Source organism: Nostoc sp., assembly GCF_036917755.1.
Taxonomy (GTDB): domain Bacteria; phylum Cyanobacteriota; class Cyanobacteriia; order Cyanobacteriales; family Nostocaceae; genus Nostoc.
The window spans coordinates 1-57,671 of the sequence record NZ_JBALFC010000090.1; the positions used below are offsets into that span (position 1 = coordinate 1).

Sequence of the window (57,671 nt, forward strand, 5' to 3'; positions counted from 1 at the left end):
TTTTGAAGGTGCGGTGAATATGGCGCGGGATATGTATAATGCCATTTACTCGCCTTTGATGAAATTGGCTAAAGATGACATCCGTGGTCAGCAAAAGCTGCCAAGCACCAATGGTAATGGCAACGGTAAAGCAACCAAAGAGGTATCTGAGGAAGTCGTTTCTTTAATTCAACAGCAAGTTAAGGAAGCCACTTCACAGGTTAAACAGCCAGCTAAGGAAGTTGCGCCACAGGTTCAACCACAAGCTAAGGAAGTTGCACCACAGGTTCAACCACAAGCTAAGGAAGTTGCACCACAGGTTCAACTGCAAGCTAAGGAAATCGCGTCACAGGTTCAACCACAAGCTAAGGAAGTTGCACCACAGGTTCAACTGCAAGCTAAGGAAATCGCGTCATACATTCAAGAGCGAGCTGCGGAAGTCACAAAATTAATTCAAGAACGGTGTTTGTGGCAGTTTCACTCGCGTGCATGGGATCGGGAAGAAAACATCAATGGTGTTCTCAATATGGCCGCCCAAATCTTGACTGGAGAAAAGGTAGTTCTGGAAACCTTGATCCACAGGGGTTTTTATGCAGATGCGAAGATCCTTTCGGCTGACCTGGAAATTAGGTTTTCATGGTTAAATAGCATGGAGAACTCGCAAAAGAAAGCAGTACTGGAATCTGTTAAGGCAATGCTGATCGATATTGTAATAACCAAGTCGAAGAATGGTGAATTACATTATTCGCTTTATTAAAGCAATTAGATCGGTAATTCAACCAAACTAGGACTTACGCAAAGGTCACGGAAAACGAACCACAGAGGACGCAGAGAAGCCAGTGCGTTGGGGAGCCAGTGCGTTGGGCGGCTCCGCCGACTTGAAGCACCTGGCGTCGGGTTCCCCCCGTTGTAGCAACTGGCGCGTCACGGAGGAATGAGAGTTTGAGAGGGTTTTTGCGTAAGTCCTACAAACGAACGGCGTTGTTGAATTGGAGTATGAATTAGAGTCAAGTCATCCTGTTAGTGTTTGTGCAGAAATTTTCTTACAGAGTAGAGACTTACAGAGTAGAGAGCGATCGCCGCAGACATCGCTCCACTTTCTTAAGCTCAAAATGACACTTCATATCTTCGTTCAGCAACGCCAAACAAAATCACGCAATTTTTTACCACATAGGAGTCAAGAGAATGTCTTTAGTCGTAAAACAGAAAGAACGCAAGGGAATCATCAATCCTATATTTACCTGTCAGCCTGCTGGGGCTGAATATGCTTCCATCGGAATCAAAGATTGTATTCCCCTGGTGCATGGAGGACAGGGATGTAGTATGTTTGTTCGTCTCCTGTTTGCCCAGCATTTGAAGGAAAATTTTGACATTGCTTCTTCTTCACTCCATGAAAATAGCGCTGTTCTTGGAGGACAGCCACGCATTGAGGAAGGCGTAAAGACCTTAGTCGCACGATATCCCGATTTACGGATTATCCCAATTATTACGACTTGTTCAACTGAAACAATTGGGGACGATATCGAAGGAACCATTAACAAGCTCAACGCCCAGTTAAAGAAAGACTATCCCGATCGCCAGGTTATCCTTGTTCCTGTACATACTCCCAGTTACAAAGGCTCTCAAGTTACTGGCTATAATGTCGGCGCACACGCAATCATTTCTACCCTAGCAAAAAAAGGCCAACCAACTGGCAAGTTGAACATCATTACTGGGTGGCTTAACCCCGGAGATGTCACGGAAGTTAAGCGCATCTTAAAAGAGATGGACATTCCAGGAAACATCTTACTGGATACAGAAACCTTCGATGCGCCCACTATGCCCGATAAGACAAGTTTTGCCTTTGGGAATACAACTATCGAAGAAATTGCTGATTCTGCCAATGCGTTGGGAACTATTGCCTTATGTAAATATGAAGGCGGTAGTGCAGCCGAATTCTTAGAAGAGAAGTTTAAGGTTCCGGCAATCATTGGCCCAACACCAATTGGGATCAAAAATACCGACATCTGGCTGCAAAATATCAGCAAATTGACTGGCAAACCAATACCAGAATCTTTAGTCAGAGAACGGGGTAAAGCTATTGATGCGATCGCAGACCTCGCCCACATGTTCTTCGCCAACAAGAAGGTAGCTATTTACGGAGATCCCGATCTGGTAATTGGCCTAGCAGAGTTCTGCTTGGAATGTGAGTTAGAACCAGTGCTGATGTTGTTGGGAGACGACAACAAAGCCTGCACCAAAGACCCAAGAATTGCCGAGTTGGAGAAGCAAGCAGCCTGTGATATCGAAGTCATCTGGAATGCAGACCTCTGGGAATTGGAGCGCCGCATTACAGATAAATCCCTCGAAATCGACTTGATTCTAGGTCATTCCAAGGGTCGATATATTTCTATCGACAACAAAATTCCGATGGTTCGGGTTGGCTTCCCCAGCTTTGACCGCGCAGGTCTGTGGAAATATCCTGTGATTGGCTATAAAGGAGCAGAATGGCTAGCAGACAACATTGCCAACGCCATGTTTGCAGATATGGAGAACAAGCACGAGCGCGAGTGGATCTTAAACGTTTGGTAGAAGACTGAATAAGACACTTGACGATCTGCGAGATCCCCGACTTCTTTAAGAAGTCGGGGATCTAATCACCTACGCTACAGAAGCTATTGAAAGGTTGGAGAGCATTCATGACTGCAACAAGTATAGATAAGAATGTCGTATTTTACGGGAATTTGAGCGAACTGTATCGCTTGGCAAAAGAAGGTAAGATTAAGACCACTTTACAAGGTAGTCATACCCGTCCCTGCAAATTTTGGACTGCAACGAAGATTTTAAGTGGGATTAAAAATGCGATCGTCATTTCTCACGGTCCGAGTGGCTGTGCTTATGGTGTAAAGCGGGCATACAAGCTTACCAATAGCCGTAATAGTGGTTCCCCTTATGAGCCTGTAGTGACTACCAACATGAGTGAGAAGGCGGTGATTTTTGGAGGCGAAAAAGAATTAAAAGACGCAATTCGAGAAGTAGATGAAAAATACCATCCTGATGCGATCGTTGTTGCTACTAGTTGCGCGTCTGGTATTATTGGTGACTGTGTTGATGACGTAGTGAATAAAGCCCGCAGCGAAATTGATGCTGAGATCATGACGATACATTGTGAAGGATTCGCCGGGGAGTATCGCAGTGGATTTGATATCGTATTTCGGCAAATCGTAGACTTTATGGAGCCGCCAACTCCAGAAAGGAAAGCACAACTAGCCGATGCTGTCAATATTGTAGGTGCAAAGATGGGTCCTGAAAGGACGGAAGTTGAAACTGATGTCAAAGAACTGGTGCGATTGATAGAAGCAATGGGTGCAAGAGTTCACAGCGTTATCGCTGGTGATTGTACTTTAGAAGAACTCAAGCAAGCACCGAGCGCAGCAGTCAACTGTACTTTATGTTTGGATCTTGGCTATACCATCGGCAAAGCCATGTCAGACAAGTTTGGTACTCCGCTAAACTCTACTATCCTTCCCTATGGAATCACCGCTACAGAAAAATGGCTCGAAGGTGCTGCAAAATATTTAGGCATGGAAGAACAGGCAGCTGCCCTAATGGAAAGGGAATATGCCGCAATCAAGACTGAATTTGAAGCAGCTAAGAGTTATATAGAAGGGAAATTAGCGATTATCGAAGGACATGATGCTATCAAGTGCTTGTCCCTTGCCCATATGTTGGAGCGTGATTTTGGGATGCGTGCGGTAATCTATAATTTCCATCCCTGGAGTACAGAAGCACGAGAAACCAGTGTAGATTATTTGTTGGAAACAGGATTAGACCCGGAAATATTGATTACAAAGGGGACGCTGGCCTTTGGTAAGTACGAGTCCATGAAACAAACGGAAGATGAATTACTGGATTTTATTGGTGGTCTTGATCCAGATTCAGTAGTGTATTTTGGTTCTTCCTTGAGTTTCCCCCATATTCCCGTAGTCGATTTAAATGCCATCTTAAATCGTCCTAGATTCGGCTATCGCGGAGCCTTGAAGGTAGCAAAGTGTATTAAAACAGCACTCCAATATGGCTTTAGACCTCGCAGTTCCTTAACCAAGCAAATGGTGTTCCCTAAAAATTCCGGGTTAGCATCTGCTCAATCACTGACCGGAAAACTAGCCCAAGACCTGCCTGACTGTACCATATATGCAGAAAAGAAGCGGGGAAAATGTTTTAACGAGTAATAGTAACTTTGTTGAATAAAAGTATGGATTTGTCTCACGCAGAAAATTGTAGGTTGGATGGAACGAAGTGAAACCTAACAAACTCTTGGAAATGTTGGGTTTCGTTACTCAACCCAACCTACGTAGACTGCACGCTAATTCGGTGGCATCTGATATGGGCAAGGCTTAAGCCAAAAATGTCAAGGCGGAAGCCGTTACAGGCTGCACGAAACACGGAAATGTCAAGGCAGAAGCCGTTACAAGCTGCGCGAAACACAGAAACGTCAAGGCAGAAGTCGCTACAGGGAAGACAGAAGCCGTTACAGGTTGCCTGAAACGCATTTACCATAGTCAAGCCTTAGAGAAACAGGAGGAAAAATGTCTGCTGAAACGACTTTTGACAATTGTAACCATAGTAAAGACCCAGTAGTTGGCTGTGCCCTTGAAGGTATTGCAACTACAGTTGCTGGTATTAAAGATGTTAGTATTGTGATTCAGTCTCCACAGGGTTGCGCGTCCACTGTCGCAGCTGGGTATGATGCTCATGAGGTTGATTTCACCAAGCGGAAAGTAGGTTGTACTCGTCTTTTTGAGTCAGACATTGTGATGGGAGCGTCTGAGAAACTCAAAGGGATGATTAAAGAGGCGGATCAATCTTTTGATTCTAAGGTGATGTTTGTCGTTGGGACTTGCGCGGCAGACATCATTGGTGAAGATATTGCGGGATTGTGCAACCAGCTCCAGCCAGATATCAAAGCCAAACTCGTTCCTTTAATGGCTGGTGGGTTTCAGGGCAATGCTTACGATGGCTTGGAAATGGGTTTGGAGGCTTTACTTCCTTTTATCAAAAAAAGGCAGACCAAGAGAAGGGGCAGAAAGCCGAGGATTGTAAATATCATTGCGCCACAGGCAAATCTTAATCCTACTTGGTGGGCTGATTTGCAATGGGTAACGCAGATTTTAAAATCTTTAAGGATCAGAGTACAGACTGTCTTCTCTCATAATACCTCCTTTGAAGAACTAGAGCAAGCTGGTGAAGCAACCGCCAATATTGTTCTCAGTCATGATGTTGGGTATAAGTTTGCTCGGAAAATGCAACAGACCCATGACATCCCGCTTATCCTTGATGATATACCTTTACCAATAGGTGTAAACAACACTACTCGGTGGTTGAAGGCATTGGCGGCACATTTCAAGATAGATGAAAAAGTGGAGCCAATCATCAAACAAGGCGAAGAAATGGTCGTAGATACACTTCGCAAACGAGCATTGATGATTATTCCCCGATATCGTAACTGTAGAATTGCCATATCTGCGGATGGGACGCTTGGCATTGGACTGGTGAGAATGCTCTTTGAAGAATTGGAGATGATTCCGGAAGTCTTATTATTTCGCTCGGCGATGCCTGATTCTCGTTCAATTTTGGAGCGAGAACTGCACAGCCTCGGTCTTGCTTCCCGTGTAATATTTTCGGCAGATGGCTATCAGGTAAAACAGACCTTAGAAGAGTTTGATGTTGATGCTGTGATTGGCTCGGCATGGGAAAAATACATGGCAGAGGAATTGGGAATCAAAATTGCTTTTGATGTATTTAGCCCCACTAACAGAGAAACTTATGTTGATAAGCCATATTTTGGCTATGAAGGCATGATTAATATCATGGAAGTGATTGCTAACGATTGGGATAGAGCTTTTCGTTCAAAAGAGATTCATTGGACATAGAGAAGTGTTGTGTCAAGAATGTTTTGATGTCCTAATGCAGGGTTATTGAGAAGTATTGTGCAACACGTCTGGAGCAACGGCAGTCGCTACAACATGGAGTAACTGCCGTAAGCATTGCGTTAGCGCCTAGAGCTACAGTCTTAGCCTCAAAAGTCGCGCTGCAATTTCTGGAAGGGTTCGTATGCGATCGCTTTTCTAAAAGGGTTGTGAAAACTGGCGATCGCAGTCTCCTGAATTTTAGGGTTTTAATTACCAATAAAACTGGAAATCAGCAGAGATAACTACATTTTTAGGAAAAATTACCAACTAAATAGGCTGAATTTACTTAGATATATTACTTGATACAATAAATACTAAAAAATAGTGAACTTTATACCTGTAGCCAGAGGATTTAATGTAAATAGTTGTTATGATTAATGTGTTAAGAAAAACAAAAGGAAAAATCGTAAAATGCAAGTTAGCGCTCGCAATGCTCTCAAAGGTACAGTGAAAAACATCGTAGTTGGATCTGTAAATACAGAAGTGACATTGGAAATTGCACCGGGAGTAGAGGTAACTTCAATTATTACCAAGTCATCAGCAGAAAGTCTGAAACTTACTGAAGGTAAACAAGTGTATGCCATAGTCAAATCATCTGATGTAATAATTGCCATAGACTAAAGTAATTATTGGCATTCTCTTAAGGGAGGGGCAATCAAACTGCCCCTTTTTAATGTTCTACCGCTTATTTTATGTTACGGCATTAAAATCAAGGTTTTATGGGGAAGCTTCAAAAGCTTAAAATCCAACCCATATAACGAATGCAGGCTATAATATCTTTTGCATACAGGATTAGTTTGGCTCAAATCAGCGGCAGAACTAACCCTGAACTCTCACCGACAAATTAGTTAGACTCCTACTTCTAATAATAGAGCTTCCATAGCTGGCCAAGAGAGTCCTTGTTGAATATAACGGGGTACTTCAGGATTGTAAGGACTGGCTACTCGGTCAATGTTGAGGATGTTTGCCCCATCTGGTAGAACTGGTACATCTGCATCAAATGCCGTTGGACGCATCAAAGAACTGGAAAAGCCTTTGAAAATAGCAATTATATCTTGCTCATCGGCAATTTCCACCGTTACAAGTAGGACTTCTTGGGGGCGTTTAGCGGTGTATTCTTCCAGTTGCTTGCCAATGGGATTCATTTTTTTAAGAGTAGGGGTACGCTGAGGCAGCGACGGTTACTGTGGTGTGGCAGAGCGTCCCTGCTTGCCCAGCTTAATCAGAACAAAATAGCTTAAGTAAACCACATAAATTACTAAACTAGTTATGCCAAGAAAACCTAAGAACTCAGCCTTGGTATTAGCATGGAAATATTCTTTGAATAGCAATGGAGCCTCGAACCAGACGCTACAATAGGGAGTCTTAAGCACATTGCCAGAAAAAGCACAACCCAAAAAAGGGATAAAAGCTAGTGTACCCAAAATACAATAAACAGTTGTAGCCCAGCGCCAAGAGGTAAAAATAAATTTCAAAGAGCCACTGGTTTGATACTCAATTTCATCGTTGAGATCCACCCAGAACCACAACGAAATCGGGATCAAAATCCGAGCCATCAACCCAGAGATAAAGCTAACCGGATACTGGGCAATCATTAAGTAAATCGTGATTGCCACCAGGCTTGATATTCGCCAGTATATAGTCAATAAGCGTTGTATACTTTCTGCTTTTTGCACAAATGCCCAAATCAGAAGGATTAGCGGAATAATTACCAGGAATAATACTGCCAGTCGGTAATCAATCCAGACGAAAGGGCGAAACCAAATATTATAGTCCATAGTTTTTCTCAAACAATAGATAAAAAAGAATTCAGAAGTCAGGAGCGGAGCCGGAGACGCTCCGCCGAGGCGTCGGAAGAAATCAAGTGGGGTTTTATACCACTACCTGATTGTAGACCGCTTAAACCCTTTTATTCAGGAGTCAATCGGACTCCAATTCATGCTGAATTCTTCTTGATAACAGTTTAATCAAAGCATAAAGCTCAGTGGTTAGCCTCAAGACTGCGCTCTAACTTCTTTCTCTAAGCCTTCAACTCATCCGATTTCACGAAATTTATACTACAAACAAATTTATAGGGGCGTACATATGTACGCCCCTAAAGCCAATTCACTAAATTTTAACCTTCAGACATTCCTAACTCCAGATATTTCACCAATTTTCTATCCGTTGGGGAAAATTATGAAACAGGGAGAGTACGATTTTAGGCGGGAGTGGCGTAAAAGTGCGAAATCTTAGTAAGTAAATCCTGGTTGCTTGCTGACCAAAGGAACAGAAAATTCACTTGCCTCAATTTCTAGTCGTCGTAAACTCGGCATTCAATTGCATCTGGGTTGTCATCACAATACTGTTCTAGAGAGTTTTTTGGCTTGCTTTGGCGCTTGTGGGAAGCTTCAGCTTGCAATTCCTCTACTGCATCCCAAGCAGCAGCACACTCTGGTGAGTTGCTACCGTTAATATCACAGACAGTACGCGCTTGTTCCACTTCTTCGTGGATTTTTTCTTGGATGTCGCTCTTTGCTGTTTCTTGGATGTTGGTCATTGCTTTAGTCTCGTTGTGCGTTGTTAATACTAGTATAGAAAAACTTCACAAAAGGTAGTTTTTGGCTTTATTACTAACCATTCTAACCATTTAGCTGATCAAAAGTTAGTGTTTTAGCCGATTGATTTATAACTAACACAGCAAACTGCTGCATCTATGATGCATTTACCTTTATTTTTTAAGATTTTGTGGAATCAGTACTACAGACAAATAATCATACAATATATTGAGATGCATATATTAGGGAATGACAACCCCAGCTTATTGGGATGCAGGAGACGAAAGGCTGGTGTCAATTCTTGTAAGATGCAATTCTTCCCAAAATAAAAAATCAAAACCTAGTAGCCTAAAAAGAGAAAGAAGCTCAAAACTCATGGCAGACCAAATGCAGTGGGCAAACGCCCTATCAACCCGTCATTCTTTGGAAGCCGCCGTTACAGATGTGGTGGAACGAGCTGTCTCATCGTTAACAGTACCTGCGGATCTAGGACTGGTATTCATTTCGTCTGCTTTTACGAGTGAGTATTCCCGACTGTTACCTTTGTTAGCTGAGAAGCTTTCTGTGCCAGTGTTAATTGGCTGTAGTGGTGGAGGTGTGATTGGGACGACAGTTAGTGGAGAAACCCAAGAACTAGAAGCTGAACCAGCTATCAGCTTGACTTTAGCACACCTTCCAGGAGTGAAGATTCAAGTCTTTCATATTCTTGCTGAAGAATTACCTGACTTGGACAGTTCACCAGATGCTTGGCTTGATTTGATCGGTGTGCCATCATCACCGACACCCCAGTTTATCTTGCTGTCTAGTTCTTTCGCCTCTGGAATCAACGATTTGTTGCAGGGGCTGGATTTTGCTTATCCAGGATCGGTGATTGTCGGGGGACAGGCTAGTGGTGGGGGTATGGGTGGTCGTGTTGCCCTTTTTTGTAACGATGCCTGCGGTGAGGAACGCCAAAACCTGTATCGTGAGGGCACTGTTGGTATAGCTTTAACTGGCAATATTGTTTTGGAGACGATTGTCGCCCAAGGATGCCGACCGATTGGCAAACCATTGCAAGTCACAAAGGCTGATCGCAATATTATTCTGGAGTTAGATGAGAAAGTACCTCTGATGGTGTTGCGAGATTTGATTGCCAGTCTCAGCGAAGAAGAACGGAATTTAGCACAGCATTCTCTGTTTGTTGGTGTGGCAATGGATGAATTTAAGCTGGCTTTGCAGCAAGGAGACTTTTTAATTCGGGGTATTCTTGGGGTCGATCCAACAGCTGGGGCGATCGCAATTGGCGATCGCGTCCGTCCTGGTCAAAGGCTGCAATTCCACCTCCGCGATGCCCAAGCCTCTGCCCAAGACCTAGAATTACTCCTCCAGAGTTATCAACACCAACGAGAATCTGAACCTTCTGCCGTAGCTGCCTTGATGTTTGCCTGTCTGGGGCGAGGTGAAAGACTGTATGGTAAACCCAATTTCGATTCTGAACTATTTCAGCGCTACCTGAACGATATTCCTGTAGGTGGCTTTTTCTGTGGCGGTGAAATCGGCCCTGTTGGTGGCAGAACCTTTTTACACGCCTACACTTCAGCATTTGGAATTTGTCGCCAAAATCAGTTATGAATTAGGAATTAGACTCCTGACTGAAACATAAAAATTAACAAGCCCCTAAATTTATTTAGGGGCTTGTTAATTTTTAATTTTGAAAAAAGTAATTTTCTTTACGAACCGCAGAGGCGCAGAGGACACAGAGAGAGAAGGAAGAGAAGGAGTACGTTTGTGTAGCCGCAAATTCTATTGCCCTGGCTCTAAGTTGACACGTATGAGCAATGTTCCCTATGAGTGGTCTGTATTCTATGCAATTGAGAACCGCTATAGTTGTTTAGCATTTAGCTGTTGCTCTATATTTGCAGATATATATCGAGATAAACACTCTGAAGATTTGTATATATAGACAAATATATTCCTTGTATAGGCTAGTTTAAATATTAATTTATATCTTGTGTTCTTTAATAAAAAGCTCGATGATTGATTGAGAAAGCACATAGTTATAGGTTAGTTAATAAATAATGGCGACATAGTTTTTTCTGATTTATCGCCAAAAAATATCTGATATTCATCTGAAGTTTATTCATGTCGGAGTTCGACTAATCCAATGCTAGAAGGATGGATTCAAATTATATTAACGCTACTAATTGTAGTAGCGATTACTCCCTTTTTTGGGCGCTATATGGCGCGTGTCTACCTAGAGCAAAGTACTTTTCTCGACCCAATTTTGAATCCGGTTGAGCGATCGCTTTATTCTTTGGTAGGCGTTCAAAGCCAAGAAAATATGACGGGTTGGCAGTATGCGCGAGCAATTCTGTATAGCAACGTAGTCATGGGTTTGCTGATTTTCTTTATCATCGCAAATCAGGGATGGCTACCGCTTAACCCGACCAAGATAGATGCCCCAACCTGGGACACCATACTACACACCACGATTTCCTTCATTACCAATACCAACCAGCAGCACTATTCTGGTGAAACTTACTTGAGCTACGGTAGTCAAATGTTCGGGCTGGGCTACCATATGTTCACCTCTGCTGGAACTGGTTTGGCGGTAGGAATTGCTTTTATTCGGGGATTGACGGGTAGATCGTTGGGTAACTTTTATGTAGACCTAATTCGCTCGATTACCCGAATTTTGCTGCCGATTTGTATTGTGGGCGCGATCGCCTTTATGGCAGCTGGTGTTCCAGAAACACTGGCGGGTGCAGCTGTATTCCCGACCTTGGAAGATCCGAATATCAGTCAGGCGATCGCTCGTGGCCCCGTTGCCCATTTTGAAATTATCAAACAATTAGGAGAAAACGGCGGCGGCTTTTTTGCGATCAACTCGGCACACCCCTTTGAAAATCCCAGTGGATTTACTAACTTAATTCAGATCGTGGCAATGCTTTCGATTCCCACGTCCCTGATCTATACCTATGGCTTGTTTGCAAATAACCCCAAACAAGCTTGGTTACTCTACGGCATGGTCGGTGTAATCTTTGTCGGATTTCTGATTGTCACCGCTATTGGAGAATATAACGGCAATCCGGCTGTAAATACGCTTTTGGGCAGTCAGCAACCGAATCTAGAGGGTAAAGAAGTCCGGTTTGGTTGGGCAGAATCTGTATTATTTGCAGTAAGTACAACCGGAACCATGTGCGGCGCCGTCAACGGTTTCCACGACTCCTTCATGCCCGCCGGTGGTTTTATTTTTCTCTCTAATATGTTCCTGCAAATCATGTGGGGTGGACAGGGTACAGGAACAGCTTACTTGTTTGCCTATAGCATCCTGGCGGTATTCGTCACGGGTCTGATGGTGGGACGCACGCCAGAATTTCTGGGACGGAAGATTGAAAAGCGTGAGGTCGTGCTAGCTAGCTTCCTGATTTTACTGGTTCACCCGATCGCCATTTTGATTCCAGGGGCGATCGCCTTAGCTTTTCCTGACCAACTGGCAGGGATTAGCAATCCCGGCTTTCACGGCTTTTCTCAAGTGATCTACGAATATGCTTCAGCTGCTGCTAACAACGGTTCTGGGTTTGAAGGTTTAGGCGATTCACAACCTTCTCCTTTTGCGATCGCTACAGGCGCCAAAACTACCGCAACCGCCCTCTGGTGGAACCTGAGTACCTGTTTCAGTTTACTGGCAGGACGCTATATACCGATCATCGGTTTGCTGTTATTAGCAGATAGTATGTCTCGTAAGCAAGCTGTTCCCTACACGACTGGTACATTACGAACCGATACCGGACTGTTTACAGGCGTCACCGCAGGCGTGATTTTAATTCTAGGCGCACTTACATTCTTCCCAGTATTAGCATTAGGCCCCATCGGTGAAGCCTTTTTTATCGCCAAAGATATTGGGTAAGAAGTTGGGAGTGGGGAGTGGGGAGTGGGGAGTGGGGACAAGGAAAATTAGAGACTGATTTATCCACCTCAGAACTCCGTTCATCCACCTCGGAACTCCGTTCATCCACTTCGGAACTGGATTCATCCACTTCGGAACTGGATTCATCCACCTCGGAACTGGATTCATCCACCTCGGAACTGGATTCATCCACCTCGGAACTCCGTTCATCCACCTCGGAACTGGATTCATCCACCTCGGAACTCCGTTCATCCACCTCAAAGACTCATGCCCAAAATTTAATATATGCCAACTACTACTGATTCTCGTTCGCCCCGTATTCCATCTGGCACTCGTGATTCGCGCAAGCATACGCCCAAAGCGGATTTGCGGGGACTTTACCAGAGAGCAATTCGTGAGTCATTTCTCAAGCTCGATCCTCGAATTACCGTCAGAAACCCAGTAATGTTTGTTGTTTGGGTGGGGACGATTGTCACCTTGATTGTCACCCTTGACCCGAACTTTTTCGGTACAATCCAGGCAGATGTGAACCAACAACGCCTGTTAAACGGGTTGATTACCTTCATTCTCTTTTTCACACTCGTTTTTGCCAACTTTGCCGAAGCCGTAGCTGAAGGACGCGGTAAAGCACAGGCTGATTCACTAAGATCGACGCGATCGGATACGATCGCTAACAAAATCCTCCCTGATGGTTCTGTAGTACAAGTCAGTTCCACAGAACTGCGGCGGGGCGATTTGGTCAAAGTGATTGCAAATAATATGATTCCCGCCGATGGGGATGTAATTCAAGGCATTGGCTCAGTGGATGAGTCTGCGATTACTGGGGAATCTGCCCCTGTACTCAAGCAACCAGGTACAGATATTGCCAGTTCGGTGACAGGCGGTACACGCCTACTCTCAGACGAGTTGACAATTCGCATTAGTGCTGACCCTGGCCAAGGCTTTATCGATCGCATGATTGCCCTGGTAGAAGGGGCACAACGCACCAAGACTCCCAACGAAATTGCTTTGACGGTATTGTTGGCAGTGTTAACACAGGTATTCCTGATTGTGGTGTCAACGATCCCTCCCTTCGTTGGCTACATTGCCAGCTTTGTCAGTACGGCGTTTGGGGCTGAGTCGGGAAACAGTTTGCGTGCGGGTGCTAGCGTTGCGATTCTGATCTCGCTACTGGTAGCTTTGATTCCCACAACTATTGGTGGTTTACTCAGTGCGATCGGCATCGCTGGGATGGATAGGGTTGCCCAATTTAATGTCATCGCTACCTCTGGTCGAGCAGTAGAAGCCTGTGGTGACATCAACACCCTAGTGCTGGATAAGACAGGCACGATTACCTTGGGGAACCGGATGGCTGATGAGTTTATTCCCCTGAATAATCACTCAATAAAAGACGTGGCGCAAATCTCCCTAGCTGCTAGCTTGTTTGACGAGACGCCAGAAGGCAAGTCAATTGTAGTTTTAGCAGAAAAGTCCCAGGCGGCGGTAGATTTTAACATCGACAAAGCCGAAGGTGTGGAGTTTTCGGCAAAAACCCGCATGAGCGGCACAAATCTACCCAATGGCAAACAAATTCGTAAAGGAGCAGTGGATGCCATTAAAGGGTTTGTCCGTTCCCGTGGCGGTCAGGTTCCTGATGATACAGACGCAGCTTATGAGCGCGTTTCCCGGTTAGGCGGTACGCCCTTAGCTGTTTGCCAAGATCACGAGATTTATGGTGTGATTTACCTCAAAGATATTGTCAAACCTGGACTGCGGGAACGATTTGACCAACTTCGCCGCATGGGTGTTCGCACTGTCATGCTCACAGGTGACAATCGGATTACCGCTTCGGTAATTGCCGAAGAAGCTGGGGTTGATGATTTTATTGCCGAAGCGACTCCAGAAGACAAAATTGAAGTGATTCGCGCCGAACAATCTCAGGGTAAACTGGTGGCAATGACTGGAGATGGTACTAACGATGCTCCTGCCCTAGCTCAAGCAAACGTGGGTGTGGCGATGAATTCTGGGACGCAAGCTGCCAAAGAAGCTGCTAATATGGTGGACTTAGACTCTGACCCCACCAAGCTAATTGACCTAGTAACCATAGGTAAACAGTTGTTGATTACCCGTGGCGCATTGACAACATTTTCGATCGCTAACGATATTGCCAAGTATTTTGCGATTATTCCCACGATCTTTGCAGCTGCTGGCATCGGCGCACTTAATATTATGAGATTAAAGAGTGCCGAATCTGCGATCGTCTCGGCGCTGATTTACAACGCCTTGATTATTCCGGCATTAATTCCGCTAGCACTCAAAGGGGTAAAGTTCTTACCTTTAACAGCAGATCAACTGCTACGTCGCAACATCTTGATTTATGGACTTGGTGGCATCATTGCTCCCTTCATTGCCATCAAACTGATAGATATTATCTTACCTTTGTCTTAATTTACTATGAAACCCGTTCAGATTCGACGCACTATCGCTGCATCCCAAGTATTAGAAGAAATAACTGAAATCTGGTGTCAATGGCGCAGACAAAAGCTGCCACTGTATTTGTTCCTGGCGATGTGTTTCAACCTAGTTGTGGCACCTCTGGTTTATGGCGCTACTGGTGAACAACTTTCCCGCAGTCAATCTTGGGGATTGGGACTATTAGGAATGGTGACGCTAGGGCTTTCCATCTATTTATTTTTTGTAATGTTTGTACCGGAGAAATTCTAAATGAGTTTTGCACGCGAAGCTAGTAGAGCTATTCGTTCTACCTTGGTACTTTGGGTAATCGGCGCAATTATTTATCCTTTTGCGATGATTGCCATTGGACAGATTGTGTTTCCGTTTCAAGCAAACGGTAGTCTACTGAAAAATAGCGCCGGTCAAGTTGTGGGTTCTGCCTTGATTGGTCAACCTTTTACTAGCGATCGCTATTTTAACAGTCGTCCCAGTACCACCAGCTACAGCACAGCTGATCCCAAAAAGGACGATGGCGGAGTTTTGAAAACTGGGGTTTCTGGTGCTAGTAACTTGGCTCCCAGTAATCCCGCATTACTGGAACGCATCAAAGGTAAAGATGACCCCGACCCCAGCAAAAAAATTGAAGGTGACTTAAATCGTCTGAAAAAAGCAGGTGTGCAGCCGACTGGCGATTTAGTCTACACCTCTGGTTCTAGCCTTGATCCTCACATTACCCCCGAAGCTGCGATCGCGCAAATTGCACGAGTGGCTAAGGCGCGAGGATTTCAGCCTAACCAACTGGAAACCTTAATTGCTCAAAACACCGATGGTCGCTTTCTCGGTATCTTTGGTGAGCCTGGAGTTAATGTGTTGAAGCTGAATTTAGCTCTCGATCAGATTAAGAGTTAATAATTCAAAATTCCAAATTAAAATCGAAAGGCTTAGATTCCCGACTTATTTAATAAGTCGGGAATCTTGTTGTTCACCAATGATTAAGTAGGGCTATATAGCAATCCTATTTGATTCGTGAAAAATATAAATAAGAAAACGAACCGCAAAGGACGCAAAGGGAAGAAAGAAGAAAGAGAAATATACTTTTCACAAATGATTTAAGACTGCTATATCACAATACAGTTCAGTTAAGCATTTCTTCCTTCTCTTCCTTTGCGTCCTTTGCGGTTCGTTAAAAAAATTGACTTTGACAAAGATTTAACCCTTAACCCAACCGTATTGGACTATATCAAAGCTATATCTCTAAATATATGCCTCCAAAGCTAATAAATAAACATATATTTTATTTTTTTAATACATTTTATATATCCTAAAAATATACCTCAGAAAAAATATTTTCTATGTAAAATACTGCACAATACTATTAGAGTTAAAAAAAGATTTGTGTTAAAAAACAAAAAAGCTTTAGAACCAAGCCTGTTTGGTGTTTTAATCCAAGCTAATAGCGTTTACTGTGGCATTCATTTAACTGAAATTCAGTTACCCGATCAATGTGTTTTTCTAGGAATATTACGAGAAATTCAAGTCATTCCAGCAACAGATAATCCCGCAATTTTTGCTGGAGATTACATCTTAGCGATCGCAACCCATCCTATGATGGTTCCCGCTCTCAAAGTCACTCTCAAGAAAATTCATTCTGTTTACTACTCCCTCAACTATTGCTTACTGGAAGCTCGACCAACAGCCAGCCAATCTGTTGATTCAGAGGTAAATAACTAGTTTCAATTCCACATATTATTAGACAGATGAACATTTACTTATCTCTGATCATGCTATTTTGTGAAGATGTTTAATTGTAGATGAATTTTACTGAATCTGAGTTCGACTAACTAAAGGTTTTTAATATGCATATTTCGGAGCTTTTCCGACTTGATGTATCCGCCCAAAAAAGTGTTCATCAGTCCACCCTGATTGAAGCTAACCTACCTCAGGCAACACATACACATAATGATCCAAAACCACACGAGGGAGACATTCCCTTTGTAGCAGTATTTTTGGCTCACATTTCCTTCATGATTGTTTGGGGAATTGTCGTTTTTCTTGTTTCATCTGCCTGCAAAGCACTAGAAGATCCTCCAGAAAATGCGGCACAAGATAAAGAGGAAATAGTAAGCATCAAATATTTACAGCAACATCCCTGTAAAAACTGCCAATTTTTTAACAATAACCATTATCTAAAGTGTGCAGTACATCCTGCCATTGCTCTAACTCAACAAGCACTCAATTGCTCTGACTATATGCCTAAATAGGTGAATTTATCGGCGATCGCTTTATGCCAATCTTAGTTATGCAAATCTCACCAAAGCTTCAAAAAACAACGAAATTCCAGGTCGCAATACTGTTACTCTCTGCGAAACAGTATTACCAAATGGAATGATATCAGGTCGCTGCAATCAGCCAAATAATAACTAAAAAAAATCAAGCTTTTCATCAGGAATAAATTAATGGCGCAGTCCAATTATGAAGATAAAAATAGCTTTTTCTATCCTCGCAGTAGCTACTACGGTCAAGTTAAGCCAAAGAACTTAGTATTTAATGCCAATCTCCAAGAATTTACTCAAAGAATTAGCTACATCACTAGTTTAGAAACTGGTGGGAAAATATCTTCCGAAGAAGCTTTCAGCCAAATTGAGGCATTATGGAAACAGTTGGAACGTAGTAAAAATAAGCTGGAAATTGGTAGCGATCTATCAGTTTAATTTAGTTGACTAATCCTGATGAAAGCGCAACAATTCCAATGCATTATGAACATATTTTATGAAACAAAAAGAGACGATATTTGTTATTCCGACTCATCGATTGAGAGATGTAGCACAGACCATCGAAAAATATGATGAGAATTTCTGGGCAAATGGTCATGCTTTAAAAATTATTGTCTTTGATGATTCCAGTATTGCTAACCATGAGAAATATTACCCGATTTTAGAACAGACTAAGACAGTCAATGACGTGTTTTATGTCGGACCCCAACAGAAAGAGGAATTTATTACATTTTTAAACGAAAGACTGCGCGATCGCAAGCTGGAATCATTAGTCAAAAACTTATTTAGACCTAGTTATGGAGGAAATCGCAACTTCACGCTGATGTATACCCTTGGTCATTTAATGGTTAGCGCAGATGACGATATGCGACCAGATGCATTAATTGAAACTAGTCCAGAATCTTTAACAGGCGATGAAATATGTCGAGGTAAATTAATCAAGTCCAATCAACAAGGCGGCTACGTCCATAAATCTTTTGACTTACTCACAGCTTTTGCTGATGTTCTAGGTCAAAAAGCCAGCCATGTACCGGAAAACTTCGAGGCTGGAGAATTGGTTGTTGATACAGCAATGGATTTAGAAACAAATACGACTAAGGGTTACTTTCGGGAAAACAGCCTCTTATTACAACATGGGAGAGTATTGAATAATGCGATCGTCAAGATTGCCCAGACTTTTCGCACAGGAACCAATGATATCGATACACTTGATTTTATTCAGATGTATCTCAATGATGAAAACCAAATTAATCCAAATGACCTGAATGATTTTTATATTCTCACCAATTTTCGACCTGTCATTACTAACAAAAACTGGAGAATGGATTGTGGAGTCGCTGGATATGATAATCAGCTAGGTTTACCACCATTTTTTCCAACTCGGCTGAGGTTTGAAGATTATATCTACAGGATTTGGATACAGCAAGAGGGGATTGTGGCTGCACACGTTGATGCTGTCCAAAACCATATAAGAAATAATTACATGCGTAATCCTCTCGCCAGTGAACTCTTTAATGAGGAAATATGTAGCCTGCTGAAAAAGAAGATTAAAAGCAGTGTTTATCATCTTGATGATCTGGGAATCAAGTTTGATTACTCTGGCGAGGTGACGTTACTAGACTCTGAAGAAATCCTAGAAAAAATCTCTGCTATCCACAGCCAGGTAGTCAAAGCCTCAATGTCTACCCAGAATGAAGAACGTAAGCAGTCTCTTCAATTATTTGCTGAGAACTTATCGAGAGTATTTTATGGGTTTGAACCCGACTTTTTTCAGCAAAACGTTTCCAGAATTATCGATGATGTAATTAGCCAATTTCACGGTTCTCTAGAAATATGGCCAACTCTAGTGGAAATCTGTTACTTTTACAAAGATAAAAAGGATTTACCGCAAATCAGGGTCAAGAATAAGAAGATCAAGTCCAGAAATGGCACAAAATCGAGCGAAATTATCGTATAAACGCGACCTTTGGCAAACAAGCTATCTGCAAGACTTTACGATTCTTTATCCGGGAAAATTTTCTTAGACATATAGCAATCCTATTTAATTCAGATCCCCGACTTCTTCAAGAAGTCGGGGATCTTGTTTCTTACGAATGATTCAGGATTGCCATAGCATACATTAAATAAAAAATAACGAACCACAGAGGCGCGGAGGACACCGAGAGAAGGAAGAAATGCTTAACTGAACTGTATTGCCTTATGTTAGGATATTTCACAGACACTAGGGACAAGATTAACCAAAAAAATCTGGAAATAGTCATTGAGAAGTACCTGCAAAACCATAATCAAGAAGTGCAAACTGCATGGCAGCATCATTTATTAACAAAGATAGAACCAAAAATTTAAAGTAGCAGATAACTTATCTAGGTGCTATTCTAAGTGCAAAAACGTTCTATCTAGTAGTTAATTTAGTATGTATGCAAACATTAATTATTGATAACTATGACTCTTATACCTTTAATCTTTACCAGATGATTGCCGAGGTAAATGGGGAACTACCTCTGGTAATTCGTAATGATCAGCTTAACTGGGATGAATTGAAAAAAATTGTATTTGACAACATTGTGATTTCACCTGGCCCCGGTCGTCCAGAAAGGTCAGAAGATTTTGGAATCTGCCGACAGATAATTGAGAATGTGAATGTGCCTTTGCTGGGAGTTTGTTTGGGACATCAAGGACTTGGCTACCTACATGGTGCAAAAGTGATTCATGCACCGGAAGTTCGACACGGTAGACTGAGCAAAATTTATCACAATGATTCCAAATTATTCCAAGGCATTCCCAGTCAGTTTTCTGTGGTGCGCTATCACTCCTTGATAGTTGCGGATCAACTACCTGAGTGCTTAGAAAAAATTGCTTGGACTGAGGAAGGACTGGTGATGGGATTGCGTCATCGACATCTACCTTTTTGGGGTGTGCAGTTTCACCCAGAGTCTATCTGTACAGAATATGGACAAACATTGTTAGAAAACTTTAGAGATATCACGCTGCAATTTATAGATAAATCATCAATAAGTTCAGAAAAGCAGTATTGGACTGGATATGGATTTATTGCTCCTCCTATCGATGAACCCTATCAAAAACAGGAAGATAAGTTTGAACTTCATCGGCGCAAACTGGATATTTGCCCGAACACAGAACAAATATTTGTCCATTTATTTCGGCAAGCAGCAAATGCCTTTTGGTTAGACAGTAGCCGTGTGGAACCCGGTTTATCTCGCTTCTCGTTTATGGGCGATGGAAACGGGGAAAATAGCCTTTTGGTGCGCTACCATACGCAAACGCAAGAATTGACGATCGCACAGTCAGATCGTGTGACTCATCACAGCGAAAGTATTTTTGAGTATCTCAAACGAGAAATTGACCTCCGAAGTTGCCAAGCTGATGATTTACCGTTTGATTTTAACTGTGGATTTGTTGGCTATTTTGGCTATGAACTCAAGGCATCTGGATCGTCATTGGTGCATTCTTCACTATTACCTGATGCAATTTTCTTATTTGCCGATCGCATGATTGCCATCGATCACCAAGAACAGTGTGTTTATTTGCTGCAATTAATCAAAAAAGGACAAACACAACAGTTAGAAACTTGGTTTGATACTATCCAACAACAACTCGAAACCCTGTCTCCTCTGACTCCCCTTGTACCTCAAGGAAATAGTCAGCCAATCAAGTTTCGTTTAAGTCGTACTTACCAGACTTATATTAATGATATTCACCATTGCTTAGACGAAATTTATGAAGGGGAAACCTATCAAGTTTGCCTCACAAATCAGCTTTATACTGATATAACCCCCGATCCATTGACGTTCTACCGCAGATTACGTAGGCTTAATCCTGCCCCCTATGCGGCATTTTTGCGCTTTGGTGAGATTGCGATCGCTTGCTCATCTCCAGAACGATTTCTGCGGATTGATCAGCAGGGTTGGGTAGAAACCAAGCCGATTAAGGGAACCCTGAGACGCGGAAAATTCCCTGAAGAAGATTTTATCCTCAAAGAACAGCTACGCAACAGCGAAAAAGACAGGGCTGAGAATCTGATGATTGTCGATCTGTTACGCAATGATTTGGGACGAGTTTGTGAAGTCGGTAGCATTCACGTACCGAAGTTAATGGATGTAGAAACCTATGCAACAGTGCATCAATTGGTGACAACAGTACGCGGGCATTTGCGACCAGATTTAACAGCAATAGATTGCGTGCAGGCTTCATTTCCCGGAGGCTCGATGACAGGTGCGCCCAAACTCAGAACTATGCAAATTATCGATCGCCTGGAACAAGAAGCGCGAGGAGTGTATTCAGGAGCGATCGGCTTTTTGGGATTGAATGGTTCAGCCGATTTAAATATTGTGATTCGCACTGCTGTTCTGACTCCTAATCAAACTTCTATTGGTATTGGTGGCGGAATTGTGGCGCTTTCCGAGCCGGAGATAGAGTTTCAAGAAACGCTGCTGAAAGCGGAAGCCTTAATTCATGCGATCGTTCTCACAATGCACGGGACATTTGAGCCAGATATGTATGATATTGTAGGAGTAAAATCAAAGACTGCCGATAGTTATAAAACTATTGCAAAAATACTTGAACCGCCAGTGACTCAAGTCACTGGCTAATAGCAAAAGTCCGTTGAAACGGACTAAAACTACTTTCATTAGTCGGTTTAAACAGAATCTCCTTTGCTCAGAAATTGCTTAACCGTCTTGGGTTTAATGTGGGGATAGCGATCGCTCTGAATCCGATCGAGTTTGCCTTTACCCGATACCATCGCGTACATATACTGGTGGTAAACGTACTCTTCGAGTGAACTAGCTGACGCTTTTTTGTTAGCAATCCAAGCTTTCATCTCGGCGATACTGCCCAATGATTTTTCGGTTAATTTAGTGCCCGTCGCCTCTTCATAAGTGGCTTTCAACTGCTTCGGGGTTAGAGTGTCACCTGCGACTTCCAATGCTGTGTTTGCCAAGCCTGGGTCGCTCACCGCTTCAGCCACATACTTGGCGGTATCATCAGTAGTGGTGAGATCGAGCGGCGTTTCACCATCGCCCCAGTATTGAAATATCTGATGTTCTAGGTCAAACAGTGGCATATAGGTGATGAATTCCATAAATGCCCCGTTGAGAACTAGGGTATATTCCAAACCGCTTTGCTGAAGATAATCAAATACTTCCTTCCGCATATCCAGGTTATCATTGTCGCCATAGTCCAGCTTGCGGTAGTCTACCGAGTAATCGGAGGGAATGAACCGCTTCACGCCCTGCTGTTTCGCCGCATCAATCAGGTTTTTCTGCCCTGGCACAGTCACTTCATTGTTGCCGATCGCAGATACGACCACATCAACCCCTGCACACGCTGGCAGTAGGGTTTCAGGTTTCATTAAGTCGCCTTCTGCGATCGCTGCACCCTTGGCTTTCATTGCGTCGATTTTTTTACGATTTTCTGGATTGCTGTCGTTGATTGACCGCACCATTGCTCGAACATCAAGGTTGCCTTTGTCGAGTAGAGCCGAAACAATCTTAGAACCCAACATGCCAGTAGCACCAGCAACCAGAACCGTCAATTTTGTCGTCATGATTTTCCTTGTAAAGTTTACAGAATTTGTCCTTTGTCAGTATCTATCAATGAGGCAGACTCGTTACCTGAAAAGCAATCGCACACCAGCGATCGATCTGCCAGAGCCAAACTCGAATAATCTGGTGTCGGGTAACTTAACTTGCGAAACCTTGTAAGAATTTGGTTTTAGCCGCAGGATACTGCTGGGTGACTTGCTCAAGCGCTTGATTAGCTTGTTCTTGATCGGGAAAAGGCAGTGAAGCCGGAGGCAATGTGCGCGCCTCTGCGGGCACAGTCGTCGCCATAATCACGTACTCAAAACCTGCGGGGACATAAGTATTGAGTAATCGAGCCGTTTCAGAATCAATTTGAAAAGCGTGTTTTGTGCCCCGTGGAATTGACACAAATGATCCAGCAGTTGCTTTAATCGGCTGGTCTTCGACAAAGAAGGTGGCTTCGCCTTCCATAATGTAGAAGGTTTCATCTGCTGCCTCATGGATATGAGGCCCTGCTGCTGGGCCGTGCGGCACCAACTGTTCTATACAAGAATACTGTCCATCAGTATCTTCAGCAGTTGCCAGCATAATCCAGAGAATGCCCATACCCCAGTAAGCTCGACCTTCGCCACTATTAACTTGAAAAGCTTGTGGCTTGTTTTGTGCGTTCATGTATAAATCCTTTATTTCAATTAGTTGTAATTTATGGTGGAAAAAGCTTAATTTTCATCCCTTGATTGACCTATCTCTAGAAATCGTAGGAGAAATGAAGCTTGACTGTCTTGGACGATCTTGCTTTTTGACAGTACATTCTTGCTCTAAGAAATAAGAATTAAACAACATACAATTTATGTCCCTGGCTTACCTCATACCAATTTGAAAAAAGAATGCGACACATGATAAATGTTATAGAGAGGTAGCATCTAGGGTAGGGTGAGTAATAGTAGGGGTAACACATATCGATATCCAAGAAAGTGTCAAAGAACTCGAGGCGTTGGTACGTCAACAGAATAATCCACGACGTAAAAGTTCGGTTACAAGCGCTTTACATGATTAAAAATCAAGGTATGAGTGTGTGTGCGTAGCTTGCCGCCGTACCACTTCCCTACGGGACGCTGCGCGAACGTGGAAGCAAGCTACGCAAAGCGTCTCGTACAGAAGGCATCGCTAAAATACTTGGGAAGCATCGAAGCACGGTGCAGCGGTGGCTAGCAGATTTCAGAGCGTATGGCAGATGTCGCGGTTTCACAGCAAGGAGTTTGAATGAGGAAACTTATCGCAGACCTATTCGTGTCGCTTGACGGCTTTGCATCAGGTGCTGATGAGAAGGCGTACTTTGGATACGACGGCCCTGATCTCTCAAGCTGGATACAAAGGGAAATAAGCCAGCCACAGGTCATACTTATGGGACGCAACACATATGTGATTCTCGCTGGATATTCAGCCACAGCCACTGACTCGGCTAGTGTCCGAATGCGGGAGTTGCCCAAGTTAGTCTTTTCAAATTCTCTCGATGAGCCCCTCACTTGGAGTAACACCAAAGTGATTGCGGGCAACTTAGAGCAGCAGATTCGTCTACTCAAACAACAGACTGGAGATCCAATCCGTATCTTCGGTAGCCTTCAATTGGTAAAGGGCTTGATGCAACTTGGTCTCGTTGATCGGTTGCGACTACTGGTCTTCCCATTAATTCTTGGAGATGCTGGACGGGAGCCAATATATGCCGGGTTTCAGAGAACTGGGCTCCATCTCGCCAAGACGCAAACTCTTGATTCGAGACTCATCCTCCTTGAGTACGAACCCGAAAGTGATATCGCTAGAGACTGATATAGATTCAGTGTCGAAGGAATTTTGTCGCCCCGTCAGGTATACACGCCTTATAAAGGAGAGGGAAGCTAGAGACAGGATGAAGTTTTGCATTTTATTTAATCCACGTTCCTAAGCGCGGAACTGACTGGGTGAAACACCAAAATGGCGCTTGAAATGGCGGTTAAGGTGACTTTGATCGACAAAGCCTACCTGAATTGCAATGTTAGCGATTGAGAGATTTGTAGTCTTGAGTAGCCGTTTCGCCTCTTTTGTGCGGCATTTGAGTAAATACTGATGTGGTGTTAACCCGGTCGATTGTTTAAACAAACGGCTAAAGTAATAAGGACTTATCTGCACCATTTCAGCCATAATCATCAGGCTAGGATTCTGCGTCGAATGCTGGTGAATATATTCAGTCACTTGTCGTAATCGAGCCTGTGATAATCCATCAGAATAGCTTGCAATTTTGGGCTTTTGGGTCGAGTAGTGCTGTAGTAAATGAGCAGAAAGTGCGGTTGCCATTGACTCGGTGTAGAGGCGATCGCAGACATTCTTAAACTCAAGATTTACTTTTAGAGCAATCCCAATTTGATAAATTAACGGGTCATTTAACTTGAATTGGGGTATAATCTCAAGTCGATCCGGATCGACCACTTCCGCCGCGATCTGCTCCATAAACTTGGGTTCAAGGTGTAGAGCAATCCACTCGCTGGAATGCTGTAAACGGACTGATACAGGAGCAGTTGCAGGGGTTAAACAAATATCGCCGTTTCTGAAGCGATCGCATCGTAGATGACCATTCAGCAATTGCTCTTTGATCACGACGGCGTGATTGAGATGAATAGTGATCAGATGCTGCGAGAAACAATGCTCAGGAGTCTCAACGGCATTGTGGTATTCGTAATAGCTAACTCTGACTCCATTCCAGAATCCTTTTTGACTAGAAAGAACGGGCGCACTTGAACCAATTTTTGAAATGAATTCCTCGCTGGCAGCATCAAGTATTAATGGCTGTTCTGTAGTCATGATTCTTCTACTGGCTGTTGGAGTCTTACCAAATTAAACAAATACTTGGGTTATAAATAGCACTCCTTCTTACCCATTGATATCTATCTGGAGTTAGGATTGTGCAACCTTTGCTCGCAAAAAATTCTCCGCCTCCCTACTCAGAACTCTGCGGAATAGCTTGATATCATAATACTCCAGACAGTTTTAATACCATTTCTTTGTAAAGCTGCACCAAACCCTTTTAACTTCTTTCTTTCTTTCTTTCTTTCTTTCTTTCTTCGCGTCCTTTGCGGTTCGTTTTTCTTTCTTATACTTAAATATGGTTTAGCGCATCTTCATACAGAATTGGTATAAGTTGAGCCAATCGACAAGAAGGCTATCGATCCATTAGGGTGCTGATTAGAAGAAACAAGCACTCTTTACGATAGCTATATGGAGTATTTTATGGTTTTGAAACCGACTTTTTTCAGCAAAATGAAAACATTAGAAATCTGCAATTAGTCGTGCCTTTCTGAGGAAGAATTGCAGTACAGTTTCTTCGCGGGAAATGATATCAACCCTACCCTCCATTCCTAATTGAATGTGACACTGATTTTTCCCTTTACCTAAAATCAGATTTTCCGGTTCAATGGTCACTTCGTAATAACTACCAGCCGTTGATGCTTGCCGACTAACAGACGTGTCATTAGATGAATTGCTATTATTCTTTTGGGGAGTAATTGCATCTGGAGAAATCGCCTGCACTTTACCCTTGAGCGTACCATAATCGGGGTAAGGACAAGCGCTGACCCGCATTTGGACTTTTTGACCAATTTTTAACTTGTTCTTATCTTCAGATGCCACTACTGCTTTTACAACCTGAGCGACATCGCTAGGAACAATTTGCACCACTTCCTCGCCAGCACGCAGGGTTTGACCGGGGTTTCGGAGATTAAGTTGAGAAATAATCCCATCAGATGTAGCTGTGATGGTGGTTTGACTTAAGTCTATTTCTATCTGTTTAAGTTCGCTGGTATCCCGTTCTAGCTGTTTTTCAAGTTCAATTTTTTGTTTAACTAGAGCTTGGCGATCCTTTTCTAAAGTTGCTTTGTTGCTTTCTCCTGCGGCTTTTTCTTGGGCGATGCGCTCAGTAGCAATAGCAACTTCAGCATTACTGGGGTTGAGGGCAGTTTGGGCGCGTTGTCGTCTGGCGACAGTAGCAGATAGTGCTTGTTGTAAGCGTTCAATTGTTTGTTTTTGCCCCTCAACGGCGGCTCTTTGCCCTTCCACTGATTGTTGTTGCTGTTTCACAAGCAGTTGTGCCTCTTCAAATTGGTCTTTAGATAGGGCACCGACTGCGGCTACACTCTGATAACGGTTTTCTTTCGATGTGGCTGCACCCAAGGCAGCTTCGGAGGCACGGAGATTTGCTTGTGTTGTTTTTAGCTGTTCCTTACCGATCTGCAATTCTCTTTCAGAAATTCTGATATTGGCATCAGCTTCTTGCAACTCGGAAACAGTAGTAATTTTTTTATCTTGATATTGTCGATAGCGACCGCTCAATTCGGCTTCGGCACCTGTAATAATCCGGTGAATGCGGTCGGTTTCGGCGCGAATCTGGCTGTTGAAGGCTTGAATCTGGGCATAGGTTTGCACCAGTTGTAATTTACCTTGTTGGATATTAGTTTGCAGTTGACTTTTTTTAGTTTGCAGACGGGAATCGTCAATGGTTGCAATCGCATCTCCCTTTTTAACAACTTGATTTTGTTTGACATAAATCTGCATTACTTGACCTTCGGTTGTGGCTTGCACAACCCGCAATTCACCGATGGGACGAACAACCGCCTGTCCTTTAACTGTGACTTTATATTTAGCGATCGCAGCAACGGGAATTGCTAAACTGAGAATGCCAAGGATAATCATGCCACCAAAGGTAGTCCAACGACTAAGTGGTGGTAAAAATTCGTTTGTTTGAATTGGGGATACAAAATCTGTGTTATTTACCATACTTTAGTCCAGTATTAAAGAAAAATATAATTTAATTAATTACGAATTACGTTCGCGTAGCGTGCCGGAGGCTCTATTACGAATTACGAATTAATTAATGGTAGCAGGCTTGCCGTTAAGGTAAGAACCAGAAGTTGCGATCGCTAAATCATTTTTCGATGTCACAATATCATCTAGGAAATTTAAATGCTCGCCTTTGATTTGACGCAACTCTTCTGGTGTACCTTGAATTTGTAAGCGTCCTTGTTCTAGCATGACAATCCAATCGGCTCGCTGGATGACTTTTGGCCGGTGACTAATCATAATAGTAGTTTTACCCTGGCGATGGGAAAGCAATTGATCTAATACTTGGGCTTCGCTTACCGAGTCGAGGGCACTTGTAGATTCGTCTAAAATCAGAATCGGGGGTTGAGTAACTATTGCCCTAGCGATGGCTAATCTTTGCCGTTGTCCTCCAGAAAGATTAGCACCAAATTCTCCTAAAATAGTTTGATATTTATCGGGTAGTTTGCTGATAAACTCATCTGCACCAGCAATCTGACAAGCCTCGACAATACTTTCAAAACTCATGTCAGGATAGCTGAAGCGGAAATTATCGATAATTGAACGACTCCAAAAATGTGGTTCTTGGGGAATTAACACCACCTGTTGTCGCAGACATTCTAAAGACAAATCTTGCTGGTTGTAAAGACCATAGCGAATATTACCAGACTGGCTTTTGTATAAACCAGTAATTAATTTAGCTAGGCTACTCTTCCCACACCCAGATTTACCAATTAAAGCAATTACTTGACTACCGCGAATAGTCAGGGAAAAATCTGACAACAGATCAACTCTACCTGCGTGGTGGAAGTTGAGTTGAGTACAAGTAATCTCTGCGTCTCCAGGAATTTTTGCCCAAGGCTTTTTAAAATCATTTTCATCTTCTGGAGTAGCATCAATGACTTCTGTTAAGCGTTGAATGACTATTTGAGCGGTAATAAATTCATCAACTAAACCAATGGCAGAACTCAGAAAGCCGAGAAAGTTACCACTCATGCCGTTATACGCAATTAATTGCCCAATACTTAGAGTCTGATTAATTACTAAGCTGCTACCTATCCAGAGGATGCCAATATTAATGAAAGTGGAAAGAACGCTGACGAGGGTGCTGCTGTAAAGTCCTAATTTCATCAAACTCCAACCCACGTTAGCCAGCCGACCATAATTCCCTTGGTACTCTTCCCAAGCTTGGGGTGTCGCTTGGGTAGTTTTTAACACTTGGACACCACGAAAGGTTTCCACAAGAAAGCCTTGGTTTTCTGTACCCAAAACAATCATATTGCGGGTTTGGTGGCGGATAGCTGGCAAAAACAGCAGACTAATAACCGTAATCACGAGAAAAGCGGCAATGGAAGCTAAAGTCAGTTCCCAACTGTAGAACAGCATCAAAGCTAAGGAAACTACAGCAATAAAAAATTGGCTGGGTAAACCGAGGACAATTTGAGAAACAAGATTATTGATGGCATGAACATCAGAAATCCGGCTGACAACTTCCCCACTGCGTCGGGCTTCAAAGTAGGAGAGAGGCAAATGTAGGAGTTTGCGTCCATATTCCAGAATTAGCCCTAATTGTAATCTTTGACCAAAGTGACCAATTAGATGAGATTGCACTAAGCCAATCACACTTCTAATCAGGTTCATAGTTATTACCCCAATTGCGACAGTCGTTAGCAGTTGGGTATCTCCTCGCACTAACACATCATCCGTCAGCAGTTGCATCATAAACGGAGTAGCCAAAGAAAGGATTCCAATGGCGATGTTGATGGCGATCGCTTGGGCAATAATAAAACGATAGGGATAAACTCGTTGGATATAACGCCCAAGACCACCGATTTGATCAGACTCTTGGTGATAAAAGCGACTGTCATCAGGAGCGAGAAGCAACATCACACCATTAGCCCAACCCGCCATTAATTCTTCACGGGTGAGATGGCGGATGCCAAGACCAGGGTCGGCAATTACGTATTTTTTGCCTTTTTGACCGTATAAAACTACCCAGTGGTTGCCTTTCCAGTGAATGACGGCTGGTAGGGATATTTGGTGCAATTGGTCAATGAGTTGGGGAGTAGCTTTGACTTGGCGGGCATTAAATCCCAGTGTTTCCGCTCCCCGCTTCAAGCCCAATAAGGACGTGCCTCGCGAACCAGTACTTACCGCTTCCCGGACGCGGTTGAGGGTAAAGGTGCGTCCGTAATGTTTGGCGATTGTGGCAATGCAAGCAGCACCACAGTCTTCTTCACTGTGTTGAAGAACAATCTGGTATTTCATTTTCTCTTGGTACATTGTTGAGATACAGCAAAATCCAGAAGTAAAACAGCCTTAAGACTTAGGTTGTGTACTTGATCAATTTGAATTAATCTGTATTATGTAGTATTTCATTAAATTAATTGATATATTATTAACAAAAAATAAATTTAACAGTCAAATCATGGAGAGCTAAGTACACGTCACCGTAAAAGGGGTTCGCAAATATTCAGACTTGATGTTGGGTAACACTAAAGTTCTACCCAACCTACGAATAATTAAATTCCATACCCTTTTTGTGGTGTTCTGTACTAAGTAGCGTTCTTTTATTACTCTCATGAGAAAATATTCAAAACCTTGTTTCTCCGTGCTTAGTTTCAAACAAGGTTTGTAGTATGGGCTGAACCTCATACTACGAAACAATTTAATTAATTTTGGATTGCGTAACATAGTTTCAATTATTGGGGGGAAAATAAAGTCGGGTCAAATGACCCGATTTAATTAAGCGTTTGGCTTGTCAGATCAGACTTTTGACAGCTTGGCTGATGCGCTAAAAAGTGATTGCGCTTGCCTTATAACCCATTTGCAGTATGTTTGAGAGATTCAAAACAGTAAATCTGCTTCAAATTTACGCAACCCTATAGAGGTCTATATCGTATGGATTGCCAGGAGTCTTTGTGTTGTATTGAAATTCATATCTTCCCCCATCGGCCAAATTGTATGATTTGTTCTGCACATAGTTGTCTCTACCGTCAGCGTCAAATGTAATGATTCCTCCTTTATAGGCAGTCCATACAGCAGAACCTCCAGATTTTGCAAACTGTGCTGGAGTTTTTGTACCATCGACAAGGTAGGAGACATTGTATCCCGTTGCGTTTCTAACGGTAAACACCTCGTATCCGCCACTAATTGTTTCACCAGCTTGTTCGTCAAGTTCTTCGACCAAACCAAAGCCTTGTAAGATGTCTTGATTGTTTGACATGATTTTTCTTTCTCTTTGAGCTAAATTGAGTTAAGGCAGAGGTATTTAGATAAATCTTGCCTTATCTCATTGGTACGCGGCCAGTAATATTACTGTTGGCGATGAGTTATACATTAAATTAGAAGTTAAGATTACACATTGACCTTTTCTGCTTGTTTGCGTGCAGTTTTCATACCTGGAGAATGCACGAATGTGCAGGCGTAGCCCAACCTAGGCATCGCCTAATTGCAGAAAACCCCATAATTAAAAAATATTCGCTGTAGCTGAGTAAAAAAAGCAATACTTCGACAAGCTCAGTAACCATAATCGAACTCAGCATCAAATCAGTTCTGAGTAGTGAGTGCTGAGTAGGAAGATTTACTCAGAACTCAGTACGGGTTAAACCCTAGCTATCCGCTAACAGCACTCCTGAAGATTCTTCATCTGTAAAAATTTTGTGAGACATATCTTAGTTCACTGCAATCTGGTAAGATTTCCAACAAGTAGAATAACTGCTTGTTCTCTTTTTCTTGAAGCCACTGATTTCGGGTCTTTTTTGGGAAAGGAAAATAAAAAAATGTCTCATCTGTTGTGGAAAACTCTGGTACTAAGTCCAGTAGTTTTGGGAGTGACAATGTTGGTTTCTGTTAGGGCTATAGCTGCTAAAGTACCAGGCTCTTCTGAAGATATAAAGGCAAAAGTTGCTCAAACAGAAGCACCAATAGCTTCTGCTGCTTCAATATTCATTCAAACAGAGCAACCAAAAGTTAATCAGCAGTTGGTTGCCCAAAAGACTGATGATAATAACGTTTTAGAAGAGGTTAACCGCTACAGCAGCGAAGGCGAGAACCAGAATTCACTGTCTCAAGTCACATCAGTTTCTCAGTTTTCTGATGTACAGCCGACTGACTGGGCATTCCAAGCTTTGCAATCCCTGGTTGAGCGCTACGGTTGTATTGCTGGATACCCCAATGGCACTTATCGTGGCAATCGAGCCTTGACTCGTTATGAATTTGCCGCAGGTTTGAATGCTTGTTTAGATCGAGTTAATGAACTGATTGCGACAGCAACTTCCGGCTTGGTGTCAAAACAGGATTTGGCGACCCTCCAGCGTTTGCAAGAGGAATTCTCGGCAGAACTAGCAACTCTGCGTGGTCGAGTAGATGCTGTAGAAGCACGGAGTGCTGAACTTGAAGCAAATCAGTTTTCTACTACAACCAAGTTGGTTGGTGAAGCAATTTTCGCTGTCACCGATAACTTTGGCAACAACGACAACAACAACACTGTTTTCCAAGACAGGGTGCGTTTAGACTTGCAAACCAGCTTCACAGGTAAAGATACTTTGCATACTAGGCTTGCAGCTGGTAATGCAGTTGGATTGGCTTTACCAGGTGGCACATTTGAAGGGACTCAAACCTTTAGCCTGTCCCCTTCTACGAACAACAGTGTTTATATAGACTGGTTGTCCTATTACTTCCCCATTGGCAACTCCCAAGTTTACATAGCTGCGAGTGGAGGTATTCAGAGCGATTACGTTCCTACCGTCAACCCATACTTTGAGGATTATGATGGCGGTAACGGTGCTTTGTCTACCTTTGCTTCTGAAAGTCCGATCTATCGGATTGGCGGCGGTGCTGGTATCGGCGTTAACTTAGCCTTTGGTAAAGGCTCTGGTAGCTTCCAACCTTCATTAACCTTGGGTTACTTGGCATCTCAAGCGAATAACCCTGGTCTAAATACGGGTTTATTGGAAGGTAACTATGCTGCTTTAGGACAGTTGAATTTAAAAGTAGGCGATCGCATCACCTTAGCTGCAACCTACGTCCACGGTTATCATAATGGTGGTACTGTATTATTCGATGCCGGCTCCGCGAGTACAACAACTGGTGTAGTCGGTACTGCCCAAGCTAACTTTGTCGGTGGTGGCAATCCATATTCAACTAATTCCTACGGCTTTGAGGCTGCTTTCAAACCTAGTGACAAACTGTCGATTAGTGGCTTTGCGGTTTACAGCGACATCAGAGGCTTTGGTGCTAATGATGATAGTGAAGTTTGGAGTTATGGACTTGGGGTCGCGCTGCCAGACTTAGGTAAGAAGGGCAACGTTTTAGGACTTTTCGCCGGTATTGAACCTTATGTTGGAGGTAACACTGGTGATAAACCATACCACTTTGAAGGTTTCTATAAGTATCGCGTCACCGACAACATTTCTATTACTCCTGGGGTAATTTGGTTAACCAATCCTGGTCAACTTGCTGGCAACAACGATGATGCAATCATTGGGACGCTGAGAACAACTTTCACCTTCTAAAGCTTTACCGAAGAAGAATTCAGAATTCAGAATTCAGGAGCCAGAATGGATTCTGGCTCCTGAATAGAGAATCGAGGTTTAGAGCAAGCGATTTTAATCGTGGAAAAGAAAAAATTCTTTGGCTACAAACTCTTTATTACTAGCTTGACAAAGTACTAACTGTATGTGATTACGGTAATTTAGTCATTTATTTGAACCACATCTGTCGTAGGGGCACAGCATTGCTGTGCCCCTACTGCATGGTCTATTTACCTGAAAATAGCTGTAAATATGTCTAGGAGTTGGTAATTAGCGTACCTGCCATTTTTTGCAGTTTTCTGCCCACCTCTTCCATCGTGTAGAAGAACGTGAAAAACCGGAGTATCTCATCCATTGGATAATCTTGCTGTTTAATTTCTTCCAACCGATTTAATTCCTCAGTAGCATTGGTGATTGCAACTTCTATTCCTGACAAAGATAAACTAGGTTGGTGCGATTTGACAGCTGTTGCGAGGGTGAGCATTGCACTTTTAGTTTCCTCTGCCAGTTGGGTAATTTGAGGTGAAAGAATTTGCCAGAAAGTATCCTGCTGTCTAGCAAGTACGGTATGTTCCATTGTCAAAATGTGTTCCCAAATCCTGCGGATGAGAAACTCCCAGGCTTCATTCACCCGTTTTTCTGGCGGTTCGTTTGTCTGTCCCTGTCTGACTTCCTGCCATAGTGATCGCCCCTTGCTCAGTGAACTAATGATACTAGTTTTCAACTTATCCACACGGGGGCGATCGTAGTTTCCTGTAAAGGCAGAGTCCACAACTAACTCATAAAACTGCTCCAAATCAGTTAGCGTTTGCGACAAATTACGCCTGAGTTCTACTCCAGCCGAAGCAGGAAAAATAAAGTTGTTTACCAAGAGTGCGACACCAATACCTAAGAGGGTTTCGAGAAACCTACCCCAGGCGTACAGCCAAGGAGATTGGCTGTGACTCAAAATGACGATCGCTGACACATACCCCGCCAATTTTGCCGCCTCATTGAATTTCCAATAAGAAGTCAGAAAGATGGTCAAAAATACACTTATTCCCAGTGACCAGAAATTAGTACCCAATCCAACCGCAAAGATGGCTCCACCGATGGCACCAATCACGGTGCCAATTATTCGTTGAATTCCTAGTAACAAAGTGCTGCCATGAGTAGATGACATCACAATGATGGCGGCGATCGCTGCATAAAAAGGATACTGCCATCGCAACGCCTGAGCAATTTCAAAAGAAATTGCCGATGCGATCGCCATTTTGAATGCCATCTTAGCTAGGACAATTGTTGAGATTCCATGCAAAGTAGCAGCCCAATTTTTCAATGCTGTGATGATTCTCATCTGAGGCGATCGCCCTTTAGGTGGAAGTTCATTGGAGGGTTGTATCATGGATATCGGGTTTATTTGATTTATGCAAGCGATCGCAATCACAACATTACTGATAAAATATCGAAAATGCGAGAACTTTACCCAGCGATCGAGCCTTATCTAGAAGGTAGTTTACAGGTTTCCGACCTTCATACCATTCATTTTGAAGAGTCAGGGAACCCGCAAGGTCAACCCATCGTTTTGCTGCATGGGGGACCCGGTGGTGGATGTCCAGCTTTTTATCGGCAATATTTCCATCCAGAAAAATGGCGGTTAGTGATGTTTGACCAGCGCGGTTGTGGTCAAAGTACGCCCCATGCTGAATTACGAGAAAACACCACTTGGGATTTAGTCAGTGATATCGAAAAACTGCGCCAACATTTAGGTATAGAAAAGTGGGCGGTCTTCGGTGGTAGTTGGGGTAGCACTTTATCATTAGCCTACAGTCAAACCCATCCGTCTCGATGCACGGGGCTAATTCTGCGTGGGATCTTCATGCTGAGGCAAAAAGAGTTGCGCTGGTTTTACCAAGAGGGTGCTAGCTATATTTTTCCTGATGCTTGGGAAGAATATCTTAAACCAATTCCCGTAGATGAACGTGATGATCTGATCGCAGCATATTACAAGCAGTTGACCAGTCCAGATTTAGAAATTCAATTAACAGCAGCGCGTGCTTGGTCAATTTGGGAAGGTAGTACCAGTAGACTTTTCTTAGACCCAGAACTCATGCAAAAGTTTGGCGAGAGTGAATTTGCTTCAGCTTTCGCACGTATTGAATGCCATTATTTTATGAATAAGGGATTTTTGGAAACAGAAGATCAATTACTCTTAAATGTACACCGTATCCGCCATATTCCGGCTGTAATTGTTCAGGGACGCTATGATGTAGTCTGCCCAATGATATCAGCTTGGGAATTACATCGCGCTTGGCCGGAAGCCGAATTCATAGTGGTTCCTGATGCTGGGCATTCAATGAGTGAACCAGGAATTTGCAGTGCCTTGATTGAAGCAACAGATAATATTAAATTCGGTTGAATATTTAAATTTCTATAGCCTTTCCCAATCATATAAGGTACATCATAGCCCCCTCTCGAAGAGCGGGGAGGCAGGGTGGTTTCATACAAGCAGAGAAAAACTAAAACTGGGTTTCAAAGCCTCTCTCCGCTTCGGGGAGAGGTTTGGAGAGGGGTAAAAAGCCATGCCGCAAAACGAGAAATCAAGACTTAATGTATTTTTCTTTTTTCGTATGAAACCACCCTGCTCTCGAAGAGCGGGGAGGGGGTTGGGGGTGGGGTTCTTGTATTTGGAAACTTACACTGTATATAAAGCATCAGTGTAAGTAGTTCACCAGAGAGAAAAAAGATATGCGAATTCTAATTGTGGAAAGTAGTATGTTGTTGCTCCTGACTGCCGTAACAACTGGCTGTGTCGGTTCTTCCTCTGTTACAAAACAGCCGCAAGCCTTGCCAGCAAGCACTGAACAGGCGACGAAGGAAACTGTGTTGACCTCAACACCTACACCGACTCAAAAAACTACAGAGAATTCTACCCCTGAAGCCACTATTGCCACGAATCCGACGCGCTGTGAAACTAGCCAATTGTCAGTGCGCCAAGTCTCCAAAGATGCTGGTGTTGGGAATGTTGCACTCACCTACGCCTTCACCAATAACGCCTCATCCCCTTGCACCCTCAACGGTTATCCGGGATTGGCAATACTGGATGCAAAAGATCAGCCTTTGGAGAGGGTTAAAGTTATTCGTTCCAAGGACACTTACTTTTCGAGTAAGCAACCTCGACAACAAGTAACTCTAGCTCCTGGAACACAAGCCTCATTTCAGATAGCATACAACCACATTAGTTCCCCAGAGCAACACTGCCCAATGTCTAGTAAAATTCAAATCACGCCTCCGAATGCTTACCAGCACTTTACCCTTACAGAAGAAATCAAGCCTTGTACGGGCAAAGTTAGAGTGACTCCAGTGCGAGCCGTTACCACTCAACCCTAGTAAATTTCTGTAATTTACTCAAACATCCAGAAATAGCATAAATTTGATTAGAGCCTCTGATAAGTTCAGTATTGTACTGTATAAAAAGGTTAAAAAATTCTATGGAAGGAATTGATGTTGCCGATCAAGATGGCAGAGTAGATTGGACAGCAGTAAAAAACTCTGGTAAAACTTTTGCGTTTGTCAAAGCCACAGAAGGAGTTAGCATTAAAGATTCTGCATTTGCTCATCACTGGCAGACGATGAAAACTGTTGGTATTATTCGGGGTGCTTATCATTTCTTTCACCCACATACATCTGACCCGGTTCAGCAAGCAAAGGAATTCTTAAAAACGCTGGGCAAATTAGAACCGGGAGACTTACCACCAGTTCTGGATGTAGAGGTAAATGACAAAGTAAATAGCCAAGCTGTAATTAATGCAGCTAAACTTTGGTTAGCAGAGGTAGAAAAAGCCCTTTTACAACAAACACAAAAACCAATCAAACCAATTATTTATACCTTCCCTAGTTTTTGGACAGAACTTGGCAATCCATCTGATTTTGCTAGTTATCCGTTATGGATTGCCCACTACGGAACCAAAAACCCAAGCATTCCTAGCGCTTGGCAGGGGCAATACTTAATCCACCAATATGAAGGTGATATATCTGGTGTACCAGGTGTTAGTGGTCGAGCCGATTTGAATAGATTTAATGGATTGCAGCAAGGAGATTCTGGGCTAAGAGTCAAACAATTACAACAGCAATTAAAAGTTATTGGATTATATACTAATGCCATTGATGGGCATTTCTCTGAGTCAGTTAAGGATGCAATTATTAGTTTCCAAACATCTAAAAAATTGCAAGCTGATGGAATTGTGGGTATAAAAACTTGGGTAGCTTTACTATGGATTTAGAATGGATTGTACACTCAAGAAAAAAATACTCAATTACTTAACTTATTGTGGGGTGGGCGACACGAGAGCATGTAGCCAAAGGCGGGCAAGACTTCGGCGTGAGCGCTCAGTCGAACGCTGCCCACTCCACAAGTAGTAGTAATTTATTTGTTGGAAATGTCTTAGCGATCGCAGTTATTTTAAGTATAGCCACTTCTAAAAAAGCCCTCACTTTGCTCCGAGGGCTTTGTAATAATCTGTATTTATATATCTGAGTAACATTGAAATGCACAAAACTGAGATTTTACCTGAAAAAAACCTTTAAGGATTCGTTTGAGTGAATTAAACTTAACCCACCTGATAGCTTTAGATACTTCTACCCACTGCCGTTTTCTTTTATTTGCTTCTGGATAATCTTCACTCAGCATCTCCACTGGTAACAAATACATCTTGACGCAGTAACTTTTGCCTCGTTTGCGGTACTTGTAAGTGCCCAGTTCATTCGCGTCTACCTGCCCAATCACCCCTGCTTCTTCCCACGCTTCTTTGGCTGCTGAATCAGGCGGACTCATGCCATTAGGAATATCTCCTTTCGGAATTACCCAATCTTGAAAGTTACGGGTCGTGATTAGCAAGATTTCAATTTTGCCATCGTTCACTCTATAAGGAATCACCCCAGACTGTTTAAACACTTTGCTGACTTTTCGACTCATGTAATTTGCATCCTCTACGGTCTAGCTTTTTTGTACAATATTTACTTCAGAAAGTCGAGGGCTGATAGGGGATAAATTTTGATTAATCTCAGGTTATCAAAAGGTTAAAAATGGTTTTTTACCATAATAGTTAATTATTCAAAGTTTTTGATTGTTGAAGCAGGGTATAAGAATCGCTAGGTTTGTAATCTTACAAATATAAAATTAACTGCTGTAAAATGTGTATTCCTGATGGTTGATTTACTAATGCAGCACTCTTCAAAACATCACATATTTTGGCCTAATGCCAGAATATATAGCCATCCTATTTTATTAAAATCACAAGACTCAGATCCCCGACTTCTCTAAGAAGTCGGGGATCTCGTTCTTCACGAATGATTTAGGATTGCTATATGTCAGCAATGTAACTAACTTGACCTTTTAATATTTTGGTAGATATACAGCGAAGATATTGTATTTAAATCTACTTCTTTACGCTCATCTTCATCCTGATTAGTATTTTTAAACAGGACTGTAAATGCACCAGCACCTAACCTATCTTGAGGAAACATCCGATAACAAGGCATTGTAGTTAAATGCGACTGATATTTAGATAAATTAGTAATTTCTATTGCCTTAAAGTTGCGAAAACGTTCCAAAAACCATTCACAAACTTGCTCATTTTCTTCAGGTGAATAGGTGCAAGTCATATAAGCCAGATAGCCTTGTTGTGAAACAATTTTAGCAGAGTTAGCTATAATACGCTTTTGGCGATTTGCACTCTTATTAATAGCAGTTGGGTGAAAACATCCGGGTGCTTTTTCACCTTTAGCAAGTAAAGATTGTCCAGTACAAGGAGCATCTACTATTACTAGATTGCTAGAACCGGTAAACATTTGGGCAAATATACTCGAATCTCGATTAACCACTGCACTAGGGCTAATCTGGCAACGCTTCAAATTAGAAATTAGCATTCCCAGACGTTTACCAATTACTTCATTACTAATAAGTAAGTCAGGTTGTAAAGCTTTCCAAGCGAAGATGCTTTTACCTCCTGGTGCGGCACACATATCAAAAACTAAATGCACTGACTGAGGAATAGCTAACAAAGTAGTAGCTGCAAACACCGAAGAAAAATCTAAACAATAGAAATATCCTTTTTCATGCAAAGGATGCTGACCGGGTTTTTCTCCCAGAGATAAGCGGTCTATAAATTGTGGTTGCCAAAAGGTTGGTGTTTCCACTGCTAAAGGCGAAACTTCTGGCTTTTCTTGACACCAAAGAATGCTGGGTGAAAAAGGCTGAGGATTCATTAAAGCCTCGATAAATTTTTCTTGCTCATCTACATCAGTGAACAAACGCCGCGAAACTTTAAGTAATAAATTAGAAGGTTTTTCCATGTTAATTACGAATTAGGAATTACGAATTAGTAAGTTGTATTAGAATCAAAATAAAATTGTTACACAAGAACAATGTAATTAAGGCTTTTGGCTTCATACTCAAAATATAATGACCGCCATTGGGATCGCAATGGCCAAGCTACCCCACTGCACCGGAGAAGGTCATGAACTTAGATAATTTTCCGCAAAAATTACGCAAAGAAGCACAATTATGGAGGGATGAAGGATTAATTAGTTCTTCGCTGTATGAGCAAATAGCAGAACGTTATCAATTTAGAAACCTGGAAACTGCTGCACGCGATCGCAATAAAGCGATCGCCATTACTGTGGGCAGCATAGTTTTATGCTTAGGCATAATTACCTTTGTAGCAGGAAACTGGCAGGGAGGGTCACGAGAAATCAAATTTATTCTGATGATCAGTTTGTTTTTTGCGATCGCAATCACTGGATTTTACACCTGGAGGCCACCTGAAGGAAAGAAGCCGGAACGAAGCAAACGCTTATTGGGAGAAGGGTTACTAATTTTAAGCGCCTTCATTTTCGGTGCAAATTTACTGCTGATGGCCCAGATGTTCAATATTGCCGGTTCAACTTCCCAACTGTTTCTCGCCTGGGGGTTGGGTGTTGTGGTGATGGCCTTCAGTTTATGCTTAAATTCTTTAGGAATTCTGTCAATTGTCCTCGTGGAAATCGGTTACTGGACTGGACTAGAAGACTTATGGTACTCTTCAGGAGAGTTAACTTGGTCGCGGCTAATAGTGCAGCATCTGCCTTTGTTGGCATGGCTGGTGTTTGTACCCTTAGCCTACTTCTGTCGATCGCGTTGGATTTTTGGTCTAGCAGCCTTTGTTTTTGCGAGTTCCTTACAAGCCAACCTCAATCCTCTACCACTGCTGAATTATGCTGATATAGCCCCTTGGGTGGCATCTTTTGCTTTTGCACTCCCACCTGCATTATTCTGGAGTTATGATGATTTGCTGTTTCCAAGCATAAATTACAGGTTATTTCAATATTTAGCCCGTAATTTAGCGTTGGTAAGCTTCGGCATTGTCTTTTATATCTTGTCTTTTCGTTGGGTCTGGGAATTTCCAAATTATGGTTATAATCAGCCAACCAATGTGACAAACTTGTTTGAGTCTCTGCCGATCATCGATTTGGGGATTCTCAGTGGCTTGGCGGTATTGCAATGGTTGTTTCTACTGCGCCAAAGAAATAACCCTCCGCGTCGCGAAGTGATTTTCACGACTGCTATCATTAGTACTTTTCTTGTCTTTATTACCCTAGTACCTTTTTGGCATCAAACTATCAGCCGGATTGATGAACTTGGTGTTTTTATTTTCAATGTACTTCTAGCAACATTAGCCTGGGGACTAATTCAAGAAGGATTGAAATTAAGCAACAGAAGTTCCTTTTGGGGCGGTATGCTGTTAATAACACTGCAAATTATCAGTCGGGTGCAAGAGTACGATACCGACTTACTTTTTAAGTCGTTGATCTTTGTTTTGTGCGGTTCTGCTTTAATTAGCGCTGGACTTTGGTTTGAACGCCGCCTATCTGGTGGCTCTAGCTCTACAAGTAAAAAGTAGGGCAAAAGATGAAAGAAGCCGTGCCAATTTTAGATTTTGCGGAAAGTCTGAGCGGAGGTTTCCTCCGAACAGAACTTTCCAAGACGAATTTTGGATTTTGGATTGAATAAAAAATCTAAAATTCTGAAATCTCTGTGCATCAAAGTTTTTAAAGTTTCTCTGCGTCAGTCCTAATCTCGTTACTTTTGACCTCCTCAACACCTCTGCTTTTTAGGACTACGCTCATGACTAATACTTCTTCTGAATCTAAAAATAAAGCTTTATCTCCCGAAGCCGAATTCTCCAATAAGGTGACTTTTCGGGATTACTTGATTGCCACTGAACAAAAATCGAATAAGCCCTTACCTTTTTGGCGGTTACTAGCTCCTCTGGCGCTGCAAACAGGGCTAATTATGGCAGTACCAGCCCAAGCGCTTTATACAGATGTGGCGGGCAAGACGGTGATTTTGCAAACCGTACCTGTAAACCCTAACAATGTGCTGCAAGGTAACACCTTAGCGTTAGATTACAACATATCCCGTACTGCAAATTTGAGCAGACTGTCTGGTTGGCAGACGTTAGTCAGCAAAGGTCGTGGAAGTGGCAGAAGATTGCCTGAAGGAACCAACATCTACGTGACTTTGCAAGAGCAATTATCCTCTGGTCGCGGTGTTCCTAGAGCTTGGAGACCCTTACGAGTAAGTAGCGATCGCCCCACAACTCTAAGAGCCAACCAAGTAGCCTTAAAAGGTGTTTATCAGGATGGTTCTGTTAACTACGGCTTGGAAACATATTACATAAAAGAAAACCAACGGCAGCAGATTACCAACGACTTGCAAGCCCAACGCGCCCGCAGAGGACAAATACCACCCATTGTGGTAAAGGCGAAAGTAGATCCACAGGGTAAAGCAGTGCCAGTTAGTATGTGGGTGCGCGATCGCAACTATCGCTTTTAATCGTTGAACCCCAACAACCCCGCGCCGCTTCCTACTGTGTACACACAAGACATACCAGTGAAAAAGAGACGTAGCAATACTACGTCTCTACAAGGGTTCTAGATAAAGCATATTTAATTTCTGGAGATATCTCATATATCGCCTAAATTTCTAATGAAATATAAGATTTCCTAATTACATGAAGTAGATCATAGCCCCCTCCTCGCTTGCAGGGGGTTGGGGGTTGGGTTCTTGTACTGGACTCAAAACAGTATATTTAGAGTAAGATTATCAGCAAGTTTTAATTGCTGATAGTATATGATTTTGCGTGGATTGAGTCGAAATGCAAGGCTACTATTTACGATATTTTTACTGCTAGCATTCATAGTAGTAATTGCGGTGTGGCAACTCTCTCCAACCCAACCCCAGTTAGTACAACAACAAAGCAATTACGCGATCCATATTCGACAAAATTTTAATCAATCTGGTTTTTATCCCGTTGCACAAATTCCATCTGCAAACCTTTATAAACCGATTGCCGACTGGGTAGGAAGGTTAATTTTACCAACGAAACAGCAATTACAAGATGGTTTAGATTGGGTATGGATGGAAGTGCAATATGCACCACCTACAGCACAAAATTTGGTAGGAAATATTGTGCGTTTGGAGTGGAAAAAGAATAAAGATTTTCTTGCTCACGTTAAAGCTGTAACGCGAGATATAAATTTCACTTCAGAAGTAATTAAAAGTCAAAAAAAAGGTAACATTCATCCTTTTCGACTAAATGGAGTTCGTCAGGTAGGAATTTTACGCTCTTTGGCTGGTGCGAATCCTGATGATGATGCAATTGTTGCTTTAGATTCAAGTACAATCATTGATGCTAGTAAAGAAAAATCTATTTTGCAAATTGAACGCGAACCTGTTTTGGCAACTGGTAGATTTTATGGGTTGGTAAAAATAATTAAATTGATGAAATCTAGCCCCAAAACTATTTTATTTCCAGAGCACAAGCAGTATAACGACTATTTTTTGGCACAGCATTATAACCCTAATTCAAATAAGTTTGATGGTCTTAAAGAAACTATTCGTATTCCCCAACAAGTAATAGATAAACGAAATTTTGCTCCTTCAAGTTTGCAGCAAATCGAACAATCACCTGCGGGTGAGGATGGGTGGTATATTTATGGTGCTGCCGATGCAAAAGGCGTATTTACGGTAGTAGCACTTGCACCTCGTTCTTTGTTGCAAATTCAACCCCGTCAAATCATTACTGGTGACGAATTAGGGCTAAATTACATCCAAGATGTAAATTGGCGAAATACCGAAAAAAATAAAGGTAAATTCAATACTGTATTATTAAAACCTGTAGAAACACAAAATTCACGTAATCAATCTATATCAAAATGGCAAGAAGGCAATAAAGCTATTGTCCTACACCTATTTGGTGGAATTGGCGGACGTAAAGCTGAACCAGTCGGAGTACCTTATACTATCACCGGACATTTTGCTTTTGGAATCGCAGAAGTTGTCCGCGACGAGTTTACTAACGAATTACGCTTTGAGACTAAATACCATCAAATTTATGCCCATAACCCCGATGGAATTATTGCCGGAACGCATACATGGGCTGATTATATGGGTAATTTACAACATGGTTGGCTGGCAACACGTCCAGTATCAGATATTCTGATCAAATTCGACCCTGTAACGCAGGATTATGATTTTGATGGTGTTAAACTTTCGCCTTTAGAACAATTCCAGCAACAATTACAGGTAACAATGGCACGTTATCGGGTTGGTGATGGAACTGGTGGCGCAATAGTATCACCTGCTACCTCATGTGTCCAAGACTCAAGCCAAGCACTTTATACTGCGATACTGCTAATTAAAAACCAAGTTGCTACAACTCCTCAAATTCAAACTTGGGTACGCGCAAACCCCAATCACCCGCAAGCATTACGTTTTCAGCAGCTAGTTGAATTAGGTCAATCTTTGGAACAACAATTAGCACCCTTGGGTATAGTTCGCGCTGATTGGCACAGTCAAGCAGGTATACTCGCAGGTACGGGCATAGGAAAAACGACGGAACCATTTGAAGATCGTAGTATTTGGGCTGGTTTGACAACATGGCGAACAATAATGCCTAGACTTGCACACGACGACCTCGCCGCAATATTTTTAAAGCATGGTGCGATTATGCAAGTATTGCGAACCAATCAAGTAGGTGGTTGGCAACCTAATATTATACCCATTGCACCAACAGTACTTTTGGGACAAATTAAGATTCCCTTTACCAATATTTCACCACTTTCAATTCTTTTAAATCGCGTTTTAACGTCCTTAGCAGTTCCGACACTAAAAGATTGGTTAGTTGTTGCTTTAATGCTGATAATTTATAGTATTATTGCCCTACCTTATGGCTGGAAATCTGGATTTTTACATATCCAAATTTGGTCTGCAAATTGGATTGATAAATGCTTGTTAATATTGCGTTGTTTATTTCTACCTGCGATTGTTGAAGAACTCTTTTTTCGCGTTTGTTTGCTTCCTCATCCTAGCGAAATCACCAATTGGTTCCAATGGGCTGTGTGGGCAATAGTGAGCTTATTATTATTTATTTTATATCATCCCTTGAATAGTAAAATATTTTCTAAAGCTGGAATGCCCACATTTGATAATCATGTTTTTCTGGTTTTAGCTGCATTTTTGGGAATTATATGTACTGTTGCATATACCCTAACAGGATCTTTGTTTGTGATAGTTTTAATTCACTGGATTGTAGTAGTAGTTTGGTTAATTGTTTTTGGAGGAATCAAAAAATTAGATTATAATTAAAAAATTCAGAATACTAAGTTAAACAAAAAAATGGTAAAACATCTATTTAAAAACTTTTTATCAAATATTGATGATTACAAAGCTTCTGAAAATTTTTGGCGTAATTTGTGTGAGAGTATTCTTATAAAATACCAAGGATAGAAACATGGATGGAAAATTTGGTTGAACGTTCACTTTGTTGATGGAACTCCATTTTTAGATGGGAATCCAATTTATAGCTTAATATCGCCAGATAGTAAAAAAGGTATTTGTATTAATCAAGATCAAGCGACTACAGAAAAAGTTTCTATTGCAGCATATATGGATAAATTTGGATCTATTGATGATGAAGAAAATTTCATTGAAGAATTAGTTATTGTGTGCGAACTTTCAGAGGAATCTGTACAATTGGCTAGCGAACTTATCGAAGTATGGGTAAAAGAAAATACTTCATATTATGAGATGGAATTATTGATTAAAAAGAAACTTTGAAATGTGCTAGGTGAGGGCTGGCGACTATCTCGACTGCCAATAGTAAACCTTGATGCCCGTATTTAGCACCACCGAATCTATGGCAACCTTCCCCAGCCCTGACTTTTCGCGGGATGTAGAAACCCCTGGCTACAAGGTTATCGCCAGGAGTAGTTCATAAGTAAGTGTGTTATGAATTCATTGAAATCGGCAGGAAACTCCATCCCCTCGTGGGTGGTCGAGGTTGCTCCCCCCGCCGATTGGGCCAAACAGGGCATTGGGAAGAAAGCAACTTCTTCGCCATGCCCTGTTTGGCCTATTCCCCATGCCCAAAAACTCCATCCCCTTGTAGGTGGAGTTTTTTATCATACTTCTTCTTGAGAGTCTTCTTTTTGAATCCAGATAAATGCTAAAGCAAATACTGGAAAAGGCAAGATATAGAATATTAAGGGAATCATGATCCAGGGTAGCCATGAAGCGGCATAATCACCTGTTAGTTGTGTTATATCTACCATGATGTATTCTCCTCATGAATTCAAAGTTGAAAAATTTATGTAATCCACCTTCTGGGCGTATCCAACATTCCAAAGAACAAGCTTGATTAACTAGCGTTAACCGCACCTCGCAAGATGGCATCTAAAGAATCAAAATTTTCTAGTAGAAAGTAGGCAAATATCGCGCCACCCATTGCACCAACAAAAATTCCACCATTCAATTGACTCCATTCTTCACGAGTTCTTAGTGGTCGAAGGAAGTCTTTAGAATATGAACTATAAGCTCCTTTAGGATTTCCTTGGAAAGTAGTAATTGCAAAGATGGAAATACCTAAACAGGCTGACAATGCTATATATATGGAGGTAATTAATCCACTGAGATTGGTTCCATGTACTGATTCTCGCAGAGGACCAACCACCACCTCTGGCCCAACTAGTAAATAACCATGAGCCATGCCAATTTCTAACCCCCGCATGAAAGGTGTTAACCCTTTACGGTAAGCTGGCAAATTACTAATGAAAGCCCTAACTATGGGAGAATCATTGATAGGAGTGGATAGATTACCAAGGCAAGGATCTCCTCTGAATGGTTTAATTATGTCTTCCTGATTGTATTCTTTAATCGTCTCTGTCATCTCAGCTGAATTAGACATTATTATTTCTCCTAATTGTCTTAATTAAATACTATCATTAGCGCATAGATTTAGAGTTTTCTTATTCAAAATTAACATAATGTCAACTAAAAAACTCTCCTACCTAAATAGGTAAGAGAGGAGGTCGAAAACTGAATATTTTTAGCTGAATACTTGCAGATTAGTTACGCATTTTTTGCAAAGAACTAGAATTTGTTGCGTAATTTAAAGTGTAGTTAAACAGCTTTGAAGGTTAACCAAACTTACCTGCTGTTGAGGCGATTAAGAAAGCCCCATAAGTTGCGATATAACCAACAGTAAAGTGAGTTAAGCCGACTAAACGGGCTTGAACAATTGACAGAGCAACGGGCTTATCTCTCCAGTAGCCAAAGGATAGTGGAGTCTGTTCGTGTGCCCAGGCTAAGGTTTCGATTAACTCTTGCCAGTAACCTCGCCAGGTAATTAGGAACATGAAGCTAACAGCCCAAGCTAAGTGTCCAAAGAGGAACATCCAAGCCCAAACAGCTAAGTTATTTGTGCCGTAAGGGTTATAGCCATTAATCAGCTGTGCGGAGTTCGCCCAAAGGTAATCCCTGAACCAGCCCATGAGATAGGTAGAAGACTCATTAAATTGGGCGACATTGCCTTGCCAGATGCAAAGATGTTTCCAGTGCCAGTAGAAGGTGACCCAACCAAGGGTGTTAAGCATCCAAAACACGCCGAGGTAGGAAGTATCCCACGCTGAAATATCGCAAGTGCCACCCCGTCCGGGACCATCGCAGGGGAAAGCATAGCCGAAGTCTTTTTTATCCGGCATTAGCTTAGTACCGCGAGCATCCAACGCCCCTTTGACTAAGATTAGGGTGGTGACATGTAAACCGAGGGCGATCGCATGATGTACATAAAAATCACCAGGGCCAATTGTCAGGAATAACGAGTTGGTGCCGTTGTTAATTGCATCCAACCAACCTGGTAACCAGACATTGCCATGATTGGGCCATGCTGTGGAAGCAATACTATCTGGATTTGACAGCAGCGTGTTAAACCCATACAACAGCTTACCGTTAGCCGACTGAATAAACTGAGCAAATACAGGCTCAATCAATATTTGTTTGTCAGCCGCCCCAAAAGCTACTTCTACATCATTGTGGACGTATAAACCCAAAGTATGGAAGCCCAAGAACATCGATACCCAGCTAAGATGAGAAATAATCGCTTCTTTGTGCTTCAGTACCCGCTCTAAAACATTTCCTTGATTCTGTTCTGGGTCATAGTCCTTAATCCAGAAGATCGCCGCGTGGGAAAACGCCCCTACCATCAAGAAACCGGCAATGTATTGATGGTGTGTGTATAGTGCCGCCATTGTGGTAAAGTCCTTAGCGATAAACGCGTAAGGCGGCATGGAATACATATGCTGCGCCGCAAAGGAACTCGCTACACCCAAACAAGCTAGTGCCAAAGACAGTTGAAAATGCAAAGAATTATTAACGGTTTCGTACAGTCCTTGGTGGGGTAAGTTGAACGGGCCCTCAACTTTATTGCCATAGAAGGTCTTGGAGTCCATCATCTCTTTGATGCTGTGACCGATACCCCAGTTAGTACGGTACATATGACCAGCAACAATGAAGATCACAGCGATCGCCAAATGGTGATGCGCCATATCTGTCAGCCACAAAGATTGAGTCTGGGGATGGAAACCACCCAAAAAGGTGAGAATTGCTGTTCCTGCGCCTTGGGTACTATTAAATACATGGGCTGATGTATCGGGATTTTGCGCGTATGCCCCCCAGTTCCCAGTAAAGAACGGTACTAAGCCACTTGGGTGTGGTGGGGTAGACAAGAAGTTATCCCAACCTACATGAATACCGCGAGATTCTGGAATAGCAACGTGTATTAAATGACCAGCCCAAGCTAAGGAACTGACACCAAACAAACCCGCTAAGTGGTGATTGAGACGAGGTTCTGCACTCTTGAACCAAGCCAAGCCAGGACGATATTTGGGCTTTAAATGCAACGCGCCTGCAAACAAAAATACAGCCGCCAGGAAAACTAGGAAAATAGCCCCAGCATACAGTTCATCATTCGTCCGCAACCCGATGGTGTACCACCAGTGATAAACACCGGAGTAGCAAATATCTACCGGGTTACGTGCTCCCGCTTGGGTGTAAGCTTCAATTGCCCCTGGCCCAAATTGAGCATCCCAAATCGCGTGAGCAATGGGACGGATATGTATGGGGTCTTTAAGCCAGATTTCAAAATTACCTTGCCAAGCAACGTGGAACAAAATTCCTGACGCCCACAGAAAGATAATTCCCAGATGACCGAAGTGAGAAGAAAAAATCCTTTGATAAAGATTTTCTTCCGTCATGCCATCTTGACTTTCAAAATCGTGAGCCGTGGCGATCGCATACCAAACGCGTCGCGTCGTTGGATCTTGTGCAAGGTCTTGGCTAAATTTGGGAAATTTAGTCGCCATAGTTTTCAAAGTTTTGAGATTTTCTCGTTCCCAGGCTGAGTCTGGGAATGCACAAAAAGAGGCTGAACCTTCTAAGAAACCAGGGAACAGGAAATGAGGTTGCCTTCTGGATGAGGAAGATGAGGAAGATGTTAATACTATTTCTCCCCCTGCCCCCTGCTCCCTTGCCTCCTGCCTCCTGGTTAGGCGAACAAAAGGAGTATCATCCCAATGCCGACATTCGCGCCGAGAAGAACGCCCAAGTGGTGACAATTCCTCCCAAAAGGTAATGAGCGACCCCCACAGCCCGACCATGAGTGATGCTCAAAGCGCGAGGCTGAATAGCAGGGGCAATTTTCAACTTGTTGTGCGCCCAAACAATTGATTCGATTAATTCTTGCCAGTAGCCACGACCACTAAACAGGAACATCAGACTAAAGCCAAAAACGAAGTGTCCCGCTAAGAACATTAAGCCGTAGCCCGAAAGTGCTGAATTGTAGGATGTGATTACTTGCGTCGCCTGCGCCCAGAGGAAATCACGCAACCAGCCGTTATTGGTAATCGATGATTGGGCAAAGTTTCCGCCCGTAATGTGCGTCACTACCCCATCTGCATCTACCGTCCCCCAGACATCCGACTGCATCTTCCAGAAGAAGTGGAAAATCACCATTGACAAGGAGTTATACATCCAGAACAGACCCAGGAAAACATGATCCCAAGCTGATACCTGGCAAGTACCGCCTCGTCCCGGGCCGTCACAGGGGAAGCGGAAGCCCAAATTAGCTTTATCTGGAACTAAACGCGAACTGCGGGCAAACAACACACCCTTCAGCAGTACTAAAACAGTGACGTGAATTGTGAAGGCGTGAATGTGGTGAATCATAAAATCCGCAGTACCCAAACTAATGGGCATCATCGCCACTTTGCCAGCCACTGCCACAATACCGCCGCCCCATGCATAGCTGACAGGTTCGTGCAAATTAGGTGCAGCAGTTCCCAATCCGCCCAGTTCCAGACCCCGCAAGCCACCGAAAGCATTACCCAGAGGTGCAGCAGCTTGGAGAGCTGGATTTCCGATGGTCATCGTCTGGATGTGTTGTATCCACTGAGCAAACACTGGCTGCAACTGAATTCCCGTATCCGAGAACATATCTTGGGGACGACCAAAAGCCCGCATGGTGTCGTTGTGACAGTACATCGCAAAGCTATGGAAGCCCAGGAATTGACATACCCAAGCTAGGTGGGAGATGATTGCATCGCGGTGGCGGATCGTCCGATCCAACACGTTGTTGACATGGTCGGCTGGATTGTAGTCCCGTACCATGAAGATGCCTGCGTGAGCCGCGCCCCCAACAATGCAGAAACCTGCAATCCATACGTGGTGGGTGAATAGCGATGTAACGGTCGCATAATCCGTTGCCAGATAAGGATAAGGGGGCATCGCGTACATGTGGTGCGCCACAAGGAGGCTGGCTGTCCCAAACTGTACTAGGTGGATAGATAGATTAGCGTGCCAGGAAGTCTCGAAAATTTTATCGAGGCCTTTATGACCGACAGGCCCAATAAAGCTGAATAATGGCAGCATCTTCGGAGTTCTGGCATCATCGAGCAGTTCCTTGAAGTCGTGGCCGATGCCCCAATTCGTGCGGTAGAAATGGCCGGCAATGATGAATAGCACTGCGATCGCTAAATGATGGTGTGCTATATCTGTTAACCATAAGCCGCCCGTCACGGGGTTCAGACCGCCCTTAAAGGTCAGGAAGTCAGCAAAATTTCCCCACTGCAAGGTGAAGAAAGGCACTACACCCGAAACGAAACCCCAACTTGCACTGGGATAGAGCTGATCCATCAACTTGGAATTCAAGATGAATTCGTGGGGTAAAGGAATGTCTCCTAGAGCTACCCCAGCATCTAACAACTTGTTAGTTGGTGAGGCAACATGAATCAGGTGTCCTGTCCAACCCAAAGAACCCAAGCCTAAAAGCCCTGCCAGGTGGTGGTTCATCATTGACTCCCAATTCAGGAACCACTCTAGCTTGGGAGCGCGTTTATGGTAGTGGAACCAGCCAGCAAACAGCATCACTGCTGCCATCACCAAGGCACCAATGGCGGTGCAATATAGCTGGTAGGTATTAGTAAAACCTTGCCCACGCCACATCTGGAAGAGTCCAGAGGTAATTTGAATACCGTGGAAGCCGCCGCCCACATCTGCATTCAAAATTTCTTGACCAAATATCGGCCAGACAACTTGGGCGCTGGGTTTAATGGCAGTCGGGTTCGCCATCCAAGATTCAAAATTGGAAAAGCGAGCGCCATGAAAATACATACCGCTCAACCAGATAAAGACTACAGCTAAGTGTCCGAAGTGAGCGGCGAAGATTTTGCGCGATACGTCTTGTAAATCGCTGGTATGAGTATCAAAATCGTGGGCGAGTGCGTGGAGGTTCCAAATCCAAGTGGTGGTTTTGGGACCTCTGACAAGGGTGCGGTCAAAGTGTCCTGGTTCCGACCACTTCTTAAATGAAGTTGCCACCGGATCGTTATCAACCTCAACCCTTACCTTTTGCTCTCGCTCAGGAGTAATTGTCATTGAAATTCTCCCTTTTCCGTGAAAGAAATGAGAACTTTACTCTGCTCAAAGTTTCTCTATAAGTAGTTAGTTATTAGTTGGTAGTCGCTGACCAACTAATAACTAACTGAAGCAAGAATTTACAACTTTGAGTTTTGTTTATTGGTAAACTGTTCCACATTGAAGCTGCATAATATCAGAAAGAAAATTCTCTACAAGCTTAGATGCAATAAGAACTTAAGAATGTCTTTCTGATAAGTTATGCAATTTAGATGAGTTTCAGTTTAATGATTTAACAGCAGAGAAAAAAGCCAGCGATTGACTAACCAGTGACGCTAGATTAGCGAAACAAAGGTAACTCAAGAGCAATAAGTAGCTGAAAAACTCTTTCTTTGGACGAGAATAGGAAATAAAAATGAAGAACCTATGAAGGAAAATACTTTCTTAATGAAAGGTTACATATATAGTAGTCTGCTTTGATTTTTGTTCGCGCAGCGTGGCGTAGCCATAATTATTTGCGTAGGCGGGGAGTGGGGAAGAAGCCTTTTCGGGGTGTACTGATTTTTTTCAAAAATTAAATACGAGTCCTACTATATGTAGTTAACTGTGGTTGATTATCGGTTCCAGCCCAGCACTGCTGAAACTTGGCTAGCTAGAGTCATTAAATCAAAAGGTTTAGCGATCGCAATTCTCACCCCCAATTTACCAAATTGCTCTAGTTCTTGAGATGATAATGTAGTCGTTAACAAAATTACAGGTATATCTTGGGTTACGGAGTTATTCTGTAGTTGGTGCAAAATTGTAGATAAGTCTCTATCGGAGACAAAAGTATCCAGATCCACAAGGATAACATCAACTTTTTGCGTCTTTGTTTTAGCGATCGCTTCTTGGCTCGATACCGCCGTCAGTACCTCCCAGCCTTCTACTGTCTCCAAGCAAAGCTGAGTTACTTCCCGAATAGCATTTTTATTCTCAATCAGTAAGATGCGTCGGGTTTTCACAATTAATATTTACCTTCCAGCTTAGAATCTTCTGGCTTGCGTATATTGCCAGCTTCTTCTTTTTTTATAGGGTAGGCAAAAAATATGAAAAACTAATGAAGAATAGATAAGTAAGTAGGCAAGAATAAATTAAACTATGTTACGCAATGTAAATTTAATTAAATTGGCTCGTAGTAAGCGGCTCCAGCCCGGAAAATCGGGATAGAGGCGCTGACTACAAGCCTTTAATTATTCACGCCTACTTACTTATCTGGCAAAATTCCCTAACAGATCACAAAGAGCAATGAAAATTTCTTTTCCCTACTCCCTACTCCCTACTCCCTACTCCCTACTCCCTATAACTATTAACTATCAACGCCTGTGCAACTTGTTCAGACAGAGTAAAGGGATCGTAAGGCTTAGTAATTACTGCCGCCACTTTGAGTTGAGTAAAGTGACGCTGTTCGGCAGCCTGTGCTTTTGCTGTTAATAAAATCACGGGAATATTTTGGGTTTGAGGATTTGCTTGCAGATTCTCCAATGTCGTCAACCCATCCATATCCGGCATCATTACGTCTAAGAGAATCACATCTGGATGTTCACAAGCAGCTTTGAGCAAACCTTCTTTACCAGAACCAGCTGTCACCACTTGCCATTCATTAGCTATCTCTAGACATATCTGAGTGGTTTCTCGGATATCTTCTTCATCATCAATAATCAAGATACGCTTGTTCATTTGTTATACCATTTTGGATTTTAAATTTTAGATTTGCCGAAAGTGTTTTTCATCGTTTATCTATTTAACAAATTCCGTGGGTTTAAGTTGCTTGAGCTTCTATCAAGCGGCAAGTTTTGTGTTGCGGTTAAATCCCCCGAAGTAATGCGAGTCGGAAACCGTCCCCACAAACTTCTCTTCATTACAAAACTTTACTTCCGACTTCCGACTTCCGATTTCCGACTTCTTTAATGATTAATAGGTAATGTGAAATAAAATGTACTACCTTCCCCTAAAATACTTTCTGCCCAAATCTGCCCTCCGTGCTGTTGTATAATGCTGCGACAGATTGCTAATCCCAAGCCAGTTCCCCCTTGATGACGCGAGTTAGAGGCATCGACTTGCTGAAAACGGTCAAAAATCTTTTCTAATTTATCCTCAGGAATTCCTCGCCCCTGGTCTTTTAGCTGGAATAGGATGTTGGAGTGGCAAGGGTCAGAGGAAGAACTAATCCCTTTTGTGACTTCTGTATTTATTTCTTTCCTAGTCTCTACTTGGGCGCTCAACCAAACTGTAAAACCTGGAGATGAAAATTTAATCGCGTTGCTGAGTAAGTTCGTGAGTGTCTGGATGATCCGGTCTGAATCTGCCCATAGCTGCACTGAAAGGGGCGTTAATTCTAGCTTAATCTCTGCTCTTTCGGCCATTGCCCGCATTTCGTCCACTGCTTGACTCATCAAGTCAGCTGCATTGCAGGTCTGTTTATACATCGTTGCTTTGCCGGAATTGATGCGTTCAATATCAAGGATGTCGTTAATCAGACGCACCAAACGGTTCGTGTTATCAAAGGCAATTTCCAGCATCCTCTGGCTTTTTTTTGGTTGATCATTTAAGGAACCACGCGCTAGTAAACCTAAAGCGCTGCGAATTGAGGTGAGAGGTGTCCGTAGTTCGTGACTTACCACTGAGACAAACTCATCCTTCATTCGCTCGACTATCTGTCGCTCGGTAATATCTTTAAATATGACTACTGCTCCGACAATATCGCCTTGTTCTCTAATAGGTGTGCTTACATACTCGACTGGAAATTTCGACCCATCACAACGATAAAATATGTCATCAGAAATATGTTGTACTGCCCCAGTTTCCAGAGTGGCGCGAATCGGATTTTCTTCCCAGCAATAGGGAGCGCCGTCGGGCTGGGAATGTTTTACAATTCCGTGCATAAAGTGATTTTTTAGTTCTTTCACCCCAGATAAAAGCATTCTGGCTGCTGCTGGATTGACAAAGGTGATGTTACCTTGGGAATTTAAACCGTAAATTCCCTCACCTGCGGAGTTCAAAATTAACTCGCTCTGTCGGCTGAGGCGTTCTAGAGAGGCTTGTGTTTGCTGGCGATCGCGTAGTGCCTGTTCGCGTTCGCTCATTTCCCGCAGCAATCTTTCATTAGCACGCTGTAACTCCGCCGTTCGCTCCTGTACTCGCTCCTCTAGTTCGGCATTCAAGGCAGAGATTTTTTTCTCTGCCTGCTTGCGTTCTTCAATATCTCTCTGTAAGTCAGCATTGAGTACGTGAACTTTCTGATACAGTTCATATTGATGAATTGCCATCGCAAAGTGACTGCCCAAAGCTTGGGCGAGTTCAATTTCTGCGGTTTTCCATTCTTGGGCTTGACTCCGCTTTAACTCTCGCCATGCTTCAAAGGATTGAACCGGGCGTTGATGTCGCGCATTATTGCGGTCAGGTCGTCGCGCCCACAGAGTTTCTGTGTCTATTTCATGGCGAAAAATACTCAAGTAACCCAATATCTGCTGCCGATATTGCAAGCAAATAACCAATAAGCTGCGAATCCCAGCATCAAAAAACGCCTGTGCCAAGTCTGACTGTAGTGCAGCCCGATGTAAATCAGTAATTGCCCACACTAGTTTTCCCTTCCCAACAGTCGCCTCCATGTTTAACCACTCTTGCCAACCGGGATGTTCCTCGAAGAGGATGGGGGCATTGGGAATTGGGCATTGGGCATTGGGAATTGGGCATTGGGCATTGGGCATTGGGCATGGGGCATTGGGCATTGGGCATGGGGCATTGGGCATTGGGCATGGGGCATTGGGCATTGTTATTCTTTGCTCCTCATCTCCCTCATCTCCCTCATCTCCCCCTGCTCCCCTCCTCCCCCATTCCCTCACTCCCCCACTCCCCCACTCCCCCACTCCCCCACCCCCTCGCTGCCCCATTCCCCAATCCCCACAGCTAAACACCTGAGCCGCCTCACCTGGGTTTTGGGGAGCAATATAAATTCTGCCGCCAGCAGACTGTAAAGCAGATACAGTCAACTCCAGCGCTTGTTGTAACTGCATTTCGGTCATGGAATGCAGTAGCTTGGCCACGCGGTTAATTGTGGCTTCTTGGTCAGCTTGGGCGCGGGTTTGTTCGAGGAGGGTATTTTGAGCGATCGCAATTGATAATTGATCTGCAACCAGTTGCACTACCTGTAATTCCCGCTCGCTCACCTGTCGGGGTGAACTGTGATGAGATACCAACAACCCCCATAATTGGTTACGATGCAAAATTGGCACAACTAGAGAAGACTGCACTCCCATTGAGGTGAGGTATTCTACATGACATGGGTCTACGAGTCGAAACCGCATATTATTTTCATCAAGTGGCTCGGTCGTTTCTAGACTATCTAAGGGACTCAGCCCAATTTGCTGGGCTGCAACATCCACAATTGAGCGCTGACGAGCTTTCAGAAACAACTTCCGAGCTTCAAGTGGAATATCCTCAGCCGGAAAGTGTTGTCCTAATAGAGATGGTAAGCGATCGCAGTTAACCGACTCAGCCACAACCTCACCGCTAGCATCTGGATCAAAACGATACACTTTAACGCGGTCAGTCCCCAAGAATGTACGTACTTCAGCAACCGTTCCTGAGAGGATTGCTGGCAACTCTAGGGATTGACGAATGCGGTTCATCATCCGATGTAACAGCGCTTCCAAGGAGTCGATCGGCTTTTGTTTTTTGTCTTTTGTCATTTGTCAGTTGTCCTCAGATAGCGGCAAACCGAGAAAGTCACGTCGCTTTGCTCCGAATTCAAAATTCAAAATTCAAAATTCAAATTAACAATCCCCATAAATAAATGATATGTTGGCAAATTGATAGCGGGTCTAACCCATCAGCCTTAATCCATCTTAATTTCTTTAATTTCAGTGCGTTTCAACGCACTTTAGCTATTAGCCCGCAATTTATTGTCGGGCGGGAAAGCAACGCAAAACCAAGATTTTAGGTATGAGGTTTAACCCCTCGTAAATTGACCAACATGATCATAAATTTAGGGGCTTGTAATTATGAATTAAAATTACAGCAGATTTCAAGGAAAGTGAAGTACACAACGATTCGTCTCAAAGCCAGGTATAAAGCCTGTTTTACTTCTGAATTCTGACTCCTGAGAGGATGTTTTAAAAGTCCTCTTGTCGGTAGCAAAACGTTCTAGATCCCCCTAAATCCCCCGATAAATTGGGGGACTTTGATTCTGGTTCCCCCCTTTTTAAGGGGGGCTAGGGGGGATCATTAAGCGCCTAAAATCACCGCCAAACACTTTTAAAACATCCTCTGACTCCTGAATTCTGAATTCTGCTGTATCAATTATTTTCATCGTCTACAACATAATGACAAAGTACTTTATCCAATTCTCTAAATGCAGGCTGCTCTAGTTCTCCAGAAAGAAGTTCTACTAAATGGCGAAGACGCAATGCCTCATTTTGGTCAAGAGTAATTTGGGATAGCAATATTTGCTCTATGTGTTTAGCCAGACGTGAACCTTCCGCAAAGCCAAAAATCCCCAAAGCTCCCCCTAACTTATGTGCTGCATGATATGCTTTTTGCCGTAATTCTTCAGAGAGATTGTTAGCTTGTAATTCGAGTGAGGCTTGTTGTAGAATTTCTAAGCGATCGCTACTGTGTACTTTCAACTTCTCCCACACAACTGCTAATGCTTCCCTAATCTGTGGCTTCCTCTTGCTTTGGCTTTTTTTTATTTGTCTTGAGGCTACAGAAGGTTTTTCTTCATCTGCAAATACTTTCAGACGATAACCCAAACCATAGACTGTTTCAATAAAATCAGTTGGTGCGCCAGCTTGCGTTAGTTTTTGCCGCAAACCCTTGATGTGAGATGTCACCGTATCTTCTTTAGGTGCTTCTTCTACAGACCAGAGGTGGTCTAAAATTTCACTGCGGCTGAAGACAATATGCTCGTTACGAAGAAAAAGCTCCAGTAAACGATACTCTTTAGGCGTTAAATTCAAACTATGAGAACCATAAGTCACTTCACAGCTACCAGGGTCAATACGCAGTTTTTCCCATTTCATCACTGACAAAATGGGTGAATTTCGTCGCCGCAATAAAACGCGAATTCGAGCTAATAATTCCGATAGTTCAAAAGGTTTAACAACATAATCATCTGCTCCGGCATCTAATCCCATCACTTTGTGAGTGCTAGAATTTTGGCCTGTCAGTAGCATTATAGGTGTTTGATAATTATGGGAACGTAACCTCTGACAAAATTTTATGCCGTCCAATTTGGGCAGAATGACATCTAGCAAAATTAAGTCATAGCTAAAAGCTTCTACTAGCTCCCAACCAAGCAGACCATCAGCAGCAATATCAACTACATAGTGTTGATTACCAAGGACACTTTCAAGTGTTTTGGTGATACACTCGTCATCTTC

At 42.9% G+C, this 57,671-nt stretch carries 47 protein-coding genes (1 of these 47 running past the window's edge); 26 read left to right on the top strand and 21 right to left on the bottom strand.

Going from position 1 to position 57,671, the window contains the following annotated elements; translation table 11 throughout:
- From vnfG to V7L05_RS19265, 5 genes are all read left to right on the top strand, one after another.
- A partial coding sequence (gene vnfG / locus V7L05_RS19245; RefSeq protein ID WP_335166311.1) for a V-containing nitrogenase subunit delta occupies positions 1-736 on the top strand: 736 nt, incomplete at its 5' end.
- 428 nt (positions 737-1,164) lie between these two features.
- Positions 1,165-2,550, top strand: coding sequence for a V-containing nitrogenase subunit beta (gene vnfK, locus V7L05_RS19250; protein WP_335166313.1), 1,386 nt, complete (start codon positions 1,165-1,167; stop codon positions 2,548-2,550).
- A 107-nt stretch (positions 2,551-2,657) separates the two neighbouring features.
- Positions 2,658-4,190, top strand: a complete 1,533-nt coding sequence (locus tag V7L05_RS19255) for a nitrogenase component 1 (RefSeq protein WP_335166314.1) — start codon at positions 2,658-2,660, stop codon at positions 4,188-4,190.
- 357 nt (positions 4,191-4,547) lie between these two features.
- The gene (locus V7L05_RS19260) at positions 4,548-5,891 is read left to right on the top strand and encodes a nitrogenase component 1 (RefSeq protein WP_335166316.1); all 1,344 of its coding nucleotides are present in this window, start codon (positions 4,548-4,550) and stop codon (positions 5,889-5,891) included.
- A gap of 450 nt (positions 5,892-6,341) precedes the next feature.
- Entirely contained in the window at positions 6,342-6,551 is a 210-nt protein-coding gene (locus V7L05_RS19265; protein ID WP_334945783.1) for a TOBE domain-containing protein, read from the top strand.
- 227 nt (positions 6,552-6,778) lie between these two features.
- On the opposite strand, the gene V7L05_RS19270 is transcribed toward V7L05_RS19265, so the two are convergent.
- From V7L05_RS19270 to V7L05_RS19280, 3 genes are all read right to left on the bottom strand, one after another.
- On the bottom strand, positions 6,779-7,075 hold the full coding sequence (locus V7L05_RS19270; protein WP_335166318.1) for a DUF7734 family protein: 297 nt from the start codon (positions 7,073-7,075) through the stop codon (positions 6,779-6,781).
- A gap of 36 nt (positions 7,076-7,111) precedes the next feature.
- The gene (locus V7L05_RS19275; protein ID WP_335166320.1) at positions 7,112-7,708 is read right to left on the bottom strand and encodes a DUF3177 family protein; all 597 of its coding nucleotides are present in this window, start codon (positions 7,706-7,708) and stop codon (positions 7,112-7,114) included.
- Positions 7,709-8,223: 515 nt separating this feature from the next.
- Complete coding sequence (locus tag V7L05_RS19280) at positions 8,224-8,469, bottom strand: Calvin cycle protein CP12 (RefSeq protein ID WP_292769998.1); 246 nt, start codon at positions 8,467-8,469, stop codon at positions 8,224-8,226.
- 373 nt (positions 8,470-8,842) lie between these two features.
- On the opposite strand from V7L05_RS19280, the gene V7L05_RS19285 reads away from it, so the two are divergent.
- A complete protein-coding gene (locus tag V7L05_RS19285) occupies positions 8,843-10,078 on the top strand; it encodes an FIST signal transduction protein (protein WP_335166321.1) in 1,236 nt (411 codons plus the stop codon).
- Between the two features lie 532 nt (positions 10,079-10,610).
- Complete coding sequence (kdpA, locus tag V7L05_RS19290; protein WP_335166323.1) at positions 10,611-12,356, top strand: potassium-transporting ATPase subunit KdpA; 1,746 nt, start codon at positions 10,611-10,613, stop codon at positions 12,354-12,356.
- Here kdpA and V7L05_RS19295 read toward each other — a convergent pair.
- A complete protein-coding gene (locus V7L05_RS19295) occupies positions 12,334-12,591 on the bottom strand; it encodes a hypothetical protein (protein ID WP_335166325.1) in 258 nt (85 codons plus the stop codon). The genes kdpA and V7L05_RS19295 overlap by 23 nt on opposite strands.
- A 50-nt stretch (positions 12,592-12,641) precedes the next feature.
- Between V7L05_RS19295 and kdpB the strand changes: the two genes are divergently transcribed.
- From kdpB to pabB, 8 genes are all read left to right on the top strand, one after another.
- Entirely contained in the window at positions 12,642-14,783 is a 2,142-nt protein-coding gene (kdpB, locus tag V7L05_RS19300; RefSeq protein WP_335166326.1) for a potassium-transporting ATPase subunit KdpB, read from the top strand.
- A gap of 6 nt (positions 14,784-14,789) precedes the next feature.
- Positions 14,790-15,059 carry a potassium-transporting ATPase subunit F gene (locus V7L05_RS19305; RefSeq protein ID WP_335166328.1) on the top strand — a complete coding sequence of 90 codons (270 nt, stop codon included), beginning with the start codon at positions 14,790-14,792 and terminating at the stop codon, positions 15,057-15,059.
- Positions 15,060-15,698, top strand: coding sequence for a K(+)-transporting ATPase subunit C (kdpC, locus tag V7L05_RS19310; protein ID WP_335166330.1), 639 nt, complete (start codon positions 15,060-15,062; stop codon positions 15,696-15,698). It abuts the gene before it with no gap.
- Positions 15,699-16,184: 486 nt separating this feature from the next.
- Positions 16,185-16,520, top strand: a complete 336-nt coding sequence (locus V7L05_RS19315; protein ID WP_334945800.1) for a TrkA C-terminal domain-containing protein — start codon at positions 16,185-16,187, stop codon at positions 16,518-16,520.
- 125 nt (positions 16,521-16,645) lie between these two features.
- Complete coding sequence (locus tag V7L05_RS19320; protein ID WP_335166332.1) at positions 16,646-17,050, top strand: hypothetical protein; 405 nt, start codon at positions 16,646-16,648, stop codon at positions 17,048-17,050.
- 195 nt (positions 17,051-17,245) lie between these two features.
- Positions 17,246-17,500 (top strand): DUF7219 family protein, encoded by a 255-nt coding sequence (locus V7L05_RS19325; protein ID WP_335166334.1) that lies wholly within the window; start codon positions 17,246-17,248, stop codon positions 17,498-17,500.
- Between the two features lie 58 nt (positions 17,501-17,558).
- Entirely contained in the window at positions 17,559-19,019 is a 1,461-nt protein-coding gene (locus V7L05_RS19330; RefSeq protein ID WP_335166335.1) for a hypothetical protein, read from the top strand.
- Positions 19,020-19,479: 460 nt separating this feature from the next.
- Positions 19,480-21,672, top strand: a complete 2,193-nt coding sequence (gene pabB, locus V7L05_RS19335) for an aminodeoxychorismate synthase component I (protein WP_335166337.1) — start codon at positions 19,480-19,482, stop codon at positions 21,670-21,672.
- A 47-nt stretch (positions 21,673-21,719) separates the two neighbouring features.
- Here the strand turns inward: pabB and V7L05_RS19340 are convergent, their stop codons facing one another.
- Positions 21,720-22,628 (bottom strand): aromatic alcohol reductase, encoded by a 909-nt coding sequence (locus V7L05_RS19340; protein WP_335166338.1) that lies wholly within the window; start codon positions 22,626-22,628, stop codon positions 21,720-21,722.
- Positions 22,629-22,764: 136 nt separating this feature from the next.
- Positions 22,765-23,277 carry a quercetin 2,3-dioxygenase gene (locus tag V7L05_RS19345; protein ID WP_335166339.1) on the bottom strand — a complete coding sequence of 171 codons (513 nt, stop codon included), beginning with the start codon at positions 23,275-23,277 and terminating at the stop codon, positions 22,765-22,767.
- Between the two features lie 491 nt (positions 23,278-23,768).
- Here V7L05_RS19345 and V7L05_RS34785 point away from each other — a divergent pair, with 491 nt between their 5' ends.
- Positions 23,769-23,906 carry a hypothetical protein gene (locus V7L05_RS34785; protein ID WP_442936972.1) on the top strand — a complete coding sequence of 46 codons (138 nt, stop codon included), beginning with the start codon at positions 23,769-23,771 and terminating at the stop codon, positions 23,904-23,906.
- The gene (locus V7L05_RS19350) at positions 23,869-24,432 is read left to right on the top strand and encodes a dihydrofolate reductase family protein (protein WP_335166340.1); all 564 of its coding nucleotides are present in this window, start codon (positions 23,869-23,871) and stop codon (positions 24,430-24,432) included. The genes V7L05_RS34785 and V7L05_RS19350 overlap by 38 nt, the downstream gene beginning before the upstream one ends.
- Before the next feature lie 111 nt (positions 24,433-24,543).
- On the opposite strand, the gene V7L05_RS19355 is transcribed toward V7L05_RS19350, so the two are convergent.
- The 4 genes from V7L05_RS19355 to V7L05_RS19370 all read right to left on the bottom strand — a co-directional run bounded on the left by V7L05_RS19355 (position 24,544) and on the right by V7L05_RS19370 (position 30,676).
- On the bottom strand, positions 24,544-25,440 hold the full coding sequence (locus V7L05_RS19355) for an AraC family transcriptional regulator (RefSeq protein ID WP_335166342.1): 897 nt from the start codon (positions 25,438-25,440) through the stop codon (positions 24,544-24,546).
- A 465-nt stretch (positions 25,441-25,905) separates the two neighbouring features.
- On the bottom strand, positions 25,906-27,408 hold the full coding sequence (locus V7L05_RS19360) for an HlyD family efflux transporter periplasmic adaptor subunit (RefSeq protein WP_335166343.1): 1,503 nt from the start codon (positions 27,406-27,408) through the stop codon (positions 25,906-25,908).
- Positions 27,409-27,498: 90 nt separating this feature from the next.
- Positions 27,499-29,718, bottom strand: coding sequence for a peptidase domain-containing ABC transporter (locus V7L05_RS19365; protein ID WP_335166345.1), 2,220 nt, complete (start codon positions 29,716-29,718; stop codon positions 27,499-27,501).
- 604 nt (positions 29,719-30,322) lie between these two features.
- Complete coding sequence (locus V7L05_RS19370; RefSeq protein WP_335166347.1) at positions 30,323-30,676, bottom strand: hypothetical protein; 354 nt, start codon at positions 30,674-30,676, stop codon at positions 30,323-30,325.
- A gap of 556 nt (positions 30,677-31,232) precedes the next feature.
- Here V7L05_RS19370 and V7L05_RS19375 point away from each other — a divergent pair.
- Positions 31,233-32,966, top strand: a complete 1,734-nt coding sequence (locus V7L05_RS19375; RefSeq protein ID WP_335166348.1) for an iron uptake porin — start codon at positions 31,233-31,235, stop codon at positions 32,964-32,966.
- 274 nt (positions 32,967-33,240) lie between these two features.
- Here the strand turns inward: V7L05_RS19375 and V7L05_RS19380 are convergent, their stop codons facing one another.
- On the bottom strand, positions 33,241-34,320 hold the full coding sequence (locus V7L05_RS19380) for an FUSC family protein (protein ID WP_335166350.1): 1,080 nt from the start codon (positions 34,318-34,320) through the stop codon (positions 33,241-33,243).
- Positions 34,321-34,434: 114 nt separating this feature from the next.
- On the opposite strand from V7L05_RS19380, the gene pip reads away from it, so the two are divergent.
- From pip to V7L05_RS19395, 3 genes are all read left to right on the top strand, one after another.
- On the top strand, positions 34,435-35,382 hold the full coding sequence (gene pip, locus V7L05_RS19385) for a prolyl aminopeptidase (RefSeq protein WP_335166404.1): 948 nt from the start codon (positions 34,435-34,437) through the stop codon (positions 35,380-35,382).
- 329 nt (positions 35,383-35,711) lie between these two features.
- Complete coding sequence (locus V7L05_RS19390; protein WP_335166352.1) at positions 35,712-36,353, top strand: DUF4232 domain-containing protein; 642 nt, start codon at positions 35,712-35,714, stop codon at positions 36,351-36,353.
- A gap of 101 nt (positions 36,354-36,454) precedes the next feature.
- The gene (locus tag V7L05_RS19395; protein ID WP_335166353.1) at positions 36,455-37,246 is read left to right on the top strand and encodes a GH25 family lysozyme; all 792 of its coding nucleotides are present in this window, start codon (positions 36,455-36,457) and stop codon (positions 37,244-37,246) included.
- Positions 37,247-37,488: 242 nt separating this feature from the next.
- On the opposite strand, the gene V7L05_RS19400 is transcribed toward V7L05_RS19395, so the two are convergent.
- On the bottom strand, positions 37,489-37,938 hold the full coding sequence (locus V7L05_RS19400; RefSeq protein ID WP_335166354.1) for an NUDIX hydrolase: 450 nt from the start codon (positions 37,936-37,938) through the stop codon (positions 37,489-37,491).
- A gap of 407 nt (positions 37,939-38,345) precedes the next feature.
- Positions 38,346-39,317 carry an RsmB/NOP family class I SAM-dependent RNA methyltransferase gene (locus V7L05_RS19405; protein ID WP_335166356.1) on the bottom strand — a complete coding sequence of 324 codons (972 nt, stop codon included), beginning with the start codon at positions 39,315-39,317 and terminating at the stop codon, positions 38,346-38,348.
- A gap of 164 nt (positions 39,318-39,481) precedes the next feature.
- On the opposite strand from V7L05_RS19405, the gene V7L05_RS19410 reads away from it, so the two are divergent.
- The 5 genes from V7L05_RS19410 to V7L05_RS19430 all read left to right on the top strand — a co-directional run bounded on the left by V7L05_RS19410 (position 39,482) and on the right by V7L05_RS19430 (position 45,483).
- Positions 39,482-40,903, top strand: coding sequence for a DUF2157 domain-containing protein (locus V7L05_RS19410; protein WP_335166357.1), 1,422 nt, complete (start codon positions 39,482-39,484; stop codon positions 40,901-40,903).
- Between the two features lie 224 nt (positions 40,904-41,127).
- Positions 41,128-41,838, top strand: coding sequence for a GDYXXLXY domain-containing protein (locus tag V7L05_RS19415; protein WP_335166359.1), 711 nt, complete (start codon positions 41,128-41,130; stop codon positions 41,836-41,838).
- A gap of 297 nt (positions 41,839-42,135) precedes the next feature.
- Positions 42,136-44,652 carry a CPBP family glutamic-type intramembrane protease gene (locus V7L05_RS19420; protein ID WP_335166361.1) on the top strand — a complete coding sequence of 839 codons (2,517 nt, stop codon included), beginning with the start codon at positions 42,136-42,138 and terminating at the stop codon, positions 44,650-44,652.
- Between the two features lie 162 nt (positions 44,653-44,814).
- Positions 44,815-45,123: a hypothetical protein gene (locus V7L05_RS19425; protein WP_335166363.1), complete on the top strand. Its 309-nt coding sequence runs from the start codon at positions 44,815-44,817 to the stop codon at positions 45,121-45,123.
- Between the two features lie 171 nt (positions 45,124-45,294).
- Positions 45,295-45,483 (top strand): hypothetical protein, encoded by a 189-nt coding sequence (locus V7L05_RS19430; RefSeq protein ID WP_335166365.1) that lies wholly within the window; start codon positions 45,295-45,297, stop codon positions 45,481-45,483.
- Here V7L05_RS19430 and V7L05_RS19435 read toward each other — a convergent pair.
- The 8 genes from V7L05_RS19435 to V7L05_RS19470 form a co-directional block, all read right to left on the bottom strand.
- On the bottom strand, positions 45,468-45,617 hold the full coding sequence (locus V7L05_RS19435; RefSeq protein WP_335166366.1) for a hypothetical protein: 150 nt from the start codon (positions 45,615-45,617) through the stop codon (positions 45,468-45,470). The two genes, V7L05_RS19430 and V7L05_RS19435, sit on opposite strands and share 16 nt — an antisense overlap.
- 86 nt (positions 45,618-45,703) lie before the next feature.
- A complete protein-coding gene (locus V7L05_RS19440) occupies positions 45,704-46,249 on the bottom strand; it encodes a photosystem I reaction center subunit XI (RefSeq protein ID WP_335166368.1) in 546 nt (181 codons plus the stop codon).
- Between the two features lie 232 nt (positions 46,250-46,481).
- Entirely contained in the window at positions 46,482-48,704 is a 2,223-nt protein-coding gene (gene psaB / locus V7L05_RS19445; protein ID WP_335166406.1) for a photosystem I core protein PsaB, read from the bottom strand.
- A 202-nt stretch (positions 48,705-48,906) separates the two neighbouring features.
- Positions 48,907-51,273: a photosystem I core protein PsaA gene (psaA, locus tag V7L05_RS19450; protein WP_335166370.1), complete on the bottom strand. Its 2,367-nt coding sequence runs from the start codon at positions 51,271-51,273 to the stop codon at positions 48,907-48,909.
- Between the two features lie 593 nt (positions 51,274-51,866).
- Positions 51,867-52,253, bottom strand: a complete 387-nt coding sequence (locus tag V7L05_RS19455; protein WP_335166372.1) for a response regulator — start codon at positions 52,251-52,253, stop codon at positions 51,867-51,869.
- Between the two features lie 328 nt (positions 52,254-52,581).
- Positions 52,582-52,968, bottom strand: a complete 387-nt coding sequence (locus tag V7L05_RS19460; RefSeq protein WP_335166374.1) for a response regulator — start codon at positions 52,966-52,968, stop codon at positions 52,582-52,584.
- 227 nt (positions 52,969-53,195) lie between these two features.
- Positions 53,196-55,979 (bottom strand): ATP-binding protein, encoded by a 2,784-nt coding sequence (locus V7L05_RS19465; RefSeq protein WP_335166376.1) that lies wholly within the window; start codon positions 55,977-55,979, stop codon positions 53,196-53,198.
- Between the two features lie 606 nt (positions 55,980-56,585).
- Positions 56,586-57,671, bottom strand: partial view of a response regulator gene (locus V7L05_RS19470; RefSeq protein ID WP_335166377.1) — the 3' portion only. 18 nt of this gene lie beyond the right edge of the window; 1,086 of the gene's 1,104 nt are visible here — the last part of the coding sequence; its start codon lies beyond the right edge, outside the window — the gene reads right to left on this strand; the stop codon is at positions 56,586-56,588.

Bases quoted from the DNA above. Each gene is read 5' to 3' on its own strand.
- psaA (WP_335166370.1), bottom strand. From the start codon at position 51,273: ATGACAATTACTCCTGAGCGAGAGCAAAAGGTAAGGGTTGAGGTTGAT.
- vnfK (WP_335166313.1), top strand. From the start codon at position 1,165: ATGTCTTTAGTCGTAAAACAGAAAGAACGCAAGGGAATCATCAATCCT.
- V7L05_RS19380 (WP_335166350.1), bottom strand. From the start codon at position 34,320: ATGAGAATCATCACAGCATTGAAAAATTGGGCTGCTACTTTGCATGGA.
- V7L05_RS19305 (WP_335166328.1), top strand. From the start codon at position 14,790: ATGAAACCCGTTCAGATTCGACGCACTATCGCTGCATCCCAAGTATTA.
- V7L05_RS19285 (WP_335166321.1), top strand. From the start codon at position 8,843: ATGGCAGACCAAATGCAGTGGGCAAACGCCCTATCAACCCGTCATTCT.
- kdpA (WP_335166323.1), top strand. From the start codon at position 10,611: ATGCTAGAAGGATGGATTCAAATTATATTAACGCTACTAATTGTAGTA.
- V7L05_RS19415 (WP_335166359.1), top strand. From the start codon at position 41,128: ATGACTAATACTTCTTCTGAATCTAAAAATAAAGCTTTATCTCCCGAA.
- V7L05_RS19360 (WP_335166343.1), bottom strand. From the start codon at position 27,408: ATGGTAAATAACACAGATTTTGTATCCCCAATTCAAACAAACGAATTT.
- V7L05_RS19320 (WP_335166332.1), top strand. From the start codon at position 16,646: ATGCATATTTCGGAGCTTTTCCGACTTGATGTATCCGCCCAAAAAAGT.
- V7L05_RS19345 (WP_335166339.1), bottom strand. From the start codon at position 23,277: ATGAACGCACAAAACAAGCCACAAGCTTTTCAAGTTAATAGTGGCGAA.
- V7L05_RS19260 (WP_335166316.1), top strand. From the start codon at position 4,548: ATGTCTGCTGAAACGACTTTTGACAATTGTAACCATAGTAAAGACCCA.
- V7L05_RS19430 (WP_335166365.1), top strand. From the start codon at position 45,295: ATGAATTCATTGAAATCGGCAGGAAACTCCATCCCCTCGTGGGTGGTC.
- V7L05_RS19410 (WP_335166357.1), top strand. From the start codon at position 39,482: ATGAACTTAGATAATTTTCCGCAAAAATTACGCAAAGAAGCACAATTA.
- V7L05_RS19395 (WP_335166353.1), top strand. From the start codon at position 36,455: ATGGAAGGAATTGATGTTGCCGATCAAGATGGCAGAGTAGATTGGACA.
- V7L05_RS19270 (WP_335166318.1), bottom strand. From the start codon at position 7,075: ATGAATCCCATTGGCAAGCAACTGGAAGAATACACCGCTAAACGCCCC.
- V7L05_RS19325 (WP_335166334.1), top strand. From the start codon at position 17,246: ATGGCGCAGTCCAATTATGAAGATAAAAATAGCTTTTTCTATCCTCGC.
- psaB (WP_335166406.1), bottom strand. From the start codon at position 48,704: ATGGCGACTAAATTTCCCAAATTTAGCCAAGACCTTGCACAAGATCCA.
- pabB (WP_335166337.1), top strand. From the start codon at position 19,480: ATGCAAACATTAATTATTGATAACTATGACTCTTATACCTTTAATCTT.
- V7L05_RS19435 (WP_335166366.1), bottom strand. From the start codon at position 45,617: ATGGTAGATATAACACAACTAACAGGTGATTATGCCGCTTCATGGCTA.
- V7L05_RS19370 (WP_335166347.1), bottom strand. From the start codon at position 30,676: ATGTCAAACAATCAAGACATCTTACAAGGCTTTGGTTTGGTCGAAGAA.
- V7L05_RS19255 (WP_335166314.1), top strand. From the start codon at position 2,658: ATGACTGCAACAAGTATAGATAAGAATGTCGTATTTTACGGGAATTTG.
- V7L05_RS19275 (WP_335166320.1), bottom strand. From the start codon at position 7,708: ATGGACTATAATATTTGGTTTCGCCCTTTCGTCTGGATTGATTACCGA.
- V7L05_RS19375 (WP_335166348.1), top strand. From the start codon at position 31,233: ATGTCTCATCTGTTGTGGAAAACTCTGGTACTAAGTCCAGTAGTTTTG.
- V7L05_RS19460 (WP_335166374.1), bottom strand. From the start codon at position 52,968: ATGAACAAGCGTATCTTGATTATTGATGATGAAGAAGATATCCGAGAA.
- pip (WP_335166404.1), top strand. From the start codon at position 34,435: ATGCGAGAACTTTACCCAGCGATCGAGCCTTATCTAGAAGGTAGTTTA.
- V7L05_RS19340 (WP_335166338.1), bottom strand. From the start codon at position 22,628: ATGACGACAAAATTGACGGTTCTGGTTGCTGGTGCTACTGGCATGTTG.
- V7L05_RS19350 (WP_335166340.1), top strand. From the start codon at position 23,869: ATGAGGAAACTTATCGCAGACCTATTCGTGTCGCTTGACGGCTTTGCA.
- V7L05_RS19440 (WP_335166368.1), bottom strand. From the start codon at position 46,249: ATGTCTAATTCAGCTGAGATGACAGAGACGATTAAAGAATACAATCAG.
- V7L05_RS19405 (WP_335166356.1), bottom strand. From the start codon at position 39,317: ATGGAAAAACCTTCTAATTTATTACTTAAAGTTTCGCGGCGTTTGTTC.
- kdpB (WP_335166326.1), top strand. From the start codon at position 12,642: ATGCCAACTACTACTGATTCTCGTTCGCCCCGTATTCCATCTGGCACT.
- V7L05_RS19465 (WP_335166376.1), bottom strand. From the start codon at position 55,979: ATGACAAAAGACAAAAAACAAAAGCCGATCGACTCCTTGGAAGCGCTG.
- V7L05_RS19390 (WP_335166352.1), top strand. From the start codon at position 35,712: ATGCGAATTCTAATTGTGGAAAGTAGTATGTTGTTGCTCCTGACTGCC.
- V7L05_RS19420 (WP_335166361.1), top strand. From the start codon at position 42,136: ATGATTTTGCGTGGATTGAGTCGAAATGCAAGGCTACTATTTACGATA.
- V7L05_RS19365 (WP_335166345.1), bottom strand. From the start codon at position 29,718: ATGAAATACCAGATTGTTCTTCAACACAGTGAAGAAGACTGTGGTGCT.
- kdpC (WP_335166330.1), top strand. From the start codon at position 15,060: ATGAGTTTTGCACGCGAAGCTAGTAGAGCTATTCGTTCTACCTTGGTA.
- V7L05_RS19330 (WP_335166335.1), top strand. From the start codon at position 17,559: ATGAAACAAAAAGAGACGATATTTGTTATTCCGACTCATCGATTGAGA.
- V7L05_RS19280 (WP_292769998.1), bottom strand. From the start codon at position 8,469: ATGACCAACATCCAAGAAACAGCAAAGAGCGACATCCAAGAAAAAATC.
- V7L05_RS19265 (WP_334945783.1), top strand. From the start codon at position 6,342: ATGCAAGTTAGCGCTCGCAATGCTCTCAAAGGTACAGTGAAAAACATC.
- V7L05_RS19355 (WP_335166342.1), bottom strand. From the start codon at position 25,440: ATGACTACAGAACAGCCATTAATACTTGATGCTGCCAGCGAGGAATTC.
- V7L05_RS19400 (WP_335166354.1), bottom strand. From the start codon at position 37,938: ATGAGTCGAAAAGTCAGCAAAGTGTTTAAACAGTCTGGGGTGATTCCT.